At 68.2% G+C, this 56,630-nt stretch carries 48 protein-coding genes and 1 pseudogene; 25 read left to right on the top strand and 24 right to left on the bottom strand.

What is annotated here, in order from left to right; all coding sequences use genetic code 11:
- The first annotated feature begins 197 nt into the window (after window positions 1–197).
- From rhlB to dauR, 4 genes are all read left to right on the top strand, one after another.
- Complete coding sequence (rhlB, locus tag B7D75_RS05430; protein ID WP_003156356.1) at window positions 198–1,739, top strand: ATP-dependent RNA helicase RhlB; 1,542 nt, start codon at window positions 198–200, stop codon at window positions 1,737–1,739.
- A 160-nt stretch (window positions 1,740–1,899) separates the two neighbouring features.
- Window positions 1,900–2,847, top strand: coding sequence for an NAD(P)H-dependent anabolic L-arginine dehydrogenase DauB (dauB, locus tag B7D75_RS05425; protein ID WP_058136894.1), 948 nt, complete (start codon window positions 1,900–1,902; stop codon window positions 2,845–2,847).
- A gap of 20 nt (window positions 2,848–2,867) precedes the next feature.
- On the top strand, window positions 2,868–3,995 hold the full coding sequence (locus B7D75_RS05420; protein WP_053813447.1) for an NAD(P)/FAD-dependent oxidoreductase: 1,128 nt from the start codon (window positions 2,868–2,870) through the stop codon (window positions 3,993–3,995).
- A 62-nt stretch (window positions 3,996–4,057) separates the two neighbouring features.
- A complete protein-coding gene (dauR, locus tag B7D75_RS05415) occupies window positions 4,058–4,690 on the top strand; it encodes a transcriptional regulator DauR (protein ID WP_034079880.1) in 633 nt (210 codons plus the stop codon).
- A gap of 23 nt (window positions 4,691–4,713) precedes the next feature.
- Here dauR and B7D75_RS05410 read toward each other — a convergent pair whose 3' ends face one another.
- From B7D75_RS05410 to B7D75_RS05370, 9 genes are all read right to left on the bottom strand, one after another.
- Window positions 4,714–5,505 (bottom strand): ABC transporter substrate-binding protein, encoded by a 792-nt coding sequence (locus B7D75_RS05410; protein ID WP_003156363.1) that lies wholly within the window; start codon window positions 5,503–5,505, stop codon window positions 4,714–4,716.
- 635 nt (window positions 5,506–6,140) lie between these two features.
- Window positions 6,141–7,130 (bottom strand): GTP 3',8-cyclase MoaA, encoded by a 990-nt coding sequence (moaA, locus tag B7D75_RS05405; RefSeq protein ID WP_053816761.1) that lies wholly within the window; start codon window positions 7,128–7,130, stop codon window positions 6,141–6,143.
- 56 nt (window positions 7,131–7,186) lie between these two features.
- Window positions 7,187–8,005, bottom strand: a complete 819-nt coding sequence (locus tag B7D75_RS05400) for a peptidylprolyl isomerase (protein WP_107113812.1) — start codon at window positions 8,003–8,005, stop codon at window positions 7,187–7,189.
- Window positions 8,006–8,059: 54 nt separating this feature from the next.
- Window positions 8,060–8,743 carry a respiratory nitrate reductase subunit gamma gene (narI, locus tag B7D75_RS05395; protein ID WP_003092953.1) on the bottom strand — a complete coding sequence of 228 codons (684 nt, stop codon included), beginning with the start codon at window positions 8,741–8,743 and terminating at the stop codon, window positions 8,060–8,062.
- A gap of 2 nt (window positions 8,744–8,745) precedes the next feature.
- Window positions 8,746–9,486 carry a nitrate reductase molybdenum cofactor assembly chaperone gene (gene narJ, locus B7D75_RS05390; protein WP_034079876.1) on the bottom strand — a complete coding sequence of 247 codons (741 nt, stop codon included), beginning with the start codon at window positions 9,484–9,486 and terminating at the stop codon, window positions 8,746–8,748.
- A 5-nt stretch (window positions 9,487–9,491) separates the two neighbouring features.
- Complete coding sequence (gene narH, locus B7D75_RS05385; RefSeq protein ID WP_034079874.1) at window positions 9,492–11,033, bottom strand: nitrate reductase subunit beta; 1,542 nt, start codon at window positions 11,031–11,033, stop codon at window positions 9,492–9,494.
- Window positions 11,034–11,044: 11 nt separating this feature from the next.
- Window positions 11,045–14,830, bottom strand: coding sequence for a nitrate reductase subunit alpha (locus B7D75_RS05380; RefSeq protein WP_003154503.1), 3,786 nt, complete (start codon window positions 14,828–14,830; stop codon window positions 11,045–11,047).
- 75 nt (window positions 14,831–14,905) lie between these two features.
- On the bottom strand, window positions 14,906–16,312 hold the full coding sequence (narK2, locus tag B7D75_RS05375; RefSeq protein ID WP_012074510.1) for a nitrate/nitrite transporter NarK2: 1,407 nt from the start codon (window positions 16,310–16,312) through the stop codon (window positions 14,906–14,908).
- Window positions 16,313–16,324: 12 nt separating this feature from the next.
- A complete protein-coding gene (locus tag B7D75_RS05370) occupies window positions 16,325–17,620 on the bottom strand; it encodes a nitrate/nitrite transporter (protein ID WP_107113811.1) in 1,296 nt (431 codons plus the stop codon).
- Between the two features lie 174 nt (window positions 17,621–17,794).
- On the opposite strand from B7D75_RS05370, the gene narX reads away from it, so the two are divergent.
- From narX to B7D75_RS05320, 10 genes are all read left to right on the top strand, one after another.
- Window positions 17,795–19,663 carry a two-component system sensor histidine kinase NarX gene (narX, locus tag B7D75_RS05365; protein WP_034079872.1) on the top strand — a complete coding sequence of 623 codons (1,869 nt, stop codon included), beginning with the start codon at window positions 17,795–17,797 and terminating at the stop codon, window positions 19,661–19,663.
- The gene (narL, locus tag B7D75_RS05360; protein ID WP_003151302.1) at window positions 19,660–20,319 is read left to right on the top strand and encodes a two-component system response regulator NarL; all 660 of its coding nucleotides are present in this window, start codon (window positions 19,660–19,662) and stop codon (window positions 20,317–20,319) included. The genes narX and narL overlap by 4 nt, the downstream gene beginning before the upstream one ends.
- An 84-nt stretch (window positions 20,320–20,403) precedes the next feature.
- The gene (anvM, locus tag B7D75_RS05355) at window positions 20,404–20,799 is read left to right on the top strand and encodes an anaerobic/virulence modulator AnvM (protein ID WP_003151303.1); all 396 of its coding nucleotides are present in this window, start codon (window positions 20,404–20,406) and stop codon (window positions 20,797–20,799) included.
- 147 nt (window positions 20,800–20,946) lie between these two features.
- The gene (locus B7D75_RS05350) at window positions 20,947–21,411 is read left to right on the top strand and encodes a hypothetical protein (RefSeq protein ID WP_003151305.1); all 465 of its coding nucleotides are present in this window, start codon (window positions 20,947–20,949) and stop codon (window positions 21,409–21,411) included.
- Window positions 21,412–21,427: 16 nt separating this feature from the next.
- A complete protein-coding gene (locus B7D75_RS05345; protein ID WP_107113810.1) occupies window positions 21,428–22,177 on the top strand; it encodes a class I SAM-dependent methyltransferase in 750 nt (249 codons plus the stop codon).
- A gap of 71 nt (window positions 22,178–22,248) precedes the next feature.
- Window positions 22,249–23,079, top strand: coding sequence for an SDR family oxidoreductase (locus B7D75_RS05340; protein WP_107113809.1), 831 nt, complete (start codon window positions 22,249–22,251; stop codon window positions 23,077–23,079).
- Window positions 23,080–23,089: 10 nt separating this feature from the next.
- Window positions 23,090–23,476 (top strand): hypothetical protein, encoded by a 387-nt coding sequence (locus B7D75_RS05335; protein ID WP_033997647.1) that lies wholly within the window; start codon window positions 23,090–23,092, stop codon window positions 23,474–23,476.
- A 94-nt stretch (window positions 23,477–23,570) separates the two neighbouring features.
- The gene (locus tag B7D75_RS05330) at window positions 23,571–24,227 is read left to right on the top strand and encodes a dual specificity protein phosphatase family protein (RefSeq protein ID WP_034079869.1); all 657 of its coding nucleotides are present in this window, start codon (window positions 23,571–23,573) and stop codon (window positions 24,225–24,227) included.
- 103 nt (window positions 24,228–24,330) lie between these two features.
- Entirely contained in the window at window positions 24,331–25,230 is a 900-nt protein-coding gene (locus B7D75_RS05325) for a TIGR01459 family HAD-type hydrolase (RefSeq protein WP_052151061.1), read from the top strand.
- 29 nt (window positions 25,231–25,259) lie between these two features.
- Window positions 25,260–25,505, top strand: a complete 246-nt coding sequence (locus B7D75_RS05320) for a hypothetical protein (RefSeq protein ID WP_034079867.1) — start codon at window positions 25,260–25,262, stop codon at window positions 25,503–25,505.
- A gap of 58 nt (window positions 25,506–25,563) precedes the next feature.
- Here B7D75_RS05320 and B7D75_RS05315 read toward each other — a convergent pair whose 3' ends face one another.
- A complete protein-coding gene (locus B7D75_RS05315; protein ID WP_043098690.1) occupies window positions 25,564–26,838 on the bottom strand; it encodes a cation:proton antiporter in 1,275 nt (424 codons plus the stop codon).
- A gap of 440 nt (window positions 26,839–27,278) precedes the next feature.
- On the opposite strand from B7D75_RS05315, the gene B7D75_RS05305 reads away from it, so the two are divergent.
- From B7D75_RS05305 to B7D75_RS05290, 4 genes are read left to right on the top strand one after another with little or no spacing between them, the layout of a single operon-like run.
- The gene (locus B7D75_RS05305; protein ID WP_012074500.1) at window positions 27,279–28,001 is read left to right on the top strand and encodes an ABC transporter permease; all 723 of its coding nucleotides are present in this window, start codon (window positions 27,279–27,281) and stop codon (window positions 27,999–28,001) included.
- Entirely contained in the window at window positions 28,001–28,936 is a 936-nt protein-coding gene (locus tag B7D75_RS05300) for a glycine betaine ABC transporter substrate-binding protein (protein ID WP_107113808.1), read from the top strand. The genes B7D75_RS05305 and B7D75_RS05300 overlap by 1 nt, the downstream gene beginning before the upstream one ends.
- Entirely contained in the window at window positions 28,936–29,598 is a 663-nt protein-coding gene (locus B7D75_RS05295) for an ABC transporter permease (protein ID WP_003156264.1), read from the top strand. The genes B7D75_RS05300 and B7D75_RS05295 overlap by 1 nt, the downstream gene beginning before the upstream one ends.
- A gap of 12 nt (window positions 29,599–29,610) precedes the next feature.
- Window positions 29,611–30,774: an osmoprotectant ABC transporter ATP-binding protein OsmV gene (locus B7D75_RS05290; RefSeq protein ID WP_034079863.1), complete on the top strand. Its 1,164-nt coding sequence runs from the start codon at window positions 29,611–29,613 to the stop codon at window positions 30,772–30,774.
- Window positions 30,775–31,068: 294 nt separating this feature from the next.
- Here the strand turns inward: B7D75_RS05290 and B7D75_RS05285 are convergent, their stop codons facing one another.
- Genes B7D75_RS05285 through B7D75_RS05270 form a run of 4 tightly spaced genes read right to left on the bottom strand, consistent with a single transcriptional unit; the run spans window position 31,069 to window position 35,885 of the window.
- Window positions 31,069–31,977 carry an efflux RND transporter periplasmic adaptor subunit gene (locus B7D75_RS05285; RefSeq protein WP_034079862.1) on the bottom strand — a complete coding sequence of 303 codons (909 nt, stop codon included), beginning with the start codon at window positions 31,975–31,977 and terminating at the stop codon, window positions 31,069–31,071.
- A gap of 35 nt (window positions 31,978–32,012) precedes the next feature.
- Complete coding sequence (locus B7D75_RS05280; protein WP_003082823.1) at window positions 32,013–32,213, bottom strand: DUF1656 domain-containing protein; 201 nt, start codon at window positions 32,211–32,213, stop codon at window positions 32,013–32,015.
- Entirely contained in the window at window positions 32,203–34,398 is a 2,196-nt protein-coding gene (locus B7D75_RS05275; RefSeq protein WP_107113807.1) for an FUSC family protein, read from the bottom strand. The genes B7D75_RS05280 and B7D75_RS05275 overlap by 11 nt, the downstream gene beginning before the upstream one ends.
- A complete protein-coding gene (locus B7D75_RS05270) occupies window positions 34,395–35,885 on the bottom strand; it encodes an efflux transporter outer membrane subunit (protein WP_034079860.1) in 1,491 nt (496 codons plus the stop codon). The genes B7D75_RS05275 and B7D75_RS05270 overlap by 4 nt, the downstream gene beginning before the upstream one ends.
- 245 nt (window positions 35,886–36,130) lie before the next feature.
- On the opposite strand from B7D75_RS05270, the gene B7D75_RS05265 reads away from it, so the two are divergent.
- On the top strand, window positions 36,131–37,084 hold the full coding sequence (locus B7D75_RS05265) for a LysR family transcriptional regulator (RefSeq protein WP_003157793.1): 954 nt from the start codon (window positions 36,131–36,133) through the stop codon (window positions 37,082–37,084).
- Window positions 37,085–37,178: 94 nt separating this feature from the next.
- Window positions 37,179–38,156 (top strand): 2-hydroxyacid dehydrogenase, encoded by a 978-nt coding sequence (locus B7D75_RS05260; RefSeq protein ID WP_034079859.1) that lies wholly within the window; start codon window positions 37,179–37,181, stop codon window positions 38,154–38,156.
- A gap of 19 nt (window positions 38,157–38,175) precedes the next feature.
- Here the strand turns inward: B7D75_RS05260 and B7D75_RS05255 are convergent, their stop codons facing one another.
- Window positions 38,176–39,078 (bottom strand): DMT family transporter, encoded by a 903-nt coding sequence (locus B7D75_RS05255; protein ID WP_034079858.1) that lies wholly within the window; start codon window positions 39,076–39,078, stop codon window positions 38,176–38,178.
- A 125-nt stretch (window positions 39,079–39,203) separates the two neighbouring features.
- Between B7D75_RS05255 and mdrR1 the strand changes: the two genes are divergently transcribed.
- The 4 genes from mdrR1 to fecA all read left to right on the top strand — a co-directional run bounded on the left by mdrR1 (window position 39,204) and on the right by fecA (window position 44,093).
- Window positions 39,204–40,085, top strand: a complete 882-nt coding sequence (mdrR1, locus tag B7D75_RS05250) for a transcriptional regulator MdrR1 (protein ID WP_034079857.1) — start codon at window positions 39,204–39,206, stop codon at window positions 40,083–40,085.
- Between the two features lie 100 nt (window positions 40,086–40,185).
- The gene (locus tag B7D75_RS05245; RefSeq protein WP_012074492.1) at window positions 40,186–40,695 is read left to right on the top strand and encodes a sigma-70 family RNA polymerase sigma factor; all 510 of its coding nucleotides are present in this window, start codon (window positions 40,186–40,188) and stop codon (window positions 40,693–40,695) included.
- Window positions 40,692–41,645: a FecR domain-containing protein gene (locus B7D75_RS05240; protein ID WP_107113806.1), complete on the top strand. Its 954-nt coding sequence runs from the start codon at window positions 40,692–40,694 to the stop codon at window positions 41,643–41,645. Before B7D75_RS05245 ends, B7D75_RS05240 begins: the two co-directional genes overlap by 4 nt.
- Window positions 41,646–41,738: 93 nt before the next feature.
- Window positions 41,739–44,093, top strand: coding sequence for a TonB-dependent Fe(3+) dicitrate receptor FecA (fecA, locus tag B7D75_RS05235; RefSeq protein ID WP_107113805.1), 2,355 nt, complete (start codon window positions 41,739–41,741; stop codon window positions 44,091–44,093).
- A 121-nt stretch (window positions 44,094–44,214) separates the two neighbouring features.
- Here fecA and B7D75_RS05230 read toward each other — a convergent pair whose 3' ends face one another.
- A complete protein-coding gene (locus B7D75_RS05230) occupies window positions 44,215–44,676 on the bottom strand; it encodes an inhibitor of vertebrate lysozyme family protein (protein ID WP_003156809.1) in 462 nt (153 codons plus the stop codon).
- Between the two features lie 224 nt (window positions 44,677–44,900).
- Between B7D75_RS05230 and B7D75_RS05225 the strand changes: the two genes are divergently transcribed.
- Window positions 44,901–46,484 carry a peptide chain release factor 3 gene (locus B7D75_RS05225; protein ID WP_033997653.1) on the top strand — a complete coding sequence of 528 codons (1,584 nt, stop codon included), beginning with the start codon at window positions 44,901–44,903 and terminating at the stop codon, window positions 46,482–46,484.
- 168 nt (window positions 46,485–46,652) lie between these two features.
- Here B7D75_RS05225 and B7D75_RS05220 read toward each other — a convergent pair whose 3' ends face one another.
- From B7D75_RS05220 to moaB, 8 genes and pseudogenes are all read right to left on the bottom strand, one after another.
- Entirely contained in the window at window positions 46,653–48,995 is a 2,343-nt protein-coding gene (locus B7D75_RS05220; protein WP_107113804.1) for an endonuclease/exonuclease/phosphatase family protein, read from the bottom strand.
- Between the two features lie 36 nt (window positions 48,996–49,031).
- Window positions 49,032–50,594: an alkaline phosphatase D family protein gene (locus B7D75_RS05215; RefSeq protein WP_003156808.1), complete on the bottom strand. Its 1,563-nt coding sequence runs from the start codon at window positions 50,592–50,594 to the stop codon at window positions 49,032–49,034.
- Window positions 50,595–51,254: 660 nt separating this feature from the next.
- Window positions 51,255–51,568: pseudogene (locus tag B7D75_RS29985) on the bottom strand (hypothetical protein).
- 707 nt (window positions 51,569–52,275) lie between these two features.
- Window positions 52,276–52,779, bottom strand: a complete 504-nt coding sequence (gene ubiT / locus B7D75_RS05205; protein WP_107113803.1) for a ubiquinone anaerobic biosynthesis accessory factor UbiT — start codon at window positions 52,777–52,779, stop codon at window positions 52,276–52,278.
- Complete coding sequence (locus B7D75_RS05200; protein WP_003148589.1) at window positions 52,773–53,663, bottom strand: U32 family peptidase; 891 nt, start codon at window positions 53,661–53,663, stop codon at window positions 52,773–52,775. The genes ubiT and B7D75_RS05200 overlap by 7 nt, the downstream gene beginning before the upstream one ends.
- A gap of 11 nt (window positions 53,664–53,674) precedes the next feature.
- On the bottom strand, window positions 53,675–54,670 hold the full coding sequence (gene ubiU, locus B7D75_RS05195) for a ubiquinone anaerobic biosynthesis protein UbiU (RefSeq protein ID WP_003093020.1): 996 nt from the start codon (window positions 54,668–54,670) through the stop codon (window positions 53,675–53,677).
- Window positions 54,671–54,784: 114 nt separating this feature from the next.
- Window positions 54,785–56,008 carry a molybdopterin molybdotransferase MoeA gene (locus B7D75_RS05190; RefSeq protein ID WP_034079850.1) on the bottom strand — a complete coding sequence of 408 codons (1,224 nt, stop codon included), beginning with the start codon at window positions 56,006–56,008 and terminating at the stop codon, window positions 54,785–54,787.
- Entirely contained in the window at window positions 56,005–56,562 is a 558-nt protein-coding gene (moaB, locus tag B7D75_RS05185; RefSeq protein ID WP_034079849.1) for a molybdenum cofactor biosynthesis protein B, read from the bottom strand. The genes B7D75_RS05190 and moaB overlap by 4 nt, the downstream gene beginning before the upstream one ends.
- Window positions 56,563–56,630: the final 68 nt, after the last annotated feature.

Here is a 56,630-nt window from a genome sequence, read left to right as displayed (position 1 = left end):
GCCTACCGTTGTCTTTTTGTAGCGCGCCGCCGAGTGGCCGCCCCGGGCCCGCCGGGCGCCACCCCGGGGACCCCGGCACGCCCCTCCGGGGCCCGTGGCGCCAGGCCTGGAGGGTATCGGCCAAGCATGGATTTCTCCCCGCTGGCAACATGCTTTACACTGGCGCCCGTTCATTCCTTAACCACTACGAGATCGCCGTGCTCAAAGCACTCAAGAAAATCTTCGGCAAGGCCGACGGAACCCAGCCGCAGAGCGGTTCCTCCCCGGTCCCGCAAGGCCCTGCCGGCGCTACCGCGAAAGGTACCGCCGCCCCCACCGGCGACAAGCCGTCCGAGAAACGCCCACGCAAGCCGCGCGCCCCGCGCGCCGACAACGAGTCCGGCGGCCCGCGCCATGGCGACAAGGCCGACAGGGCCGAGAAAGGCGAGAAACCCGCCAAGCCAGCCGCCAAAGAAGGCCGCGACGGCAAGCCTCGCGGCGACAAGCCGCGCCGCGAACGCACGGCCAAGCCGAAGCCGGTGGACAACTGGAAGCTGGAAGACTTCGTGGTCGAGCCGCAGGAAGGCAAGACCCGCTTCCACGACTTCAACCTCGCGCCGAGCCTGATGCACGCCATCCATGACCTCGGTTTCCCCTACTGCACGCCGATCCAGGCGCAGGTACTGGGCTTCACCCTGCGCGGCCAGGACGCCATCGGCCGCGCCCAGACCGGTACCGGCAAGACCGCCGCGTTCCTCATCTCGATCATCACCCAACTGCTGCAGACCCCGCCGCCGAAAGAGCGCTACATGGGCGAGCCGCGCGCACTGATCATCGCCCCGACCCGCGAACTGGTGGTGCAGATCGCCAAGGACGCCGCGGCGCTGACCAAGTACACCGGGCTGAACGTGATGACCTTCGTCGGCGGCATGGACTTCGACAAGCAGCTCAAGCAACTGGAGGCGCGCTTCTGCGACATCCTGGTCGCTACTCCCGGCCGCCTGCTGGACTTCAACCAGCGCGGCGAGGTGCACCTGGACATGGTCGAGGTGATGGTCCTCGACGAAGCCGACCGCATGCTCGACATGGGCTTCATCCCGCAGGTCCGGCAGATCATCCGGCAGACCCCGCACAAGGGCGAACGTCAGACCCTGCTGTTCTCGGCGACCTTCACCGACGACGTGATGAACCTCGCCAAGCAGTGGACCGTCGATCCGGCGATCGTCGAGATCGAACCGGAGAACGTCGCCAGCGACACCGTCGAGCAGCACGTCTATGCGGTGGCCGGCAGCGACAAGTACAAGCTGCTGTACAACCTGGTGGCGCAGAACAACTGGGAACGGGTGATGGTCTTCGCCAACCGCAAGGACGAAGTCCGCCGCATCGAGGAACGCCTGACCAAGGACGGCATCAGCGCCGCCCAGATGTCCGGCGACGTGCCGCAGCACAAGCGCATCCGCACCCTGGAAGGCTTCCGCGAAGGCAAGATCCGCGTACTGGTGGCCACCGACGTGGCCGGCCGCGGCATCCACATCGACGGCATCAGCCACGTGATCAACTTCACCCTGCCGGAAGATCCGGACGACTACGTGCACCGCATCGGCCGTACCGGCCGCGCCGGCGCCTCGGGCACCTCGATCAGCTTCGCCGGCGAGGATGACGCCTTCGCCCTGCCGCCGATCGAAGAACTGCTGGGCCGCAAGATCACCTGCGAGATGCCGCCGGCCGAGTTGCTCAAGCCGGTACCGCGCAAGCACTGAACACAGGCGCGAAGAAAAAAGGCGAAGCCATCCGGCTTCGCCTTTTTCGTTTCTGCGACACGCAGGTGCCGCCGTCGGTCATCGAGGCAGGTCGGCGCTTGCCCGGCAATACCTTAAAGTCCAGAATGGACAAATTGTTTACATCCATTCCGGAGATCGCATGAGCGCCGCCACTCCCCTGATCGTCCAGCAGGCCGAAGCCGAGCAACTGCTCGCCCGTATCGACGTGCTCCAGGCCATGCGCCAGCTGTTCCTCGACCTAGCCGCCGGCCAGGCGTTCCAGCCGGCCCAGCAACTGGTGGAGTTCCCCGCCGGTCGCGGCGACTTCATCAACTACCTCGGCGTGCTCGCCCAGGAACAGGTCTATGGGGTCAAGACTTCGCCCTACATCGTCCGCGAACAGGGCCCATTGGTCACCGCCTGGACCCTGCTGATGTCGATGCGGACCGGCCAGCCATTGCTGCTCTGCGATGCCGCTAGGCTGACCACCGCGCGCACCGCCGCCACCACCGCGGTGGCGGTGGACGCCCTGGCTCCGGCCGAGGCCGGCCGCCTGGCGCTGATCGGCAGCGGACCGGTGGCCCACGCCCACCTGCAATACGTGAAGGGCCTGCGCGACTGGCAGAGCGTGCGGGTCCACTCGCCGTGCCTGGACGAGCGCCGCCTGCACAGCCTGCGCGCCATCGATTCGCGCGCCGAAGCCGCCGGCAGCCTGGAGGAAGCGCTGGACGAGGCCGAGGTGATCCTGCTCTGCACCTCCTCGGCCCGTGCGGTGATCGACCCGCGCCAACTCAAGCGTCCGGCGCTGGTCACCTCGATCAGCACCAACGCGCCCCGCGCCCATGAGGTACCGGCGGAAAGCCTCGCGGCCATGGACGTCTACTGCGACTACCGGCACACCACCCCCGGCTCCGCCGGCGAGATGCTGATCGCCGCCGAGCAGCATGGCTGGAGCCCCGAGGCGATCCGCGGCGACCTCGCCGAGCTGCTCAGCGGCCAGGCGCCGCGCCCGGACTACCAACGCCCGGCGTTCTTCCGCTCGATCGGCCTGGGCCTGGAAGACGTCGCCCTGGCCAACGCCCTCTACCGCCTGCGCCAGGCCGGCTGATCGCAATGCAGGAGAGCAGCATGATCGAAGCGGATTTCCTCGTCATCGGCGCCGGCATCGCCGGCGCATCCACCGGCTACTGGTTGTCGGCCCATGGCAGTGTCGTGCTGCTGGAGCGCGAGGCGCATCCGGGCTACCACTCCACCGGACGCTCCGCCGCGCACTACACGGTGGCCTACGGCACGCCCCAGGTGCGCGCGCTCACCGCCGCCAGCCGGGCCTTCTTCGACAACCCGCCGACCGGCTTCTGCGAGCATCCGCTGCTCAGCCCACGGCCGGAAATGGTGGTCGACTTCACCAACGACCCGGACGAACTGCAACGCCAGTACCGCAGCGGCAAGGCGCTGGTGCCGCAGATGCGCCTGCTCGACGCGGAACAGGCCTGCTCGATCGTGCCGGTGCTGCGTCGCGACAAGGTGTTCGGCGCCACCTACGACCCCACCGGCGCCGACATCGACACCGACGCCCTGCACCAGGGCTACCTGCGCGGCATCCGTCGCAACCGGGGGCAGGTTCTGTGCAACCACGAGGCGCTGGAGATCCGCCGGGTCGACGGCGCCTGGGAAGTCCGTTGCGCCACCGGCAGCTACCGCGCAGCGGTGCTGGTCAACGCCGCCGGCGCCTGGTGCGACGCCGTCGCCGGGCTGGCCGGGGTGCGCCCGCTGGGGCTGCAACCCAAGCGCCGCTCGGCGTTCATCTTCGCTCCACCGCCGGACATCGACTGCCACGACTGGCCGATGCTGGTCAGCCTCGACGAATCCTTCTATTTCAAGCCGGACGCCGGCATGCTGCTCGGCTCGCCGGCGAACGCCGACCCGGTGGAGGCCCATGACGTGCAACCCGAGCAACTGGACATCGCCACCGGCATGTACCTGATCGAGGAAGCCACCAGCCTCGCCATCCGCCGCCCGGAACACACCTGGGCCGGACTGCGCTCGTTCGTCGCCGACGGCGACCTGGTGGCCGGCTACGCCGACGACGCGGAAGGCTTCTTCTGGGTCGCCGCCCAGGGCGGCTACGGCATCCAGACCTCGCCGGCGATGGGCCGGGCCAGCGCCGCGCTGGTACGCCACCAGCCGCTGCCGGCAGACCTGCGCGAGCACGGCCTGGACGAGTCGATGCTGTCGCCGCGGCGCCTGCGTTCCTGATGACCCGGCGGCGGGTTTGCGGCACACTCGCCCCGCCCGCCGCCCCACGAGAGCCCCTGCGCATGAAGCCGAGCCAAGACCCCAGCCTGGAGAACTACCGGGCGATCGCCGACGGCATCGCCACCCTGTTCTTCCCCCACGCCGAAGTGGTCCTGCACGACCTGCGCAGCCAGCGGGTCGACTACATCGCCAACAACCTGTCCAAGCGCGAGATCGGCGACGATTCGGCGCTGGAAGACATGCTCGAAGGCGGCAGCCACGAGCGCAACATCGGTCCCTACGAGAAGCTCAACTGGGACGGGCAGAAGATCCGCTCGGTCAGCACCGTTCTGCGCGACGGCGCCGGCCAGCCGCTGGCGGTGCTGTGCATCAACCTGAACATCAGCCTGTTCGAGAGCGCCAAGGCGGCGCTCGACCTGTTCCTCTCGCCGAGCAAGCTGATTCCGCAACCGGATGCGCTGTTCCGCGACGACTGGCAGGAGCGCATCAACACCTTCCTGCACGGCTGGCTGCGCCAGCGCCAGCTCGGCCTCAACCTGCTGACCCGCGAGCACAAGCGCGAGCTGGTGCTCGCCCTGCACGCCGAGGGCGCGTTCAAGGGCAAGAGCGCGGCCAACTATGTGGCCAACGTGCTGAACATGGGCCGGGCGACGGTCTACAAGCACCTCAAGGAGCTGAAGGAAGGCGGCGACTGAAAGCAGCCGCCGCCGGCGAGCGGTCAGTCGCCGTAGATGTCGGTCTTGAAGTACTTGCTCTCGATGCGCTTGTAGGTGCCGTCGGCGCGGATCGCGTCGATCGCCGCGTTGAGCTTGCCGAGCAGTTCGGCATCGCCCTTGCGCACCGCGATCCCGGCGCCCTCGCCGAAGTGTTTCGGGTCCTTGAACTCCGGCCCGACGAAGGCGTAGCCCTTGCCGCGCGGGGTGTCGAGGAAGCCGGTCTGCAGCGGGATGGAATCGGCGAAGGTGGCGTCCAGGCGGCCGGCCACCAGGTCCAGGTAGATCTCGTCCTGGCTGGTGTAGCGCACCACTTCGGCGCCGGCCTTGGCCAGCACCGCGCTGGCGAAGCGGTCAGCGGTGGCGCCGCGCTGCACGCCGATGCGCTTGCCGGCCAGCTGGCTGAAGCTGTCGTCGAGCTGGGCGCCCTCTTTCATCACCAGGCGGCCCGGGGTGAAGTAGTACTTGCGGGTGAAGTCCACCGAGCGCCGGCGTTCCTCGGTGATGGTGATGGAAGACAGCGCGGCGTCGATCTTGCGGACTTTCAGCGAGGGGATCAGGCCGTCGTACTCCTGCTCGATCCACTGGCACTTCACCTGCATCTGCGCGCACAGCGCATTGCCGATGTCGTAGTCGAAGCCGGCCAGCTCGCCTTCGGGGGTCTTGAAGGAAAACGGCGGGTAGGCGGCCTCGATGCCGATCCGCAGGTTGCCATCGGCGGCGACGGCGGATCCGCTGGCGAGCACGCCGAGCAGCAGGCCTCCCAGCAGGTTCTTGGTGTTCAGCGACTTGATCATGGACGACTCCAGGGGTGGCAAAGGTCCGCCCTCGAACCGGGGCGGGGAGAGACGGTGATCCGTCTTTATACTTTTCGTCCAATCTGGACCAAAAAGTACACATCGTCAATCGCCGTCCCTCCTCCGCCACCCTTCCTTACCTCCTTCGAGGAATAGGCCCGCCGGCCCGAGAGCCTTAGGCTTGAGCCATACACAGCCACCCCGCGAGGTGTCCCGCCAAGCAGACAACACCCCTGCTCCATTTCAGCTATCACGGTTAAGGCTCCATTTACGCCTGGATCCCCGCGTCACGCTCATGCCGCGGGGATTTTTTCGTTTCGTCAACGCCCTTGAAAGGCTTCGCTACCCGTCGCAAGCCGCGCTCCGCCAGCTAGCGCGCCCAGGTCGGCGCCGAGCGCGAGTACCGAAGGGCGCCTGAGAGACGTGCGGGACCAGGTCGGTCTGGACATGCCCGGCCACCGGGACACGCGGCGCAGCTAGGTGATCGCACGCAGTTCCAGCGACGGTTATGCCGTGATGTTTTCCGGGGCGAGCTGTACAGCAGCGAGACCGGCGACGAGCCCCTGGTGGCCTACCAGAAGAGCGGCCTCGCCCTGGCCCCTGGCGAAGGCCCGCTGGGGGCGCCCCGAGTCGCCTCAGCCGCCGCTCATGTTCATGAAGCGCAACACCTGCACCTCGCCGGCGGCGCTGAATTCATGGCGCGCCGGCTTGCGCTGGAGCGCCTCGCCTATCGCTTCCAGCAACGGCCCGTCGTGCAGCGGGTGGCGGCGCAGCAGCGCGCGCAGGTCGAGCGAATGCTCGTGACCGAGACACAGCAGCAGGCGGCCCTCGACGGTCAGGCGCAGGCGGTTGCAGGTGGCGCAGAAGTTGTGCGAGTGCGGCGAGATGAAGCCGATGCGTGTCTGCGGATGCTCGACCAGGCGCACGTAGCGCGCCGGCCCGCCGCTCTGCTCGGCGCTGTCGAGCAAGGCGTGGCGCTGGGCGATCAGCGCGCGTACTTCGTCGCTGGAGCAGAAGCTCTCGCCACGTTCGCGTCCGACCTGGCCCAGCGGCATCTCCTCGATGAAGCTGATGTCCAGGCCGCGGGCGATGGCGAAGTCCACCAGCGCCGGCACTTCATCGGCATTGCGCCCCTTCATCACCACCGCGTTCAGCTTGATCCGGCGGAAACCGGCGGCCTGGGCGGCGTCGATGCCGGCCAGCACCTTGTCCAGCTCGCCGTTGCGGGTGATCGCCCGGAAACGCGCCGGATCGAGGGTGTCGAGGCTGATGTTCAGACGCGCCAGGCCAGCGTCGTACAACGACCGGGCGTAGCGCACCAGTTGCGAGCCGTTGCTGGTCATGCACAGTTCGCGCAATCCCGGCAGCGCCGCCAGGCGCTCGCACAGGCCGACGATGCCGGGCCGCACCAGCGGCTCGCCGCCGGTCAGGCGCAGCTTGCGCACGCCGCCGGCGACGAACAGCCGGGCGACCCGCTCGATCTCCTCCAGGGTCAGCACCTGCTGGCGCGGCAGGAAGCGCATGTCTTCGGCCATGCAGTAGACACAGCGGAAGTCGCAACGGTCGGTGACCGACAGGCGCAGGTAGTCGATCTGTCGGCCTTGGCCATCGATCCAGTCGGTCATGTCCTGGGTACTCCGGTTGATGTTCGGGAGGAAGACGGAAACAACGGCGGCGAAACCTATTGCACCAGCGCCCCATCCGCGCCCTCGAAGGCGAAGCCCTCGATGCGGGCGTCTCCCGCCAGCACGCCGATGTACTGCCCCACCGCTCGCTGCAACACCTGCGCCTGCAGGTGCGCGGCGATCTGCGCGCGGGCCGCCTCGAAGCCGAGCGGTTCGCCGCCCTCGCGCGCCAGCAGCTCCACCACATGCAGGCCATAGCGGCTTTCCAGCGGATGTTCGAGCAACCCGGGGGCGCGACGCAGCAGGCGCTTCTCGAATTCGGGGACGGTCTGCCCCGGCTCGATCCAGCCGAGGTCGCCACCCTCCTCCTTCGACGGGCAGGCGGAGAAACGCCGGGCCAGGTCGACGAAGCGCTCGGGATGCCCACGCAGCTCGTCGAGCAGCTCCGCGGCCTGCTTGCGCGCCGTCTCGCGGCCTTCCAGGTCGTCCGGCGCGCAGGCCAGCAGCACATGGCGCAATTGCAGGCGCCAGGGGCCGAGCAGGCGCCCCGGATTGGCCACGTACCAGGTCCGGCAGGCGTCTTCGTCGGCTTCCGGGACCTGCACCTCTTCCTCCAGCAATTGGCGGATGCGCGCTTCCTCCGGCGTCTCGCCGTCTTCGCAGCGGGCCTCGATGCCCAGCGCGTCGGCCCGTTGCAGGAGCAACTGGCGGACGATCAGCGCACGGCAGGCGGCCTCCAGCGCCAGCGCGTAGCTGTCCGCCGGGTGGTATTGCAGCTCGCGGGCCAGCAGGTCTTCGCCGATGGCCACGCCGTTGACCTTCAGTTGCGGCAGTTCGACCTTCTCGACGCGTTCTTCGTAGTGGGAGCAACTCATGATCGATCACCTCGGTTCGGCGGGCCGGCGCCGGATGCGCCGGCCGCCCAGGGTTCAGGCAGGACGTTTCTGGCGCACGATCTGGTAGCGCCGGCCCAGGTACCACACCGGCGCGCTGACGATGTGCACCAGGCGAGTGAAGGGGAACAGCACGAACAGGGTCAGGCCCAGGCCGACGTGCAGCTTGTAGACCAGGCCCACCGGCGCGATGGCTTCGGCCGCCGCCAGCGGACGCAGGGTGACGATGGCCTGGGCCCAGTCGGCGAGCATCACCATCACCGAGCCATCCATGTGATGGGTCGAGGCGACGATGGTGGAGAGGCCGAGGATCAGCTGGGCGTAGAGCACCAGCAGGATCATCAGGTCGGAGGCGTTGCCGGTGGCGCGCACCCGCGCGTCGGTCAGGCGGCGCAGGATCAGTCCGCTCAGGCCGATGAAGCAGAGCACGCCGAAGAAGCCGCCGGAGACCATCGCCAGCAGTTGCTTGTTCTCGGTGCTGATCAGGTGGTGGTAGACCGAGGCCGGGGTCAGCAGGCCGACGAAGTGGCCGGCGAGGATGAACAGCACGCCGACGTGGAACAGGTTGCTGTATACCCGCATGCCCTTCTTGCTGAGCATCTGGCTGGAACCGGCCTTCCAGGTGTACTGCGAGAGGTCGAAGCGCGCCCAGCTGCCGACCAGGCAGATCAGCAGCGCGACATAGGGATAGATCCCGAAGAACAGAAGATTGGTCGACATGCTCAGACTCCTTCGCGGGCCGCGCGGTACTGCATCTGCGGTACCGGCTGGGCGACCCATTGCAATGGTTGTTCGGTGGACGCCGTCGGACGGCGGCCACTGCTCGACGGGCAACCGCCGGCAGGGTCGGTGAAGCTCACCGGGGTTTCCTCCCAGGCCCGGTCGATGGCCTCCAGGCTGTCGTCGCGCTGTTCCTGGGCCTGGTCGCGACGCAACGCGCCGAGGTCCGGGCGTTCGCCGCCGAGTTCCAGCAGCGCCTCGAAGATCGCCGCGTAGGCGCTGCCGCGCTCCTCCAGGCGCAGCGCCAGCAGGCCGAGGATGTGCGCCACTTCGGCGAGCCCCTCGCTGGCCGCCGCGAACGGCAGCAGCGACAGGTATTCGAGGTACAGCGGCAGGTAGTCCGGCAGCTCCGGTACGTCGATCTGCAGGCCGGCCCGGGTGTAGCGGTCGAGTAGGTCGACCATCGCCTGGCCACGGTCGCGGCTCTCGCCGTGGACGTGCTCGAAGAGCAGCAGCGAGACCGAGCGGCCGCGTTCGAAGAGACCGTCGTAGCGCGCCTGGACGTCCAGCAGGTCGCCCTGGCCGAGCTCGTTGAGCAGCGCCGCGAGGCCGTCGCGCAGCGCTTCGGGCAGTTCGCAGGTGCGAATCAGCGCATGCAGGCCGAGACTCTCCTCGCGCAGCTCGGCGCGCGGATAGTCGAGCAGCAGGGCGAGCAGGCGGAACAGTTGGCTATGATCGTTCATGGCGCTCACTCCTGGATCTGCACGACCTGGATCACGTCGCGGCGGTTGGTCGGCTTGCCGCCGAACAGGTTGACGGCGGAGTTGCTGCCGCCGGAACAGCCGTTGCCGAAGCTGAAGCCGCAGCCGGAACGCTCGGCGAAGGCATCGGAGAGCGCTTCCTCGCGGTGCGCGCTGGGGATCACGAAGCGATCCTCGTAGTTGGCGATGGCCAGGTAGCGGTACATCTCCTCCACCTGCTCCACGCTCAACCCGACCTTGGCCAGCACTTCCAGGTCCTGGCGGCCTTCGACGTGCTCGGCGCGCTTGTAGGCGCGCATCGCCAGCAGGCGCTTGAGCGCCAGCAGCACCGGCGCGGTGTCGCCGGCGGTGAGCAGGTTGGCCAGGTACTGCACGGGAATGCGCAGCGACTCGACGTCCGGGATCACCCCGTCGCTGCCGATGTGCCCCTCGGCGGCGGCGTTCTGGATCGGCGACAGCGGCGGCACGTACCAGACCATCGGCAGCGTGCGGTATTCCGGGTGCAGCGGCAGGGCCAGCTTCCAGTCCATCGCCAGCTTGTACACCGGCGACTTCTGCGCCGCCTCGATGACGCTGTCGGCCACCCCGTCCTTGCGCGCCTGGGCGATCACCGCCGGGTCGAACGGATCGAGGAAGATCTCCAGCTGCTTCTCGTACAGCTCGCGCTCGTTCTCGCAACTGGCCACTTCGTGGATGCGGTCGGCGTCGTAGAGCAGCACGCCGAGGTAGCGGATGCGCCCGACGCAGGTCTCCGAGCAGACGGTGGGCTGGCCGGCCTCGATGCGCGGGTAGCAGAAGATGCACTTCTCGGACTTGCCGCTCTTCCAGTTGAAATAGATCTTCTTGTACGGGCAGCCGGAGATGCACATCCGCCAGCCGCGGCACTTGTCCTGGTCGATCAGGACGATGCCGTCCTCCTCGCGCTTGTAGATCGCCCCGCTCGGGCAGGACGCCACGCACGCCGGGTTCAGGCAGTGCTCGCAGAGGCGCGGCAGGTACATCATGAAGGTGTTCTCGTACTCACCGTAGATGTCCGCCTGGACCTGGTCGAAGTTCTTGTCCTTGCGCCGCCTGGCGAACTCGGTGCCGAGGATCTCCTCCCAGTTCGGGCCCCACTCGATCTTCTCCATGCGCTGCCCGGAGACCAGCGAGCGCGGGCGCGCCACCGGCTGGTGTTCGGCCTTGGGTGCGGTATGCAGGTGCTGGTAGTCGAAGTCGAACGGTTCGTAGTAGTCGTCGATCTCCGGCAGGTCGGGGTTGGCGAAGATGTTCGCCAGCACGCGGAACTTGCCGCCGATGCGCGGGCGGATCGAACCGTCCGCCGCGCGCACCCAGCCGCCCTTCCACTTCTCCTGGTTTTCCCATTCCTTCGGGTAGCCGATCCCGGGCTTGGTCTCGACGTTGTTGAACCAGGCGTACTCCATGCCTTCGCGGCTGGTCCAGACGTTCTTGCAGGTGATCGAGCAGGTGTGGCAACCGATGCATTTGTCGAGGTTCAGCACCATGCCGACTTGCGAACGAATTTTCATGGCGTCTCTCCTCAAATGTCCTGGGGCAGCGGTTGCGGCAGGGCGTCGCCACCGAGTCCGCCGTGGCGGGGTTCGTCCAGCCAGTCGACCTTGCTCATCTTGCGCACCACGACGAACTCGTCGCGGTTGCAGCCGACCGTGCCGTAGTAGTTGAAGCCCCAGGCCTGCTGGGCGTAGCCGCCGATCATGTGGGTGGGCTTGAGCACCACGCGGGTCACCGAGTTGTGGTGGCCGCCACGGGTGCCGGTGGTCTCGCTGCCAGGTACGTTCACGATGCGTTCCTGGGCGTGGTACATCATCACCATGCCGTCCTTGACCCGCTGGCTGACCACCGCGCGGCAGGTCGCCGCGCCGTTGGCGTTGAACACCTCGACCCAGTCGTTATCGACGATCCCGGCCCTGGCCGCGTCGTGCTCGCTGAGCCAGATGATCGGACCGCCGCGCGACAGGGTGAGCATCAGCAGGTTGTCGCTGTAGGTGGAGTGGATGCCCCATTTCTGGTGCGGGGTGATCCAGTTCAGGGTGATCTCCGGGTTGCCGTTGGGCTTCCTGTTCAACAGCTTCTCGGTGGTCCGGGTGTTGACCGGCGGCCGGTAGCTGACGAAGCCTTCGCCGAACGCCTGCATCCACGGGTGGTCCTGGTAGAACTGCTGGCGACCGGTGATGGTGCGCCACGGGATCAGCTCGTGGACGTTGGTGTAGCCGGCGTTGTAGCTGACGTGCTCGTCCTCGAGGCCGGACCAGGTCGGACTGGAGATGATCTTGCGCGGCTGTACCTGGATGTCGCGGAAGCGGATCTTCTCGTCTTCCTTGGGCAGCGCCAGGTGGGCATGCTCGCGGCCGGTGATCTTCGACAGCGCTTCCCAGGCCTTGACCGCGACCTGGCCGTTGGTTTCCGGAGCCAGGGCGAGGACCACCTCGGCGGCGTCGATGGCGCTGTCGATGCGCGGCCGGCCCTGGCTGACGCCGCTCTCGACGACGCGGTGGTTGAGGTCGCCGACCAGCTTCACTTCCTTCTCGGTGTTCCAGCCGATGCCCTTGCCGCCGTTGCCCAGCTTGTCCAGCAGCGGACCGAGCGAGGTGAACTTGCGATAGACGTTCGGGTAGTCGCGCTCGACCAGATGCAGCGTCGGCAGGTTGCGCCCCGGCATCGGCTCGCACTCGCCCTTCTTCCAGTCATGGCCGTCGCCGCCGAACGGCTGCGCCAGCTCGGTGGGGGTGTCGTGCAGCAGCGGCACCGTGACCAGGTCCTGCTCCACGCCGAGGTGGCCTTCGGCGACGGCGGAGAACTTCTTCGCGATGGCCTTGTAGATCTCCCAGTCGCTCCTGGCTTCCCAGGCCGGATCGGTGGCCGCCGACAGCGGATGGATGAAGGGGTGCATGTCGGAGGTGTTGAGGTCGTCCTTCTCGTACCAGGTAGCGGTCGGCAGGACGATGTCCGAGTACATGCAGGTGGAGGACATGCGGAAGTCCAGGGTGGTGACCAGGTCGAGCTTGCCCTCGGCGCCGTCGTCGACCCAGTCGACCTCGGTGGGACGCGGACCGCCGGCCTTGCCGAGGTCATCGTTCATCACCCCGTTCTTCGCCCCGAGCAGGTACTTGAGCATGTACTCGTGGCCCTTGCCGGAGGAGCCCAGCAGGTTGGAACGCCAGATGAACATGTTGCGCGGGAAATTCTGCGGATCGTCCGGCGATTCGCTGGCGAAACGCAGGCCGCCGCTCTTCAGTTCGCGCACCACGTAGTCGGCGACCGGCAGGCCGGCGGCCTCGGCCTCGGCGGCGATGCGCAGCGGGTTGCGGTTCAGTTGCGGCGCCGACGGCAGCCAGCCGAGGCGTTCGGCCTGGATGTTGTAGTCCAGGGCGTGTTCGGCGAAGCGACTGGCGTCGGCCAGCGGCGACAGCACCTCGTGCATCGACAGTTTCTCGTGACGCCATTGCGAGCTGTGCAGGTAGAAGAAGCTGGTGCCGTTCATCTGCCGCGGCGGCCGGCTCCAGTCCAGGCCGAAGGCCAGCGGCGCCCAGCCGGTCTGCGGGCGCAGCTTCTCCTGGCCGACATAGTGCGCCCAGCCGCCGCCGCTCTGGCCGATGCAGCCGCACATCATCAGCATGTTGATGACCGCGCGGTAGTTCATGTCCATGTGGTACCAGTGGTTCATCGCCGCGCCGATGATCACCATCGCCTTGCCGCGGGTCTTGTCGGCGCTGTCGGCGAACTCGCGGGCGACCTGCGTCGCGCGCGCCGCCGGGACGCCGGTGATGCGCTCCTGCCAGGCCGGGGTATAGGGCGTGTCGGCGTCCTCGTAGGAGGTCGCCACGTTGTCGCCGCCCAGGCCGCGGTCGATGCTGTAGTTGGCCATCTGCAGGTCGTAGACGGTGGCCACCCGCAGGCGCTTGCCGTCCGCCGCGACGATCTCGCGGAACGGCACCCGGCGCAGCAGTACCTCGTCGTTGGCGACGCCCTTGAAGTGCGGGTGCTCCTGCCCGGCGAAGTACGGGAAGGCCACCTCGCAGGCATGTTCCGGGCCATCGAGCAGCGACAGTTGCAGGCGCGTCTGGTCACCGCTCCTGCCGTCCAGCTCGGCGATGTTCCACTTGCCCGACTCGCCCCAGCGGTAGCCGATGGCGCCGGTGGGCGAGACCAGCCCGCCGCTGCGCTCGTCGTAGGCGATGGTCTTCCACTCGGGGTTGTTGTCCTGGCCGAGGTTGTCGGCCAGGTCGGCGGCGCGCAGGTAGCGGGTCGGCTTGAACGCGCCGCCGGCATGTTCCTCCAGCAACACCAGCATCGGCATGTCGGTGTACTGGCGGCAGTAGTCGACGAAGTAGGCGCTCGGCCGGTCGAGGTGGAACTCCTTCAGGATCACGTGACCGAAGGCCATGCCCAGCGCAGCGTCGGTGCCCTGCTTGGGGTTGAGCCAGAGGTCGGTGAGCTTGGCCACCTCGGAATAGTCCGGGGTGATGGAGACGGTCTTGGTGCCCTTGTAGCGCACCTCGGTGAAGAAGTGCGCGTCCGGGGTCCGCGTCTGCGGCACGTTGGAGCCCCAGGCGATGATGTAGCTGGAGTTGTACCAGTCGGCCGACTCCGGCACGTCGGTCTGTTCGCCCCAGATCTGCGGGCTGGCCGGCGGCAGGTCGCAGTACCAGTCGTAGAAGCTCAGGCAGACCCCGCCGATCAGCGACAGGTAGCGGGCGCCGGCGGCGTAGCTGACCATCGACATAGCCGGGATCGGCGAGAAGCCGATCACCCGGTCCGGACCGTAGGTCTTGGCGGTGTAGACGTTGGCCGCGGCGATGATCTCGGTGACTTCGTCCCAGCTGGAGCGGACGAAGCCGCCCAGGCCGCGCTGGCTCTTGTAGCTCTTCGCCTTGGCGGCGTCCTCGACGATGCTGGCCCAGGCGTCCACCGGGTCGCCGTGCCGTGCCCGCGCCTCGCGCCAGAGCTTGAGCAGCGGCTTGCGCACCTTCGGGTACTTCAGGCGGTTGGCGCTGTAGATGTACCAGGAGTAGCTGGCCCCGCGCGGGCAGCCGCGCGGCTCGTGGTTGGGCAGGTCCGGACGGGTGCGCGGGTAGTCGGTCTGCTGGGTTTCCCAGGTGATCAGGCCGTTCTTCACGTAGATCTTCCAGGAGCAGGAACCGGTGCAGTTCACCCCGTGGGTGGAGCGCACGATCTTGTCGTGCTGCCAGCGCTGCCGGTAGGCGCCTTCCCAGGCGCGGCTCTCGTTGCTGGTCTCGCCGTGGCCATCGGCGAATTCGCCCTGCTTCTTCTTGAAGAACTGCAGGCGGTCGAGCAGGTGACTCATCTTGATCTCCTCACCCGGTCTGTGCCGGGCGTTACAACGCTAATCAGGGGTTGCCGCGGGCTGCTGCCGACGGTCTCAACAGGGACTCTCCGCACCCTTGCGCGCGTACCACCACCAGGTGGCGACGATGCAGCTCAGGTAGTAGGCGATGAACACGTAGAGGGCGCCCTCGGCGCTGCCGGTCATGTGCAGCGAGGTGCCGAACGCCTTCGGGATGAAGAACCCGCCGAAGGCGCCGATGGCGGCGGAGAAGCCGATCACCGCGGCCGACTCCATGCTCGCGTTGCGCGCCGCGCCGGCTTCGTCGGCCTGGCCGTCGCGCACCCGCCGGGCCCACTCGTTGCGGAAGATCACCGGGATCATGCGGAAGGTGGAGCCGTTGCCGATACCGGCGAAGAAGAACAGCAGGATGAAGGCGCCAAGGAAGCCGAAGAAGTTGCCCTGGCCGCCGTCGCCCGGCAGGAAGGCGATCACCGCGAACACCCCGCCGATCATCAGCGCGTAGTTCCACAGGGTGATCCGCGCGCCGCCGAACTTGTCCGCCAGCCAGCCGCCCAGGGGCCGGCTGAGGGCGCCCACCAGCGGACCGAGGAAGGCATATTGCAGCGGGTTGACGTCGGGGAACTGGGTCTTGCTGAGCATCGCGAAGCCGGCCGAGAAGCCGATGAAGGAGCCGAAGGTGGCCACGTACAGCCAGCACATCAGCCAGTTGTGCTTGCGCTTGAAGATCACCGCCTGGTCGCGGAACGAGGCCTTGGCGTCGGCGATGTCGTTCATCCCGAACCAGGCCGCGACCGATACCACGGCGATGAACGGCACCCAGATCCAGCCGGCGTTCTGCAGCCACAGGCGGCCGCCGTCGCCGAGCTGCTGCGGCTCGCCGCCGAAGGCGCCGAACAGGCCGCCGGCCACCGCCAGCGGCACGGCGAACTGCATCACCGAGACGCCGAGGTTGCCGAGCCCGGCGTTCAGGCCGAGGGCGGTGCCCTGCTGGCTCTTCGGATAGAAGAAGCTGATGTTGGACATGCTCGAGGCGAAGTTGCCGCCGCCGAAGCCGCAGAGCAGCGCGATCAGGGCGAACACCCAGTACGGGGTGCTCGGGTCCTGCACGGCGAAGCCCAGCCAGATGCACGGGATCAGCATCGAGGCGGTGCTCAGGGCGGTCCAGCGACGGCCGCCGAAGATCGGCACCATGAACGAATAGAACACCCGCAGGGTGGCGCCGGAGATCGACGGCAGCGCCGCGAGCAGGAACAGCTGGTCGTTGCTGAAGGCGAAGCCGGCGCTGTTCAGGCGCACGGTCACCGTGCTCCAGATCATCCACACGGCGAAGGCGAGCAGCAGCGCGGGAATCGAGATCCACAGGTTGCGGCTGGCGATGCGCTTGCCGCTGCGCGCCCAGAACTCGGGGTCCTCGGGGCGCCAGTCGAGCAGCAGCGGTCCCCGTGCGGCTTTCAGTTGGGTATTGGCGATCATGCCCATGACGGCATTACCTCAGGAGTGGGTGGGAAGGGTGGGAGGAAGGTCGACGTCGGCCGAGGCGGCCTGGCCGTCGATGCGGCGCTGCTGCTTGATCGCGTAGTGCATCCAGACCATGCAGACCACGGTCAGGCCGAACAGCAGCATGAAGCAGGAGGAGCGCACGCCGATGTGGTCGGCGGCGTAGCCGAAGAGGATCGGCAGGCAGAAGCCGCCGAGGCCGCCGATCACCCCGACCATGCCGCCGACGGTGCCCATGTTGCTCGGGTAGTAGTCGTGGATGATCCGGTACACGCTGGCCTTACCGAAGCCCTGGGCGATGCCGACGACGAACACCAGGAAGGTGAACAGCCAGACGTTCAGGCCGATGCCCAGGCTGAGGTCGCCCTGGATGCCGTGGATGGTCATGGTGGTCTGCGGGTAGGAGAGGAAGAACAGGCACACCAGGCAGACCCAGAACACGCCCCAGTTCACCGAGCGCGCGCCGTAGTGGTCGCTGAACCAGCCGCCGAGGGCGCGGATCAGGCCGGACGGCAGGGTGAACAGCATGGTGATGAAGGACGCGGTCTTCAGGTCCAGGCCGTACTCGGCGATGTAGTACTTCGGCAGCCACAGGGCCAGGGCGACGAAGCCGCCGAAGACGAAGAAGTAGTAGAGGCCGAAGCGCCACACGCGCAGCTCGCCGAGCGGCGCCAGTTGCCTGGCCAGGGTCGGCCGCTGGCTGGTCTCGGCGGCGCCCTTGAGGTGCGCCGGATCGGTCCAGGTGAACAGCCAGAACAGCACGGCGGTGACCAGCATGGCCACCGAGTAGACCTGCGGCACCATGCGCCAGCCGAAGGCGACCACGATCATCGGCGCCACTAGGTTGGTGATCGCCGCGCCGGCATTGCCAGCACCGAAGATGCCCATCGCGGTGCCCTGGCGCTCCTTCTCGAACCAGGCCGAGGTGTAGGCGATGCCGACCGCGAAGGAGCCGCCGGCCAGGCCGACGAACAGGCCGAGCACCAGGTAGTGCCAGTACTGGCTGGCGAAGGCCAGGCCGTAGATGGGGATGGCCACCAGCAGCATGTGGATGAAGAACACGATGCGGCCGCCGAAGCGGTCGGTGATCAGGCCCAGCGGCAGGCGCACCAGGGAGCCGGTGAGGATCGGCAGGGCGACCATCAGGCCGAACTGGGATTCGCTCAGGCCGAGCTCGTCCTTGATGCGGATGCCGATGATCGAAAACATCGTCCACACGGCGAAATTCACCGCGAAGGACAAGGTACTCATGCCGAGGACGGAGTACTGTTTCTGACGTAGGGAAGCCATGGCTAAACTCTCTGCACGGACAGCGTTCAGCGAGAGCCTAGGGAAGGCGTTCCTATGCAAATTTGATAGGAATCAATGAAATACCGGCCGTTCCGTGCCTAGATGCGCGCCCCTACCTCGAAAGAGGTATGGCTGAAATTATTGCGCAACTTACTGTTTTAAAAGGTTTTTTCCATGAACAAGGCGACCGCGTCGGACGCTGACCAGCGGGACAGATTCTTTGGAGGTAGTGACAGGGCCGGAAAGCCGATCCTGCGCCGCTCCCTGGTAGTCCGCTTCGGCTGCTACCTCACCCTGCTGGTATCGCTGGCGCTGATCGGGATGTTCAGCGCCCTGCTCTTCGCCGACTACACGCACCAGGACGCCGCGGTGATCAACCACGCCGGCTCGTTGCGCATGCTCACCTACCGGGTCGCCCTGGAGCCCAGCCTGGAAGGCCGCCAGGCGCTGCTCGGGACCCTCGGCGACCGCCTCGACAGCGGCGACATCCGCCGCCTGCTGCAACGCCAGGACGCCGACGACCCGATCCGCCAGCTGCACCAGGAGCTGCGCGAGGGCCTGGCGCGCCTGGACCCGCGCGCGCTGCCCGGACGCGACGTGCTGGACGCCTACGTCGGCGACATCGACCGTTTCGTCGGCATCCTCCAGGCCAAGGCCGAGCGCCGCTCGCAACTGCTCAGCACGGTGCAGGGCCTGTGCCTGTTCCTCAGCCTGCTGGTGGTGTTCGTCACCCTCTACGACCTCAGTTACCACGTCATCGGCCCGCTGCGCGAACTCACCAGCACCGCCCGCCGCCTGGGCCGCGGCGAGCTGGACGCGCGGGTCACCTACAGCGGCGAGGACGAACTGGCGCAGCTGGGTGAGCGCTTCAACCAGATGGCCGGCGAGCTGAAGAGCATCTACGGCGATCTGGAAGAGCGCGTGGAGGACAAGACCCGCGCCCTCTCGCAGAGCCACCAGCGCCTCGAACTGCTCTACGCCAGCGCCCGCCGGCTGGGCGAGAACCCCTACGACAATCGCACCCTGCAACCGCTGCTGAACCAGTTGGAGAAAGTGCTCGACGCCGGCCGCGTGACCCTCTGCCTGAACAAGGACGGGGTCGAGCGCGCCTACAGTTCGCTGACCACCACCGAGCGCCCGGCGGACTTCTGCCTGCAGGGCGACTGCGGTAGCTGCCGCGAGCAGGCCAGCGCCTGCGACCAGCCCTCGACCCTGGCCCAGCCGCTGCTGATGCAGCCGCTGTCGATCGCCGGGCACCGCTTCGGCGAGCTGTTCATCGAGAGCCGCGGCGCTCGCCTGGAGAACTGGCAGCAGCAACTGATCGAGACCTTCTGCGACAACATCGCCCGCACCTTCGCCCTGTCCCTGCAACAGGAACAGGAAAGCCGCCTGGCCCTGTTCGCCGAGCGCGGCACCATCGCCCGCGAATTGCACGACTCGCTGGCGCAGTCGCTGTCCTACCTGAAGATCCAGGTCAGCCGCCTGGGCACCCTGCTCAAGCGCGAGGCGCCGGCGCAGAAGATCGAGGACACCCTCGAGGAGCTGCGCGAAGGCCTCAACGGCGCCTACCGGCAACTGCGCGAACTGCTCACCACCTTCCGCCTCAGCCTCGACGAGCCGAGCCTGGAAGCCGCGCTGGGGAACGCCGTGGCCGAGTTCGGCGAGCGCGGCGAGGTGGCCATCGAGCTGGACAACCGCCTGCAACACGTGCCGCTGAGCCCCAACGAGGAAATCCACGTCCTGCAGATCGTCCGCGAGGCGCTGTCCAACGTGGTTCGCCATTCGCAGGCGCGGCGGGCCTGGGTGCGCCTGAGCAGCCAGGCCGACGGCCAGGTGAGCATCGCCGTTGAGGACGATGGCGTCGGCTTTGATCCGCAGCAGAACCGCAGCGGCCACTATGGGCTTACCATCATGCAGGAGCGCGGCCAGACCCTCGGCAGCCAGCTACGCTTCGAACCGCGCGCGCCGCACGGTACGCGAGTGCTCTTCAGCTTCGTGCCGAGCGCCCTGCAACCCTCCCCCGCCAAGGAGCAGACCCCATGACGGACATGCCAGCCACCGCCGACGAACCGGTTCGCCTGCTGCTGGTGGACGACCACCCGATGATGCGCAAGGGCGTCGCCCAGCTGCTCGAGCTGGAAGACGACCTCAGCGTGGTCGGCGAGGCCGGCAGCGGCGAGGAGGCCCTGCGCCTGGCCGCCGCGCTGGACCCGGACATGATCCTGCTGGACCTGAACATGAAGGGCATGAACGGCCTGGACACCCTGCGCGCGTTGCGCGAGGCCGGTGTCGACGCGCGCATCGTGGTGTTCACCGTGTCCGACGACAAGGGCGACGTGGTCAACGTCCTGCGCGCCGGCGCCGACGGCTACCTGCTCAAGGACATGGAGCCGGAGCGCCTGCTCGAGCACATCCGCCAGGCCGCCACCGGACAGATGACCCTGAGCCCGCAGCTGACCCAGATCCTCGCCCAGGCCCTGCGGGGCGACGACCGCTCGAAGAGCCTCGACGAGCTGACCGAGCGCGAACGGCAGATCCTCCGCCAGATCGCCCACGGCTACAGCAACAAGATGATCGCGCGAAAGCTGGACATCACCGAAGGCACGGTGAAGGTCCATGTGAAGCGGGTGCTGCACAAGCTGGGCATGCGCTCGCGGGTCGAGGCCGCGGTGTGGGCGGTGGAGAACGACCTGGTGTGAGCCGGACCGCCGCTTGACTCCGGTCAAGAAGCCCGGCGCCGCGCTGCGTCGATACTGGAGGCTTCCTTCCACGAGGCGTCCGTCATGATGTTCGAGCGCAGTCCCGACGATCCCCTTCCCCTGGTCTACGCCTGCTCCGGCTGCTCCAACGTGGCGCAACTGGCCAACGACCTCGCGCTGCGCCTGGACCGCGCCCGGCTGGCGGAGATGTCCTGCATCGCCGGGGTCGGCGGCGACGTCCCGCTGCTGGTTCGCCGGGCCCGCTCCGGCCGGCCGATCCTGGCCCTCGACGGTTGTCCCCTGCACTGCGTGAAAGGCTGCCTGGCGCGCCATGAGGTCACGCCGACCCTGCACCTGACCCTCAGCGAGCACGGCCTGAAGAAACGCTACGGCGAGGACTGCGAGACAGGGGACGCCGAGCGCCTGTTCGTCGAACTGGAGCGACTGCTGGCGCAGGGCGGCGCACGGCGTTGCGAATGATCGCCGGCATCCTTGCCCGCCCCGCGGAGCACGGTCCCGCGCCCGTCGGCTTGCAAGGCTCATCCGCCAGGTGCCCGCCCCCGCGCCACGCCCGCGGCACGCCACTACGCTAGGATGTCCTTTCGGCTTCGAAGAAAGGACATTTGCATGCTGATCGGTGCGCTGCTGATCCTCACCTGGGTCATCCTCCTGGTCCGTTACCCGGCCAAGGCCCTGCCGGTCTCCCTGGCGGCCCTCGCCGGGCTCGGCCTGGTGGCGGCCTGGGTGGTCTGGCAGGACAACGACGAAAGCCGCCACCTGCAACGCCAGGAACTGCGCCTGAGCTATGCGCCGGAACGCTGCCCGGTGGACCGCCCGCTGGCGGTCGAGCTGAAGAACGGCAGCGACCGTCCGTTGCTGGAACTACGCTGGAGGATTGCCGCCTACCGGCCCGGCGACAGCGTCAACCTGGCCGACACCAGCTTCGACAGCCCGCGCTACCGGGCGCCGAGCGCCCTGCTCGGCGGCGACAGCTGGCACGACTGCCTGCCGCTGCCACCGCTGCGGCCAGGCTATCGCGCCAGCACCCTGGAATTCCGCGCCGAACGCCTGGACGGGCGTTTCGGCGATTGACCGAGGGGAGGACCCGATGGAAACCCGCCACCTGTTCGACCAGGGCTCCGCTGCCTACGCCAGCGCCCGCCCGCATTATCCCGACGCGCTCTACCGCCATCTTGCCGGACTCTGCGGCCAGCGCCGGCGCGCCTGGGACTGCGCCTGCGGTACCGGCCAGGCCGCGCTCGGCCTGGCACAGTACTTCGGCGAAGTCCTCGCCAGCGACACCAGCACGCAGCAGATCGAACACGCCACGCTCCATCCGGGCATCCGCTACAGCGTGCAGGACGCCGAAGCCACCGACTATCCCGCCGCCGCCTTCGACCTGGCCTGCGTGGCCCAGGCCTGGCACTGGTTCGATCATCCACGCTTCAACCGCGAGTTGCTGCGCGTACTGCGCCCCGGCGGGGTGTTCGCCGCCTGGGGCTACAGCTGGTTCAGCATCGAGGCCGGGATCGACGCCGCCATCGACGAGGAATACCTGCGGCCGATCCGCCCGTACTGGGCCGGGCGGAATCGCCTGCTGTGGAACGCCTACCGGGATCTCGAGCTGCCACTGGAGGAACTCCCGGCCCCGGCCTTCGTCATCGAGCAGCAGTGGACCCTGGCCCAGTTGTTCGACTACATGGCCACCTGGTCGGCCAGCCGGCTGTGCCGCGAGGCGCAGGGCAACGCCTTCGTGCGCCAGGCCCTGCAGCGGGTCGCCGCGCAGTGGGGCGATCCGAGGACGGCGCGCCGGGTGCGCATGCCGCTGATGCTGCGTATCGCCCGCAAGAACGATTGAACGCCGTCGGAGGTTTTCCGCGAGCGCCGAATCCAGTACGGTAGGCCGTCCTCTCCCAAAGGAAGCCGTCCATGAGCCAACCCGTCGCCCTCATCACCGGCTGCTCCAGCGGCATCGGCCGCGCCCTGGCCGAGGCGTTCCAGGCCGCCGGCTACCGGGTCTGGGCCAGCGCGCGCAAGGAAGACGACGTGCGCGCCCTGGCCGAGGCCGGCTTCCAGGCGGTACAGCTGGATGTCAACGACGACGCCGCGCTGGCCCGGCTGGCCGGGGAGCTGGAAGTCGAAGCCGCCGGCCTCGACGTACTGGTCAACAACGCCGGCTACGGCGCCATGGGTCCGTTGCTGGACGGCGGCGTCGAGGCCATGCGCCGGCAGTTCGAGACCAATGTGTTCGCCGTGGTCGGCGTGACCCGCGCGCTGTTCCCGCTGCTGAGGCGCAAGTCCGGCCTGGTGGTCAACGTCGGCAGCGTCTCCGGCGTGCTGGTCACGCCCTTCGCCGGCGCCTACTGCGCCTCCAAGGCCGCGGTGCACGCGCTGAGCGATGCCCTGCGCCTGGAGCTGGCGCCGTTCGGCGTCGAGGTGCTGGAAGTGCAGCCGGGCGCCATCGCCTCGAACTTCGGCGCCAGCGCCAGCCGCGAGATGGACAGCGTGGTCGACGAACGCTCGCCCTGGTGGCCATTGCGTCGGCAGATCCAGGCGCGCTCCGCGGCGTCCCAGGACAATCCCACGCCCGCTGCTGATTTCGCCCGCCAGTTGCTCGCCGCCGTGCAGCGCCGCCCGCGTCCCGCGCTGGTGCGCATCGGCAACGGCAGCCGGGCCTTGCCGGCGCTGGCCCGCTGGCTGCCGCGCGGTCTGCTGGAACGGGTACTGAAGAAGCGCTTCGGCCTCGACACGCGCCTATAGGGGAACCGCCATGGACGCCGCTCTTCCCGTCCGCATCCGCTATTACGCCCTGGCCGGCATCGCCGCGGCGATCCTGCTCAACGTGCTGCTGCGCGGGGTGGTCCGTTTCGGCGGACTGCCGGCCAGCCTGCTGATCGCCGCCGTCATCGCCGGCGGCCTGGCCTGGTGGTTCGCCCGCGCGCAGCGGCGCTGGCCGACCTGGGGCGAGCGCTTGCGCCTGATCAGCCTCTACGGCGGGGTACTCGGCGTGCTCTACCTGCTGCTGGTCGGTCTCGCCTCGCTGAAGGGCGATCCCAGCCCGGCGGCGCTGCTGATCGTGGTGCTGCACTACCTGTGCTACCCGGCGCTGTTGCTGGTGTTCTTCTCCGGCAGGGTTTACGGATTTTTCCTACGCTAGAAAGTGAAATTCCCCCAACGAAATCTTCACATTCTCTTCAGGTCGCCTTGACCCATCGTCGCCTAGTGTTGGCCACCCAACGCACGAGGCCGACATGTCCCGCTCCCCGCTCACCTGGCTCCGCCTGCTGCTCGCCGCCGCCCTCGGCGCCTTCCTGCTCGGCGGCCCGCTGCACGCCGCCGAGGCGCCCGCGGGGCGTCCGCCGGCCTGGGCGCAACCGGTCGACCCTTCGATCAACCTCTACCGCATGAGCCCCACGCTCTACCGCAGCGCGCTGCCCAACGCGCAGAGCGTGGCGCTGCTGGAGCGCCTGCAGGTGAAGACGGTGGTCAGCTTCATCAAGGACGACGACCGCGCCTGGCTGGGCCAGGCGCCGGTACGGATAGTCAGCCTGCCGACCCACGCCGACCGGGTCGACGACACCGAGGTGCTCAGCGTCCTCCGCCAGTTGCAGGCCGCCGAGCGCGCAGGCCCGGTGCTGATGCACTGCAAGCACGGCAACAACCGCACCGGGCTGTTCGCCGCCATGTACCGCATCGTCGTGCAGGGCTGGGACAAGCAGGCCGCGCTGGAGGAAATGCAGCGCGGCGGCTTCGGCGACGAGGACGACATGGAGGACGCCAGCGCCTATGTGCGCGAGGCCGACGTCGACGGCCTGCGACTGGCGATGGCCAGCGGCGAATGCAGCCCGTCGCGCTTCGCCGTCTGCCATGTGCGCGAGTGGATGGCCCAGGCGCTCGACCGTTCTTAATCGCGCGCCCGGCCGAAAGGCTTGGTCCCGTCACGCAAGTTTGGCACCCTTGGGACTCGCCGCCGCACGCGGCGCCCCTTCGACAGCCGCGACGAGACTCCCCATGAGCGATGCCCCGACCTCCCCGCGCTTCAGCGCCGCCACCAGCACCCGCCTGCTCGACCACGCGCAACTGGACACGCTCTGCGCCGACTACGACGGCTTCCTCCTCGATCTCTGGGGCGTGGTGATGGACGGCGCCGAAGCCTTCCCCGGCGCCCTCGCCTGGCTCGCCCGGCGGTATGCCGAAGGCCGCCCGGTATGGTTCCTCAGCAACTCCTCCAGCAGCGTGGTGGAAATGAGCGTCGGCCTGGAACGCCTGGGCGTGCGCCGGGAATGGTTCGCCGGCATCACCACTTCCGGGCAACTGACCATCGACGCCCTGCTGCAGGTTCCGGAATACCAGCGCGGCGGTATCTACCTGGCCGGCGTCGGCCTGGCCCAGCAGACCTGGCCGGGGGAAATCCGCGAGCGCTTCGTCGACGACATCGCCCGGGCGGCGCTGATCGTCGGCGTCGGCAGCTTTCCCCAGGAAGAACTGGAACAGCGCTTCGCGCCCCTGCGCGGCGCCACCGACCTGCCGTTCCTCTGCGCCAATCCGGACCGCGTGGTGGTCTCCGGCGGGCGCACGGTGTACGGCGCGGGCATGCTCGCCGAGTTGTTCAGCGAAGAAGGCGGCCAGGTCAGCTGGTACGGCAAGCCCGACCCGGCGGCCTTCCGCGTCGCCCAGCGACAACTGGAGGCGCGCGGCGCGCGGCACATCCTGTTCGTCGGCGATTCGCTGGTGACCGATGTCCCCGGCGCCCTCGCCGCGCGCATCGACACCCTCTGGCTGGGCGCCACCGGCATCCACCGCGAGGCACTCGGCGCCGAGTTCAACGGCGCGCTCGACGAGGAGCGGGTCAGGTCGCTGCTGCACGGCTATCCGATCCGACCGCACTTTGCCGCGCCAGGGCTGGTCTGACCCTCAAAGGTCGGAAGAAGGATGCGCGCATGCACTGGCTGGACTACCTGCAATGGCCCGCCATGCTGGTCACGGTGGTGGCCGCCTGGCTGGTGGCGTCGGCGCACCGGCGGCGGCGCCAGGTCGGCTTCTGGGTGTTCCTCGCCAGCAACCTGCTGTGGATCGCCTGGGGCCTGTACGCCCAGGCCTATGCGCTGATCCTGCTGCAGGTCTGCCTGGCGGCGATGAACCTGCGCGGCACCCACCGCAACGAAGCGCCCCGGGACCCCGCCTGAGGCCCGCCAACGAAAACGCCCGCCATGACGGCGGGCGCTCGCCTTGCCCAGGCTGCGCTCAGTGCGCGCCCTCGTTCTTCTCCAGCGGCTGGCCGGCATAGATGCGCCGCACCAGCGGGCCGATGGACAGCCCCTGGAGCAGGATCGACACCAGCACCACGATGTAGGTCAGGCTGAGGATCAGGTCGCGCTCCGGCCCCAGCGGCAGGGACAGCGCCAGCGCCACCGAGACGCCGCCACGCAGCCCGCCCCAGACCAGGATACGGATGGTGCCCGCCGGCACCTGCCGGTTGGCGCCACGGAAGCGGCGCAGGACCAGGATCGCCGGGCCCACCGTGAGCAGCCGCGAGACCAGCACCGCGCCGCCGAGGGCGAAGGCCGCCGCCACGTGCAGCCAGGAGAACGGCAACAGCAGCAGCTCCAGGCCGATCAGGGCGAACAGCAGGGCGTTGAGGATCTCGTCGATCAGCTCCCAGAACTTGTCCACGTAGCGCCGGGTCTCGTCCGACATCGCGTAGTGGCGTCCGTGGTTGCCGATGATCAGCCCGGCCACCACCATCGCGATCGGCGCCGATACGTGCAGGCGCGCGGCCAGCGCGGCGCCGCCGATGACCAGGGCGAGGGTCAGCATGACCTCCACCTGGTACTGGTCGATGCCGCGCATCATCACGAACACGCCGTAGCCGAGCAGCGCGCCGAAGAGCACGCCACCGATGGCTTCCTGGACGAAGAGGATCGCCGTGGCGCCGACCGTGGGCGCCTCGCCGAGCTGGAGGATGCCGAGGATGATGGCGAACACCACCACCGCGGTGCCGTCGTTGAACAGCGACTCGCCGACGATGGTGGTCGCCAGCGGTTTCGGCGCGCCGGCGGACTTGAGGATGCCGAGCACGGCGATGGGGTCGGTCGGCGAGATCAGCGCGCCGAACAGCAGGCAGTAGATGAAATCCACCTGCCAGCCGAACAGCGGGAAGGTGTAGTAGGCCAGGCCGCCGATGACGAAGGTGGCGATCAGTACCCCGGCGGTGGCCAGCAGGCCGATCGGCCACTTGTAGCTGCGCAGGTCGGAGAGGTCGACGTGCAGCGCGCCGGCGAACAGCAGCGCGGGGAGGAACCAGGTCATCAGCACTTCGGAGAAATCGATGCGGCGGATGATCTCCTGCATCTCCACCTCGAGGATCGGATAGCCCAGCTCCGACAGGCCCTGCACGACCAGCGAGAACACCAGCGCCGTGGCCATCACGCCGATGGTCGGCGGCAGGCGGATGAAACGGTAGTTCACGTAGGTGAGCAGGGTGGTCAAGGCAATGAATGCCGCGACGAGATCGAGCATGACGCGGGTACTCCCTTAGCAGAAGGTAAAACACCTACCCCAAAAGGCCGATCCGTGAACCGTGGGGTGCGAATGTCTGGAAAAGCCCGAGAAAATTTCGGAACCGGCATCATAACCGCAGAAAAGCCCTGGGCGTCCAGCGCACCGATACGGTGCATGGAACGCCGTCGCCGCGGCGACGCCCTTCTCGCCCGCTCCCACGGGAAAATTTCTTCGTTCGCCGCCAGCCCAGGCGAGACGGCGGCTGCGGCCGTTTCCCCAGGCCTGGTCATGGCACAAGCATGGCCGTTGCGTTGAACCTCCTCGAACGACGAACGGTCAACCCTTTCAGGGCCGGGAATTCGGTGCCCATCCGAAGCCTTTGATTTCCGGCCTGTTTCCGCGCTTCGACGGAGCGCCCGACAGCGTAGCCAACGCTCATTCCGAAGGGAGTCCCGACCATGGTGAAAACCTGTGGCAAGGCCCTGCTCGGCCTCTGCGCCGCAGCCGCCGTACTGGCCTTGCTGATCCACTGGATCACCCCCGCGACCATCCTCCACTACCGCGAGGACCTGCTGTTCTACTTCCAGGCCCACCTGGTGCTGGTCTTCAGTTCGATGGCGGCCGCCCTGCTGGTCGGCGTGCCGGCTGGCATCCTGCTCAGCCGTCCCGGCATGCAGGCCCGGGCCGAACGCCTGATGCAGCTGTTCAACGTCGGCAACACCATCCCGCCGCTGGCGGTACTGGCCATCGCCCTGGCGATCATCGGCATCGGCAACGCCCCGGCGATCCTCGCCCTGTTCCTCGCCTCGCTGCTACCGATCGTGCGCAACACCTACGAGGGCCTGCGCAATGTCTCGCCGGCGCTGAAGGAAGCCGCCACCGGCATCGGCATGACGCCCAACCAGGTGCTGCTGCGGGTGGAGCTGCCGAACGCGATGCCGATCATCGTCGGCGGGGTGCGCGTGGCCCTGGCGCTGAACGTCGGCTCCGCGCCGCTGGCGTTCCTGATCGGCGCCAACAGCCTGGGCAGCCTGATCTTCCCCGGCATCTACCTGAACAACCACCAGCAACTGCTGCTCGGTGCCGCCTGCACCGCGCTCCTCGCCCTGCTGCTGGACGCCCTGGTGGTGCTGTTCAGCCGCACGTTCCTGGAACGCGGCCTGGCCGCCAGGGAGGCCTGATGAACCGACTGCTCCGATCCCTCTGCCTGGCTTGCGCCGGGCTCCTCGCCGCCGGCCTGGCGCAGGCGGAAACCCTGCGCATCGGCGGCAAGACCTTCACCGAACAGCGCATCCTCACCGCCATCACCGCGCAGTTCCTGCAGAAGCGCGGCTACGACGTGAGCGTCACCACCGGCCTGGGCAGCACCCTGGCGCGCGCCGCCCAGGAAAGCGGCCAGCTGGATATCGTCTGGGAGTACACCGGCTCGTCGCTGATCGTCTACAACCACATCGACGAGAAGCTCGACGCCGCGGCTTCCTACCGTCGCGTCAAGGCGCTCGACGAAGCCCAGGGCCTGGTCTGGCTGAAGCCGACCCGCTTCAACAACACCTACGCCCTGGCCATGCCCGAGGAAGAAGCCGAGCGCCTGGGCATCCACAGCGTCAGCGACCTCGCGCGGGTGCTCGCCGAACAGCGGAAGGCCGAGCCCGGGAGCAGCCACCTGTTCGCCATGGATCCGGAGTTCGCCGGCCGCCCCGACGGCCTCGGCCCCATGAGCGAGCTGTACGGCCTGCACTTCACCCGCGACGACATCCGCCAGATGGACGCCGGGCTGGTCTACACCGCGCTGAAGAACCGCCAGGTGTTCCTCGGCCTCGTCTACACCACCGACGGTCGCCTGAAGGACTTCAAGCTGCGCGTGCTGAAGGACGACAGGCAGTACTTCCCCTTCTACAACGCCGCCCCGGTGGTGCGTAAGGACGTCATGCAACGCCATCCGGAGTTCGCCACGCTGTTCGATCCGATCATCGAGCGGCTCGACGACGCCACCATGCAGGCGCTCAACGCGCGGGTCGACGTCCAGCAGCAGACGCCACAGAAAGTCGCCGCCGATTTCCTCCGCGAACACCACCTGCTCGATGACGGCAAGGCCGGCCAGGGAGGTAGCCAGTAATGGATTTCTTCAGCGTGCTTTCCCATCTCGACTGGACCCAGGTCGGCCAGCTCACCCTCCAGCACCTGCTGCTGGTGCTGGTCGCCGTGGGCCTGGCGATCCTCGTCGGCGTGCCGCTGGGTGTGCTGATGACCCGTTTCAAGTGGCTGGCCGGCCCGCTGCAGGGCGCCGCCACGGTGATGCTGACGATCCCCTCGATCGCCCTGTTCGGCCTGCTGATGCCGATCTACTCGGTGTTCGGCCAGGGCCTCGGGCCGCTGCCGGCGATCACCGCGGTGTTCCTCTATTCGCTGCTGCCGATCCTGCGCAACACCTACCTCGCCCTGACCGGCGTGGAGCCGGGCATCCGCGAAGCCGGCAAGGGCATCGGCATGACCTTCTGGCAGCGCCTGCGGATGGTCGACATTCCCCTCGCGGTGCCGGTGATCCTCGCCGGCGTGCGCACCGCCGTGGTGATGAACATCGGCGTGATGACCATCGCCGCGGTGATCGGCGCCGGCGGCCTGGGCGTGCTGATCCTCACTTCCATCAGCCAGAGCAACATGCCGATGCTGGTCGTCGGCGCGGTGCTGGTCAGCCTCCTGGCCATCGTCGCCGACCTGCTGCTGCAATGGCTGCAACGCATCCTCACCCCCAAGGGACTGCGCGCCGGCGCGCACTGACAGGAGCCGCACATGATCGAACTGGACAAGCTCAGCAAGACCTTCACCCAGAAGAACGGCAAGGAATTCCGCGCCGTCGATGCCGTCAGCCTGACCGTGGAGAAAGGCGAGATCTGCGTCTTCCTCGGCCCTTCCGGGTGCGGCAAGACCACCACCCTGAAGATGATCAACCGGATCATCCCGCCGAGCTCCGGCCGCGTGCTGATCGACGGCCAGGACACCGCCGAGCTAGACGAGGTCACCCTGCGCCGCCACATCGGCTACGTGATCCAGCAGATCGGCCTGTTCCCGAACATGACCATCGAGGAAAACATCATGGTCGTGCCGCGCCTGCTCGGCTGGGACAAGGCGCGCTGCAAGGAGAAGGCCCGCGAACTGATGGGCATGGTCAAGCTGGAGCCCAAGCAGTACCTGCAGCGCTACCCGCGCGAACTCTCCGGCGGCCAGCAGCAGCGCGTCGGGGTGATCCGCGCGCTGGCGGCGGACGCGCCGCTGCTGCTGATGGACGAGCCGTTCGGCGCGGTCGACCCGATCAACCGCGAGTCGATCCAGAACGAGTTCTTCGAGATGCAGCGCAAACTCGGCATGACCGTGATCATGGTCAGCCACGACATCGACGAGGCGATCAAGCTGGGCGACAAGGTGGCGGTGTTCAAGAGCGGCCGGCTGCTCCAGTACGACCACCCGGACACCCTGCTGGCGCACCCGGCGGACGAGTTCGTCAGCGCCTTCACCGGCCAGGACAGCACCCTCAAGCGCCTGCTCCTGGTGCGCGCCGAGGACGCCGCCGACAGCAGCCTGGTCACCGCCCGGCCGCAGACCCCGGTGGCCGAGGCGCTGGAACTGATGGACGAGAACGACCGGCGCTACCTGATCGTGCTGGATGACCAGGGCAGGGGCCTGGGCTACGTGCGACGCAAGGACCTGCGCCGCCAGGAGGGCACCTGCGAACCGTTCATCACCCCGTTCCGGGTCACCGCCAGCCACGACGAGCACCTGCGCATCCTGCTGTCGCGGATGTACGAGTTCAACAGCTCCTGGCTGCCGGTGCTCGACCCCGACCAGCAGTTCCTCGGCGAGGTCACCCAGGAGTCCATCGCCGACTACCTCAGCTCCGGTCGCTCGCGCGGCGGCAAGGGGGTGATCGTGTCGCCGGCGGAGCAGGTCGGGGCCTAGGCCGCCGGGTGGATATTCAGCGCTCGCAGGCGCCAACCGGAGCGTACTCCGGGCATGTGGCGCCCTCTCCCCCTGGCTGGCCCAGAAGTGAGAGGGAGCCGTATGAAGCGGTTCGCTACCGCCGTTCGCCAGTCGCCACAGCGTCACCCCTGGCAACGGCCTCCTCGCCCTTCGGGGAGAGGAGAGCGACGGGCGCGACAGCAAGCCCTCGACGATCATCGACCCGGCCCCTCTTCCGCCCCGCCGAAACGAAAAAAGCCCGGCATCCGCCGGGCTTCTCCACGCCTCTCTCGCTCAACCAGCCCGCCCCGGCGCCTGCGCCGCCGAGGTCTGGTCGGCGCGCGCCTGCGGCTTGACGATCACCGTGCAGGTGATCCCCGCCGAGAGCAGCACGCCGTCCGGCACTTCGTCGATGTGCACCCGCACCGGCACGCGCTGGGCCAGGCGCACCCAGTTGAAGGTCGGGTTGACGTCGGCGGTCAGCTCGCGGCTTTCCGGGTTGTCGCGGTCGTAGATGCCGCGGGCGATGCTTTCCACATGGCCCTTGAGGTGCTCTCCGCTCATCAGTTGCATATCCACCGGGTCGCCTTCGCGGATGTACGGCAGCTTGGTTTCCTCGAAGTAGCCGTAGACCCAGTAGGAGTTCCTGTCGATCACCGCCATCTTCGCCTCGCCGACCCGCGCGTAGTCGCCACGGTGCACGTTGAGGTTGGTGACGTAGCCGTCGACCTGCGCCACCACCCGGGTACGCGCCAGGTTCAGGCGCGCGGCGTCGAGCTGGGCCTTGGCCTGCTCGTAGTCGGCCATCGCCGCGGCGGCGGTGTTGTGGGCGTCGTCGCGGCTTTCCCGGGAGACCACCATCTCGTCCATTTCCGCACGGCGGCGGGCGTTCAGCTGGCGCATCTCCAGGGTCGCCTTGCGCGAGGCGACCAGCGACTCGGCCTGTTTAACCGCGATGCGGTAGTGGTCGGGGTCGATCTGCATCAGCAGGTCGCCTTTCTTCACCAGCTGGTTGTCGCGCACCGGGACGTCGACGACGATCCCCGAGACATCGGCGGCGACGTTGATCACGTCGGCGCGCACGCGGCCGTCGCGGGTCCAGGGGGTGTCCATGTAGTTGACCCACAGGGTCCGCCCGATGAACACGGCGACCAGCAGGATCAGCAGGGTGGCCAGCAGGCTGATTACGGATTTCAAGGTCATGGTCGGCTCACGATAACGAAGAGTGCGCTACCGCCTCAGCGGTAGATGGTCAGTGAAAGGCCGCCGTACAGGCAGGCGAACAGGCTGACCCGGAACAGCGCCGGGTGCCAGGTGAAGCGATACAGGCCGACCGAGGCGAAGATCCGGTCGAGGCCCCAGGTGAGCGCCGCGGCGATCACGAACAACAGCGTCAGGGTCGGCATGTAGACCCCATGGATGGCGATTTCACGCGGCATGGACAGTCCCCTGGCCACTCGTCCGGCCGGCCAGTTCGGTCAGCGGCGAGGTCGGCGCGAGCAAGGAAGAACGGATGAAGTGCAGGTAGCTGCGCACCCGCCGCAGCGGCGAGCTGTCGAAGTGCGGCGCGCAGGGTTCGTCGGTGTGCCTTGCCGCGTGGATCGCCTGGTCGACGGCCGCCAGGGCGCGTTCCAGGTTCTCCGCGCCGGGGCGCACGAACAGCCGGATCAGCGCGCGGCCCATGGCGCGGATCGCCTGGCGCCAGGGCATGGACTCGGCGTAGCAGGGTTCGTCCGGCAGACGCTCCTGCTCGCGACGCAGTTCGATGATCGCGTGGCCGACCTCCAGCACCAGGAACATCCAGCGCAGCAGGCCACGCTGCACGTCCGGACGCCCGGCGGCGACCCCGTAGGCCTGGTTCAGCAGGTCGCGGGTGCCGCTTTCGAACGCCGAGCCGAGGCCCCGGCTCTTGCCGCTGATGGCGAACACCACGCGCATCCGCAGGTCGCGCTCCAGGCGCTTCCACAGCCAGGCACTGTTGGGCGGCAGGATCACCGCGGCGGCGGCGGCCGAGAGCAGCATCGAGAGGATCAGGGCGATGTACTCGTTGATCACGTGGGCCGGGTCGTAGACGGTCAGGTTCGCCGGCACCGAACCGAAGCAGAAGAACACCAGCAGGCCGAGGCCGTAGCCGGCCCACTGCGGCCGCGAGGAAATGAACGCGCCGAGGGCGAATACCGGCGCCAGCACCAGGCACAGCAGCGGGAAACCGTCGATGTGCGGGTAGACGAAGAACATCTCGCTGAAACCCAGTACCGCCGCGCCCATGGTGCCGATGGCCATCTGCATGGCGATCTTCTTCGGATTCGGCGCCGCCGAGGCCAGCGCCGAGACCGCCACCGCGTTGAGGGCGAAGGTGCCGCCGCTGGGCCAGGTGCTGTAGATCCAGAAGCAGCCGAACAGCAGGATCATCAGCCCGGTGCGCACCCCCGCCACCGCCGCCGCCACCGCGTTGGCCTTGGCGGTGAAGGCGTCCTTCCACTGCTCGCGCTCGTGGCGGTGGGCGGCCAGCGAGGCGTGGGTCAGGGCGTAGTCGTGCATTTCCTCGGCGAAGCGATAGAGCAGCTCGGCGGCGGTGTTGAAGTCCAGCCGCGCCTCTTCCCCAGACTCCCGCGCCAGCAGTTCGCCGCGCGCCTGGCGGATACGCGCCATCAGGCGTTCGCGGCAGTCGGCGAGGCGCCCGGCGAAGCGTTCGGCGTCATGGTCGGTGACGGCGCGGCCACGGATTTCCTCGAGCAACCCGGTGATTTCCTCCAGGCACGGCTCGAACGCTTCCAGCACTGGCTTGGAGCCTTGCGCACGCAGGCGTTCGAGCAACTGGTGGAGGGCGTGGAAACGGGTATTCATGGCCATGAACTCGCCGCTCAGGCGAATCAACCGGCCATTGCGCAGGCGCATGTGCGGATCCTCGAAGGCGCTCGCCGCGCGCATCGTCTCCAGGCCCACGGCCTGGGCGGCGAAGGCCACGTTGCTGCTCTCGAAGCGCTCGCGCCCGCCGACCCCGCGCAGGCTGTCGAGGACGAACGCGGCGAACAGGCCGAAGCGCACGTAGAGCGCGTTGCGCATCGCCGCGCTGGTGGTCTGCGGCATGATCACCGCGCTGACCACGCCCGAGCAGAGGATCGCCAGGCTGATCTCCAGCACCCGCCAGATCGCCTGCATGAAGGCGCCTTCCGGGTGACTGGTGGCGGGGATGCCGATCAGCGTCGCGGTGTAGCCGGCGAGCACGCAGGCGTACGAACGGAAGTCACGGTAGCGCGCGGCGCCGGCGGTGCAGAGACCGATCCAGATCGCCGAGCTGAGCAGGAACAGCACCCGCTCCTGGGCGAACAGGGCGATCAGGGTGACCATCACGCTGAGCCCGACCAGGGTGCCGAGGATGCGGTAGAAGCTCTTGGCGAATACCTGACCGCTCTGCGGTTGCATGACGATGAACACGGTGATGGTCGCCGTGCTCGGCTGCGGCAACTCCAGGCGCATCGCCAGCCAGAGGGTCAGGAAGGCCGCGCAGAGCACCTTGAACACATAGATCCAGGTCGCCCCGTCGCTGCGCGCCCACTCGGCCAGGGCGCGCCGCCACTCGTCGCGGCTGGGCAGGACGAGGCTGCCGGGGCGCCCGCTCATCGCGAGGACACCGCTCTGACCGGGACGCTTTCCGGCGCCAGCTTCGGCTGCGCCGGGGTATCCGTGCCAGCGCCGACGCCGCCGCCGAGAGCGGTGACCAGGCTGGCGTGGGCGGCCAGCCGGGCGGCCCGCACCTGTTCCTGGACCAGTTGCTGCTGGAACAGCCGGGTCTGCGCGTTGAGCACGTTGAGGTAATCGGTGAGGCCGCGCTGGTAGGCCAGGGTGGCGATATCGTAGGTCTTCTGCGCGGAAGCCACCGACTGCGCGGCGAAGTCCTTCTGCACGTCCACCGAATGCAGGCGGATCAACTGGTCGGAAATGTTCTTCAGCGCATCCACCAGGGTCTGGTTGTACTGCTCCACAGCCGCATCGTAGCCAGCCGCCGCTTCGCCCAGTTGCGAACGCAGGCGACCGCCATCGAAGATCGGCAGGGTCACCGCCGGGCCGGCGCTGTAGGTGTACTTCGCGCTGCGGAAGAATTCGAGCATGCCGCCACCGACCGCGCTGAAACCGACCGAGGCCATCAGGTCGACATTGGGATAGAAGTCGGCGCGCGCCACGTCCACGCCCTTGGCCAGGGCGGCGACCTGCCAGCGGCGGGCGACCACGTCCGGGCGGCGGCCGAGCAACTCGGCCGGCAGGGCGCTGGGCAGGCTCGGCTGCGCCGCCAGGTCCAGGCGCGGCCGGCGGATCGTGCGGCCCTCGCCCGGGCCTTTGCCGGCCAGGGCGGCGAGCAGGTTGCGGCTGAGCTGGATCTCTTCGTCGATCACCTCGATGCGGCGCTCGGTCTCGGGCAGCGGCACTTCCGCCTGGCTGACCTCGAAATGCGTGCCGAGGCCGCCGCGCAGGCGGCGCTGGGCCAGGGCGAGGATGTCGCGCTGCTGCTGCAGCATGGCCTTGGCGATGTCCATCTCGGCGTACTGCAGCGACAGCTGGACGTAGGCGCGGACGATGTTGCCCTCCAGTTCGAGCTGCGCCTGGCGCGCCTCGGCGGCGGCCATGTGGGCCAGGTCGACGGCGCGTTCGCTGTCGCTGCGGTCGCGTCCCCAGAGATCGAGCTTGTAGTTCAGGCCGATCTCGGTGGAATTGTTCCAGGAGGTGGTCCGCGCCAGGTCGCCGGGGCCGTAGAAGTAGTCGTCCGGCCAGCGGTGGCGGGTCAGCGAGCCCTTGCCCTGGATCTGCGGCGACTCGATGGATTCCACCAGCCCGGCCATGGACTTCGCCTGGCGCACCCGCGCATGGGCCACCGCCAGGCTCGGATTGCCGTCCAGGGCCTTGTCGATCCAGGCGTCCAGCTGCGGATCGGCATATGCCTTCCACCACTGAGCCTGCGGCCAGCCGGCTTCGCGGGCGGCAGCCCGGATCGCAGGGTCGGTGGCCAGTGCGTTGGCATCGAGGGTGGCGGCCTGGGGGGCGATATCGCCTGTACTGACACAACCGGATATTGCGGAGAAAACGACGAGAAAACCGACGAAAGAACCGACCAAGGTCAGCTCCTTCCTGAGAACACGCGGCACGTTGTCTGATCCTGGGAGGGGCAAAGCACGGAATTTGAGCGGTACGGGCGCCGCTCAACCCGCTCGAGCGTCCATGCGCTCGGGGCTTGTGGATTTTAAGAGGCTGGCGGCGGCTGATAAGCTGGCTCAAGTGCGATTGTTTATTGCGTAATGTGAAATAATCCTTCCCCGCAACAATCTGACACACTTCTGCGCGTGCCTAGGAGGCCCCGTCGATGGACACCCTGCAAAACATGCGAGCCTTCGTCTGCGTGGCGGAAACCGGCAGTTTCACCGCGGCATCCCAGCAGCTCAACACCACCACCGCCTACGTCTCGCGGGCGGTGGCCAACCTCGAGACGCACCTGCGCACCCGCCTGCTCAACCGTACCACTCGTCGCATCGCCCTCACCGAGGCCGGCCAGCGCTACCTGCTGCGCTGCGAGCAGATTCTCGCCTACGTCGAGGAAGCCGAGGCCGAAGCCAGCGACGCGCATGCCCGGCCGGCCGGCAGGCTGAAGCTGCATTCGATGACCGGCATCGGCCAGCACTACGTGATCCGCGCCATCGCCGGCTACCGCCAGCAGTACCGCGACGTGACCTTCGACCTGACCATGGCCAACCGCGTGCCGGACCTGCTCGACGAGGGGTTCGACGTGGCCATCGTGGTGGCTTCCGAGCTGCCCGACTCCGGTTTCATCTCCCAGCGCATCGGCGAGACCTACAGCATTCTCTGCGCCTCGCCGGAATACCTGCGCCGCAACGGCACGCCGAGCGAACCCGCGGAGCTGGCCAACCACGACTGCCTGCGCCTGGTCAGCCCGGTGGTGCCGCTGGACCGCTGGCTGTTCGACGGTCCCAACGGCCAGGAAATGGTCTCCATCGGTGCCTCGCCGTTCCAGGTCAATGTCGGCGACGCCATGACCGAGGCGATCCGCTCCGGCCTGGGCATCGGCATCCTGCCGGTCTACTCGGCCATCGACGACCTCGGCAAGGGCACCCTGGTGCGGGTGCTGCCGCAGCATCGCCTGCAACAGTTGAACGTCTACGCGCTGTATCCCTCGCGGCAGTATCTCGACGCCAAGATCAAGACCTGGGTGGAGTATCTCAAGGAAAGCCTGCCCGGCCTGCTGCAACGCGACGAGGCCACGCTGGTCGAGTTGTGCCTGGAACTCAGGAAGTCTTCCTGAGCCGATAATCGCCCGCCACGTGGCGAGCCGCCGCCCGCCGCCGAGGCGGCGGTGGTAAGGTCGGCGCCTTCGCTCCCGCTTGCAGAGTACCGCCATGAAAAAGAACGTCTTCGTCTTCAGCCGCCTCGCCCCCGAGCACCTCGAGCGCCTGCGGCGGCAGTTCAACGTCCGCCTGCTCGAACCGAAGCTGGGCGATATCGACGCCCAGTATGCCGCCGCCCTGCCCGACACCCACGGCATGATCGGCGTCGGCCGGCCGCTCGGCGCCAGGCAACTGGAACAGGCGCGGCAACTGGAAGTGATTTCCAGCGTCTCGGTCGGTTACGACAACTACGATCTCGACTACCTCAACCAGCGTGGCATCGCCCTGACCAATACCCCCGACGTGCTCACCGAGACCACCGCCGATCTCGGCTTCGCCCTGTTGATCAGCGCCGCGCGCCGGGTCGCCGAACTGGATGCCTGGGTCAAGGCCGGGAACTGGAAGCGTACCGTCGACACCCCGCAGTTCGGCACCGATGTGCATGGCAAGAAACTCGGCATCCTCGGCCTCGGCCGGATCGGCGCGGCCATCGCCCGGCGCGGCCGTTTCGGCTTCGGCATGCAGGTGCTCTATCACGGCAACAGCCGCAAGGCGGAGCTGGAGCGGGAACTCGGCGCGCGCTTCCTCGGTTTCGACGAACTGCTCGGCGAGGCCGACTTCGTCTGCGTGGTGGTGCCGCTGGGGCCGCAGACCCGCCAGTTGATCGGCGCGCGCGAACTGGGCCTGATGAAGCCCTCGGCGATCCTGGTCAATGTCGCCCGCGGCCAGGTGGTCGACGAGGCCGCGCTGGTCGACGCCCTGCGGGAGAAACGCATCCTCGGCGCCGGCCTGGACGTCTACGCGAAGGAACCGCTGGCCGAGTCGCCACTGTTCGCCCTGGACAACGTGGTGACCCTGCCGCACATCGGCTCGGCCACCCACGAGACGCGCCGGGCCATGGCCGAGCGCGCGCTGGACAACTTCGAGGCGGCGCTGCGCGGCGAGCGACCGCTGGACCTGGTCAACCCGCAGACCTGGTCGCGCGCCTGAACGCACCCCCTCTTCCGCGCTATGCCGAACGCGCCGGCGCCGCCAGCGCGGGCGCCTTCGGCTTGCGGAACACCAGCACGTTGCCGAGCATCACCAGGGCCAGCCCGGCCAGCGCCGGCGCGGTCCAGCGGTAGCCCTCGACGAAGGCCGAGATGTTCAGCGCCACCACCGGGAACAGCACGGTGCAGTAGGCCGCGCGATCCGGGCCCATGCGCCCGACCAGGGTCAGGTAGGCGGTGAAACCGATCACCGAGCCAGGGATCGCCAGGTACAGCAGCGAGCCGACGTATCGCGCGCTCCAGTCGAAATTCAGCGGCACGCCCTGGACCAGGCACAGCGCCAGGAGGATCAGGGTGCCGTAGAGCATGCTCCAGGCGTTGCCGGTGAGCGGGCGGATGCCGGCCCTCTGTTGCAGGCTGGAAAGCATGTTGCCGGTGGAGAAGCACAGCGTGCCGAGCAGGGCCAGGCCGAGGCCGTAGAAGGTTTCCGGGGTAGCCTGGCGGCCCGCCAGTTCCGGCCAGAACAGCAACCCCAGGCCGAACAGGCCGAGACCGCCGCCGGCCATCACGTTCGGCGCGATCCGCTGGCCGAACCAGAGCCGCGCATTCAGGGCGTTCCACAGGGTCGCGGTGGAGAACACCACGGCCACCAGGCCGCTGGGAATCCACTGGCTGGCGGTATAGAAGCAGATGAAATTCAGGCAGAACAGGCATACGCCCTGGGCCATGCACAGGCGTTGGCCACGCGCATCCAGCCGTTGCAGGCGGCGGCCCAGCAGCAGCACGGCGAACAGCACCAGCGCCGCCAGGGCGAAGCGGTAGGCGATGGACAGGGTGATAGCCACCGGGCCCATCTGCAGCTTGATGGCGATCCAGGTGGTGCCCCAGATGAGCACGGTGAGCAGGTACAGCGAAAGGTTCATGGCGGCTCCGCAACGACAGGATGCCGCCAGTCTGCGGGCGAGGCCGGGTGGGACGATTGTCCATTCTTGCGCTTTTCATCCGCCGCCCCTCGCCGTCCCGGACATGCGTGGGTAGCATGGAGGTCATGCACCAACCCAGCGACTTCCAGGTATTCCGCACCCTCGACCGGACCTCCAATGCGCGCCTGCTGCGCAGCAGCACGCTCAGCGACGGCCTGGCACTCGCCCATTGGTACCGCGACGAAGCGGAGATCCTCGGCTACAGCGATCCCGGCCACCACACCCTGTCGCTCTACCTGCAAGGCGGCTGGCAGACCTTCCGCCGCGACCGCCCGGGCCTCTACGGCGGTCCCGACCGCTTCTGCGTGATGCCGGCCGAACACCACTCCGACTGGGCGGTGACTCGCGGCCTGGGCTTCATGCACCTGTACATCAGCCCGCAACGCCTGGCCGGCGCGGCGGTGCGCACCCTCGACTGCGAACCGCGCAGCCTGCAGCTGGAGGAGCGCACCTATATCCAGGACGCCCCGCTGGCCGCGCTGTGCCGGACCCTGGAACGGCAGGACTGGAACGAACCCGGCGAGCGCCTGCTGTGCACCAGCCTCGCCCACCAGGCGGTGGACCACCTGCTGCTCACCGGTTGCGGCAGGCGCACCGGCGTGCGCTGGCAGGGCGGGCTGGCCGCGCACGTACGGCGACGCCTGGCCGACTACATCGAAAGCCACCTGGAGCAGCCGCTGGAACTGGGGCTGCTGGCGGAACTGGCGGCGCTCTCCGAGTACCACTTCGCCCGCATGTTCCGCGTCTCCTTCGGCCTGCCGCCGCACCGCTACGTGCTGGAGCGGCGCCTGACGCGGGCCCGCGAACTGCTGGCGTACTCCGCGCTATCGCTGCAGGAGGTCTCGCTGGCCTGCGGCTTCGCCAGCCAGAGCCATTTCAACCGGCGCTTCCGCGAAGCCCACGGTGCCACCCCGGGTCAATACCGCACCGCCCTGAAAGCCTCCTGAAAGCCAGGCGCCGACGGCCTGCGGTTGTAGGCAGGCATTCTCGCAGCATAAAATGATAACTATTATCATTCGTTAACCCTTCTGCTCCGGGAATGTCCAGGTGTCGAGCGCCGACCTCGCCCATGCGGCCGCGTTGCATACCCTCTACAGCGACCACCACCACTGGCTCACGGGCTGGCTGCGGCGCCGCCTCGGCTGCCCGCAGAACGCCGCCGACCTGGCCCAGGACACCTTCGTCAAGGTCCTGGTCTCGCGCCAGGCCACGCGCATCGACGAACCGCGCGCCTTCCTCACCACCATCGCCCGCCGCGTGCTGTGCAACCACTACCGCCGCCAGGACGTCGAGCGCGCCTACCTGGAAGCCCTGGCCAGCCTGCCCGAGTGCGAGCTGCCCAGCGAAGAGACGCGCGCCATCGTCCTGGAAACCCTGGTCGAGCTGGACCATCTGCTCGACGGCCTGCCGCCGCTGGCCAAGGAAACCTTCCTGCTGGCCCGGCTCGACGGCCTCGGCTATGCCGAGATCGCCACGCAGTTGGGGATCTCCCTGAGCAGCGTCAAGCGCTACATGCTCAAGGCCGCGCAGCGCTGCTATTTCTTCGATCTGCCATGAGCCTGCCCGCCGCGCCCAAGGTGCCGCCGCAGGTGGCCGAGCAGGCGGTGCGCTGGCTGGTCGAGTTGCAGGGCGGCGCCGACGACGAACGCCTGCGCCAGGCCTGGCAGCGCTGGCGCCAGGCGGCGCCGGAACACGAGCAGGCCTGGCGTCACATCGAAGCGGTCAACCAGCGCCTGGCCGGGATCGGCACGCCGCTGGCCCTGGCCGTCGTCAACGCACCGCGCTCGGCACAGCGCCGGCGCGCGCTGAAGACCCTGCTGGTCATGCTGGCCGCCGGTGGCGGCGCCTGGGGCCTGCGCGAGAACGGCAGCCTGCAGCGCTGGAGCGCCGACTATGCCACCGGCGTCGGCGAACGCCGGCGCCTGACCCTGGCCGACGGCAGTCGCGTCGAGCTGAACAGCGACACGGCCATCGACGTGCGTTTCGACGCCGGCGAACGACGCCTGCTCCTGCTGCGCGGCGAGATCCAGCTCAGCACCGGCCAGGATCCGCGCCCGCTGCGGGTGTACAGCGCGGAAGGCCGGCTGCGCCCGGTGGGTACCCGTTTCGACGTGCGCCAGTTCGCCGGGCGCACCCGCGTCGCCGTCCACGAGGGCGCGGTACAGGTGGAGAACCGCGCCGGCCAGGGCCTGCTGTTGCCCAGCGGCCGGCAACTGGATTTCGACCGCGAGCGACTCGGCGCCCCGCAGCCGTTGCCGGTCGGCAGCGGCGCCTGGACCGACGGCATGCTGGTGGCCGCCGGCATGCGCCTGGACGAATTCCTCGCCGAAGTCGCGCGCTACCGCCCCGGCCGGCTGGGCTGCGACCCGCGCATCGGCGGCCTGCGGATTTCCGGCAGCTATCCGCTGGACGACAGCGAGCGGATCCTCGCCACCCTGCCGACGGTACTGCCGGTGGAGGTGCGGCGGGTCACCCGCTACTGGGTCGGCGTGCACCCGCGCGAATGAGCGGAAAAAACTTTCCGCGCCCCTGAGCCTTTTTCCCCACCTCGCGTGACAGAGGAGGAAAGCCAACCTCGAAGATCCACTGGAGTGTCCCTCATGTCCCCGTCACGCGTCCTGTCACCGCTCAGCCGCGCCCTGCTCCTCGCCTGCCTCGGCGGTCCCGCCCTGGTTACCGCCGAAGCCGCCGGCGCCGCCGAGATCCGCGCCGATGCCCGCCAGTACTACCGGTTGTCCGCCGAGCCACTGGAACAGGCGTTGAACCACCTCGGCCGCCAGGCCGGCGTACTGATCGCCTTCAGCCCCGAGCAGACCGCCGCGCGCCGCAGCCAACCACTGGACGGCGAGTACACCCTGGACGAGGCACTGGCCGCCCTGCTCGCCGGCTCCGGCCTGGAGGCACGCGCCCAGGGCGGCGGCGCCTACATCCTGGAAGCGCTGCCGGTGGAAGACCCGGCCAGCCTGCAGGCGGTCACCGTGGTCGGCGACTGGCTGGCGGACGCCAGCGCCGCCGACGTCTTCGAGCACCCGGGGGCGCGCGACGTGGTCCGCCGCGAACAGTTCCAGGCCCGGGGCGCATCCAGCACCCGCGAAGTGCTGGAGCGCATTCCAGGGGTCAGCGCGCCGCTGAACAACGGCACCGGCAGCCATGACCTGGCGCTGAACTTCGGCATCCGTGGCCTCAACCCGCGCCTGGCGTCGCGCTCGACGGTACTGATGGATGGCATCCCGGTACCCTTCGCGCCCTATGGCCAGCCACAGTTGTCGCTGGCGCCGGTGTCCATCGGCAACATGGACGCGGTGGACGTGGTGCGTGGCGGCGGCGCGGTGCGCTACGGACCGCAGAACGTCGGCGGCATCGTCAACTTCGTGACCCGGGCGATCCCCGAGGACTTCGCCACCAGGCTCGACGTGCACAGCGAACTCAGCCCCAGTTCCAGCCAGGACGGCCTGAAGACCACCCACAACGTGCTGATCGGCGGCACCGGCGCCAACGGTCTCGGCGGCGCCCTGCTCTATTCCGGCACCCGCGGCGGCGATTGGCGCGAGCACAGCGACACGCGGATCGACGACCTGATCCTCAAGGGCCGCTTCCAGCCCAGCGACGAACACGCCTTCTCGGCGCTGACCCAGTACTACGACGGCGAGGCCGACATGCCCGGCGGCCTCAGCGCCGCGGCCTACCGCGACGACCCGTACCAGTCGAGCCGTCCCTACGACAAGTTCTGGGGCCGCCGTACCCTGGCCAGCGCCAGCTACGAATACACCCCCAACGCCAGCCAGAAGCTCAACGTCACCGGCTTCTTCACCAAGACCCTGCGCAGCGGCTACCTCGACCAGGGCCGCAACCTCACCCTGTCGCCGCGCGAGTACTGGGTACGCGGCCTGGAAACTCGTTTCAGCCAGGGCTTCGAGCTGGGCGAAAGTCGCCACGAAGTGGGCATCGGCCACCGCTACGTCAACGAAGCCAGCCACGAGCTGCGCTACTGGACCCGCGCCGACAGCGGACAGCTACCCAGCACCGGCAGCCGCAACGATCGCGACACCCGCGGCGGCACCGAGGCCAACGCGTTCTACATCGACGATCGCATCGACATCGGCAACTGGACCATCACCCCTGGCATCCGCTACGAGAAGATCGACTCGCAACAGAAGAACCTGTTGAAGGGCAGCAAGGACAGCGGTCGCTACAACGCCTCGCTGCCGGCGCTCAACGTGATCTACCACCTCACCCCGAGCTGGAATCTCTACGCCAACACCGAAGGCTCGTTCGGCACCGTGCAGTACAGTCAGATGGGCAAGGCGGTGCGCAGCGGCGACATCGAGCCGGAGAAGGCACGCACCTGGGAACTGGGCAGCCGCTACGACGACGGCATCCTGCGCGCCGAACTGGGCGCCTTCCTGATCAACTTCGACAACCAGTACGAGAGCAACCAGCAGACCGACAGCGTCACCGCCCGCGGCAAGACCCGGCACAAGGGCATCGAGGCGGCGCTCGCCTACGACCTGGCCGATCTCGATCCGCTGCTCTCCGGCTTCGACGTCTACGCCAGCTACGCCTATGTCGACGCGAGCATCCGCGAGGACGGGCCGAACAAGGGCAACCAGGTGCCGTTCTCCTCGAAGCACAAGGGCACCCTCGGCGCCAACTACCGCACCGGCGCCTGGAGCTACAACCTCGACGGCAGCTTCCAGACCAGCCAGTACGCCGACAACGCCAACACCGAGAGCGAAAGCGCCGACGGCAGCACCGGGCGGATCGCCGGCTGGATGGTCTGGAGCGCGCGCGGCAGCTACGACTTCGGCCCGCAACTGAACGACCTGAAGCTCGGCCTGGGGGTGAAGAACCTGTTCGATCGCCGCTACTACACCCGCTCGTTCGACGACAACAACAAGGGACTCTACGTCGGCCAGCCGCGCACCCTGTACGTGCAGGCGTCGGTGGGCTTCTGAGGCACGCCGGAGCGGGAATCCGAGGCGCAAGAGCGCAAGCGACCATCCGCCCCTCCACCGGCAGGGCGAATGGCGCGAGGCGCCATCCGTCGCCGGGCCGGGGCGACGGTCAGGCCCCGCGTCACTTCCAGTTCGGATCGCTCTCCAGCTGCTTCATCAGCAGCTCGCGGACCGGCTTGGACGGCTTGCCGTACCAGCGGTAGGTGGCATACGCGCTGGGTTTCTCCATGACCTCGGCGGGCTCGTCCGGAAGGTTGACCTGCAAGCCATAGGCGGCGCTCTTGTCGCCGCGGAAGGCGACCAGCAGGCGGTTGTTGCCGCAATCATGCGGCTTGCAGCTGTCGGCCAGCACGTAGGGCTGGCCGTCCAGGCTCAGGCTGGTGGACGGAGAACTCGGGCCGCTGGCCTCGGAAACCCACTTCGGTACCTCGTTCTCGCCCTTGAACATGGCGTGCCAGGTGGCCTTGTAGCCAGGCTGGCCGAGCAGCTCGAACAGCCGCGGCTGCTCCTCGGCCTGGACTGCCACCGCATGCAGCGAGGCGCCGAGCAGGGCCAGCGAGAGCAGTCTGGATATTCCGTTCATGGCGATTTCCTTCGATCAGATGAAAAGGTTGGCCGGCCTGCCGGGCAGTGTCCCCGCCAATGGCTGCTTGGAGCGGCACGGGCCCGACAAGTTCGCCGGCGACCGACAAATCCCTGGATTGCCGGATGACAGGCATCCCGGCACGCCACGTTTTACCGCTATAATCCCGCGTTTTTCCGGGCCGCCCCGCGCCCACGCCAACGGATTCCAGCAGGCACGCATCCATGACCACTCAGGCCGCCGAAGTCGCGAAGCGCCGTACCTTCGCGATCATCTCCCACCCCGACGCCGGTAAGACCACCATCACCGAGAAGCTGCTGCTGATGGGCAAGGCGATCGCCGTCGCCGGTACCGTGAAGTCGCGCAAGTCCGACCGCCACGCCACCTCCGACTGGATGGAAATGGAAAAGCAGCGCGGCATCTCCATCACCACCTCGGTGATGCAGTTCCCCTACCGCGAGCACATGATCAACCTGCTCGACACTCCCGGCCACGAGGACTTCTCCGAAGACACCTACCGCACCCTGACCGCGGTGGACTCGGCGCTGATGGTGCTCGACGGCGGCAAGGGCGTCGAACCGCGGACCATCGCCCTGATGGAAGTCTGCCGGCTGCGCGACACGCCCATCGTCAGCTTCATCAACAAGCTCGACCGCGACATCCGCGATCCCATCGAGCTGCTCGACGAGATCGAGGCGGTGCTGAAGATCAAGGCCGCGCCGATCACCTGGCCGATCGGCTGCTACAAGGACTTCAAGGGCGTCTACCACCTGGCCGACGACAAGATCATCGTCTACGTCCCGGGCCATGGCCACGAGCGTATCGAGACGAAGATCATCGACAAGCTCGACTCCGACGAGGCCCGCGCCCACCTGGGCGATCTCTACGACAACTTCGTCGAGGAGCTGGAACTGGTCCAGGGCGCGTGCCACACGTTCGACAAGGACGCCTTCCTCAAGGGCGAGATGACCCCGGTGTTCTTCGGCACCGCGCTGGGCAACTTCGGCGTCGACCAGGTCCTCGACTGCATCGTCGACTGGGCGCCGCAACCGCTGTCGCGCGCCACCCACGAACGCAACGTGGAGCCGACCGAGGAGAAGTTCTCCGGCTTCGTGTTCAAGATCCAGGCGAACATGGATCCCAAGCACCGCGACCGCATCGCCTTCATGCGCATCTGCTCGGGCAAGTACGAGAAGGGCATGAAGATGCGCCACGTGCGCCTGGGCAAGGATGTGAAGATCGCCGATGCGCTGACCTTCTTCTCTTCCGAGCGCGAGCAGCTGGAGGAAGCCTATGCCGGCGACATCATCGGCCTGCACAACCACGGCACCATCCAGATCGGCGACACCTTCAGCGAAGGCGAGAACTTCGGCTTCACCGGCATTCCGCACTTCGCCCCGGAGCTGTTCCGCCGCGTGCGCCTGAAGGACCCGCTGAAGTCCAAGCAGTTGCGCCAGGGCCTGCAGGAGCTGGCCGAGGAAGGCGCCACCCAGGTGTTCTTCCCCGAGCGCAACAACGACATCATCCTCGGCGCGGTCGGCGTGCTGCAGTTCGACGTGGTCGCCAGCCGCCTGAAGGAGGAATACAAGGTCGAGTGCGCCTACGAGGCGATCAACGTCTGGTCGGCGCGCTGGATCGAGTGCGACGACGAGAAGAAGCTCAAGGAGTTCCAGGACAAGGCCTTCGAGAATCTTTCCGTGGACGGCGGCGGCCACCTCACCTACCTGGCGCCGACCCGCGTCAACCTGAGCCTGATGGAAGAGCGCTGGCCGGATATCCGCTTCCGCGCGACACGCGAGCATCACTGATCGCGACAGGCGAAAAAGGCAAGCCAACCGGCGAATGCCAGTCGCGAGCGGCTTCTCGCTCGAGGCGATGAGAAGACCCAAGCGAAACGGCGCTTCCCTCGCGTGAGGAAGCGCCGTTTTTTCTCAACGGACTGGCATCAGGACAACGCCCGCCTTTTCAAGCGCGACTCAGCGCCGGTGGCGCTTCATCGCCACCCGCCGCAGGTCGATGCCGATCACCACCGGGTCGTGGTCCGACGCACGATACGGCTCGGCGCTGTACAGGCTGTCCTGCTGCCGCGGCGTCTTGAACTCCAGGTTGTAGTCCAGCACCCGCGGCTCGTCGGCGTTGATGTGCCACTCCACCGCGCCGCGCACCTGGCGCGCCAGGCTGGCATTGGCCAAGGCATGGTCGAGATAGCCGGACTGCCCGGAGAACACGTAGGAGTAGCCCTTCCCGGCCCCGGCCTGACGCGCCACCAGGTCGGTGTAGCCGGCGGCGCGGATGACGTTCACCGGGTCTTCCTTGGCATAGGAGTTGAGGTCGCCGATGATCAGGTAGTCCGGGTCCTTCGCCGCGGTCGGATCGCTCGCCAGCCAGTCCACCAGGGCCTGGGCGGCGCGCGCACGGGTCAGGTTGCAGTTGCCCTGGCCATCGCCGGTGTCCGGGTCGCCGTCGCAGGCCGAGCCCTTCGACTTCAGGTGATTGACCGCGATGGTCAGGCGCTCGCCGCCGGTGATCTCCTGGAAGGTCTGGGCCAGGGTCGGGCGGTTCTTGCTGTCATCGAACTCCGGGTTCACCGTGCGATCGAGCACTGCCGCGGCACCGTAGGTGCGTACCCTGTCGCTGCGGTAGATCAGGCCGACGGCGATCTCGTCGCTGCCCAGCTTAGTCCGGTTCGGATTGACGAAGGCGTAGCGCTGCCCCTGGGGCAGGCCGGCGTTGAGGCCGTCGACCAGGTCGGCGATGGCGGCGAACTCGCCATAGCCGTCGTTCTCGATCTCCATCAGGCCGACGATGTCCGCCTTCGAGGCGAGGATCGCGGCGACGATCTTCGCCTTCTGCCGCTGGAACTCTTCCGCCGTGCTGGCCCCGCGCGAGGTGGGGAAGCCGCCGCCCTTGCCGTCGCCGTTGAAGTAGTTGAGCACGTTGAAGCTGGCCACCCGCAGGCGTCCTTCCACCACCGGCTGGGCCGGGCGCGGGTTGGCCGCCTCGAATACCGGGGTTTGCAGCGGCTGGATGCGGTAGCTGCCGGCCGAGTAGTCGAGCACGCCGTCGATGGCGCTGGTGCGGTCGCCCACGCGCAGGCTGTTGTAGGCGCTCAGCCCGGGCGCCGGATAGCGGATCGGGTCGGGATTCTGCCCGCTGCGGCCGTCGTCGAGGATGATCCGGTCCAGGTCGTTGCGTGCCTGCATGGCCCTGGCCTGTTCACCGGGCGCCACCACGTTGGTCGGAGTCATCCGGCGACCGCCTGAGGACAGCAGGACCTCGCCGTAGCGGCCGAGGTTGTAGACCTCGTTGACGGTGAGCGCCTGGCGGAGCTGCACGCGCATGCCTTCGTAGCGCTCCAGCGCATCGGCGCTGGCCAGCGGCAGGCTGATACCAGCCGGCGTCGGCAACGCCACACCGCTCGCCAGGACGCTGACCTGCAGCGGCCCGACCAGCTCGGTGAGGCCGTTGAACTCGCGGACCTGGCCGCTCACCCGGACGCGGTCGCCGAGCTTGACGTCGCTGCCGTTGCCGCCGTCGTAGACGAAGAGGCCTTCGGAGGTGGCCGGATCGCCGTCCACCGTGGCATCTTCCTGCTGCACATAGAAGCCCTTCAACTCGCTGGCGTTCTGGAAGTCGCCGACCACCACGCCCTCGATGGCGACCCGCTGGTTCACCAGCGGACTTTCGGCGCCGGCGCCCTGCACCTCGTGGATCGGTCGCAGGCCGGCCTCCTCGCCTCCGCCGGGCTCACCAGCGCCATGCTGGCCGAGGTTGGCGAAGGTGTCGCGCGGGTAGCCCAGCCATTGCGCCGCCGGGTCGAAGGCGTCGCTGGGATCGCTGTCGCCGTCGCGGATGTCGGCCTTGCGCACCAGGCTCCGGTCGAGGGTCTGCACATCGCCGCTGCCCCAGGCGGTGCCGGGATTGACACCGACCTGGCCGAGGCTGTCGAGGACTTCGCCATCGCGTCGGCGCAGCAGCACCGCGTCGTTGCCGTTGAACCAGCTGCCTTCCACGCGCTGGCTGGCCAGGGCCAGCAGCGCCGGATCGGCCACGCCGTTGGCGAGGACGAAGGTCCTGCCCGGCGCCAGGCTGCCGCTCAGCTCGATGCTGCGGCCCGCCGCGCTGGCGCCGTTGAAGTAGAACTCGACGCGGTAGGCGGAGAGATCGAGGACCTGGCTGCCGCTGTTGTAGAACTCCAGCGCCTTGTTGTTGCCGCTGCCTTCGACGTACTCGGAGATGATCAGCTCGGCGGCGTTCGCCACCGGCAGGCCCAGCAGGGCCAGGCCGCCCAGCAGGGCGGCGTTACGCAAGGGGTGCATCGGGATACTCCTTTATCGGAAGGGAATCGCCGCGGCTCAGGCGCCGTCGGGCTGCAGCTCCTGGGAAAACACCGACTCGCCGTCGAGGTCGCGCAGGGTGACGGTGAGCGCGCGGGTCTGCGCATCGATCTCCACCTCGCCGAAGAACTGGTAGCCGGCGAAGGGGGAACTGTTCTGGACCAGCGGGGCCTTCTGGAACATCACCTGCGGGCCAAAGGTGCCATCCAGCGCGTTGGGGCCGAAACTACCGGCATTGAGAGGCCCGGCGACGAACTCCCAGAACGCCGCGAAGTCCTTGAACGCGGCGCGCTCCGGGCTGTAGTGGTGGGCCGCGCAGTAATGCACGTCGGCGGTCAGCCAGACGGTGTTGCGCACCCCGGCGCGCTGGATGAAGCGCAGCAGGTCGGCGATCTCCAGCTCTCGGCCCAGGGCCTTGCCGTCGTTGCCGTTGGCGATGGCCTCCCAGCGCTCGCGACCGTGCTCGTCCTTGCCGTCGGGCACGCAGAGGCCGATCGGCATGTCGGCGGCGATGACCTTCCACTGCGCGCGCGAACCACGCAGCTCGCGCTTGAGCCATTGCAGTTGCTCGCGACCGAGAAAGTCGGTGGCGCCGCTGCGCCGGGCCTGCAGGTTGGCGCTGTTGCCGCCGCGGTAGCTGCGCATGTCGAGGACGAACACATCGAGCAGCGGACCGTAGGCGACCTTGCGGTAGATCCGCCCGTCGCGTCCCTGGCGCTGGAAGCGCAACGGCGCGTATTCGAGGAACGCCTGGCGCGCGCGGGCCGCCAGCAGGTCGATGTCCTTCACCCGGTAGCGCTCGTCGAGCTGCTTGCTGGAGGACCAGTTGTTGGTGGTCTCGTGGTCGTCCCACTGCCAGATCTGCGGCACCTCGGCGTTGAAGCGGCGCAGGTTGTCGTCGAGCAGGTTGTAGCGGTAGTTGCCGCGGAACTCGTCGAGGGTCTCGGCGACCTTGCTCTTGGCCTCGGTCACCCGGTTGCGCCAGATGCGCCCGCCCTCGGTCTCGATGCGCTCGGGAATCGGCCCGTCGGCATAGATGGTGTCGCCGCTGTGCAGGAAGAAGTCCGGCTGGCGCCGGCGCATGGCTTCGTAGATGCGCATGCCGCCGATATCCGGATTGATCCCGAAGCCCTGCCCGCAGGTGTCGCCGCTCCAGACGAAGCGGATGTTGCGCGCCTCGCCCGGCGCACTGCGCAGGTGGCCGAACCAGGGCCGGCTCAGGCTGCCGTCGCGGGCATCCTCGAAGCGCACCCGGTAGAAGATCGACTGGTCGGCCGGCAGACCGCGCAGGTCGATGCGCGCGGTGTAGTCGAGACGCTCGTCGGTGATCGGCGAGACCAGCCGGCGCGGCTCGCTGAAGACGCTGCGGGTGTCCCACTCGACGATCATCCGTGCCGGACGGTCGGTGCGGCTCCAGACCAGCGCGCGGTCGCCGTGCACGTCACCGGACTGCACGCCATCGGTCAGCTTCGGCCGCGCATTCGGCGCGGCGATCACCGCCGGCGCGCCCAGCGCCGGCAACAGCAGCCCAGCGCCCAGGCCTTGCATGACGCGGCGGCGCTTGAGGTCCATTGCACTCATTCCGGAGTTCTCCGCAGGCTTCACGAAGGTCCGGTTTACCGGGGCAAGTTGACAGGGGCGTTACGGGAACGGACAGGCTATTCGTTTCGTGAGGGGAATGCCGGGTGTGGGCGGCAGTGTCTGCCAGTCGTTCCACGGTGATCGTCTCTTGCCTTCCAGCGTCCATTTGCGAGTCCGAGGGAAGTCAGGCTGCCTATGCGGCAGTGAACTGCTCACGCTCGCGAAATCGGGCGTAGAGCCGTTTCTTAGCTGCCTATGCGGCAGTGAACCTGGTCGATAGGATCGCGCTGCGACTCGTTCATTTCTTAGCTGCCTATGCGGCAGTGAACGTCTTGCGGCCGCGAATGGGCTTGCAGGTGCTTTTCTTAGCTGCCTATGCGGCAGTGAACTAGCCCCGAAAACCTATAACCATTTGAAGGAAAAAGGAATACCGGGTTTTCCTGGTCTGAAACCCTCTTTTTTCATGTCTTTGTAAGTTATTGATTTTCAAGGGCGTAAGAAACCGTCCGAAAAAAGGGTCGGAAGCTTCGGGCAATTGGAGGCCATTTCGCGATGATCGGGACGGGCGGCGGACCTCGCCGTTTGCGCGCGAATGGGCCTCGAAGGGATCACCTCTCAAAGCCCCCGGCCAGGCCGGGGGCGTCGCGCCTGGGACGGGCGCTACTGGCGTGGGTGGGCCGCGTCGATCTCGGAGAGGGCGTCGCTGACCAGCTTCAGCAAGGCGCCGTTGATGTAGGCGAGGGTTTCGCCGGGTTCTTCGTTCTCGTCGAGCAGGCAGGTCATGGCGAGGACGTTGATCGCCGACTTCAGGCGCGCTTTCGCGCTCTCGAACAACTGGCCGGGCGGTGCCTGAGTGTCGAGGTACAGCGTGGCGTTGTGCGGGAAGCGGTTGGCCTGCGAGGTGGGCAGCAGGGGGATGAAGCGGGGGACGGTTCTGTTACCGGGGGCTTGGACGTATCATTCGGCTTAGCCATGGGTCAGCTCCTAAGTAAGCTGGGTTGTGGTTAGCGGGTCGTAGGTGTTGGTCGCACCTGCGGCCCGCGTCTTTTCTGCCACTGCAACGCATCCCGAGGGATGGCTTTGGCGGCCCCTCCTATCATCCTCCTACTGGTTTTTTATCCAAGCCTTGGGCTTCCGAGAGAGGCTGCGGAAATGTCCGGGGGAACTGTCCGGCGTTTCCAGAGCCTGTAGGGCTCCGGCCTGCGGAGGTCTGGCAGGCACGAAGTCATGCTTGGCCTCCAGTCGGTGGGGCGGCGAACCCGCCCCGTCAGGAGGCCGAGCGGAGTCGTTGCGCAGGGGGCCGAGCGGCAGGAAGCCGCGAGAGCCGCCCCGGTCCACGAAGGACCGTGGCGGCGGGCCCCCGGAGCAACGATGCAGCGAGGGTACCCCAGTCGCGCAGCGGCTGGGGCCGGATGCAGGGGCGAGTCTTTTGGTTCCTTTTGGACGCTTGCAAAAGGAACTCGCCTGGGAAGGCGAAACAAGAAGTCGAGGCAGACACGGCAAGGAGCTGGACCACCAAGCCTGAAGCCCGCTCAGGCTCTAAGCGACGGTATCTCTGTTGTGCACTGCGGTGTAAATCGCCGACGCGCTCTGCGCCGTCCCATACCGGCAGAACGCTGTCGCTGCAGCAGACCTGGGCGTTCCTAACGTCGGCTATCTCTGCGGCTCTCCTGCACGAACCTCAAGCGCCCTGCGCACCTTGTACCACCTCGCCACGCTCCTCCTGCACCGTCCGTCCGGCGCTCTCCACGGCGTTCCACAGCCAGGGCGGCAGGTGCTCGGGATCGAGGCTGTCGAGCAGGTTCTTCACCGCCAGGCCCAACTCGGTGTCGCCCTCGATCACCAGGCGACGGCGGAAGAACAGCGTGTCCGGGTCCTCCTGGCGGCTGGCCAGCAGCAGAAAGTCGCGCCAGTCGCCGCGGATGGTCACGCTGGCCCGTGGCCGTTCGACCAGGCGCAGGCCGCCGGGTACCCGGGTGACGCACCAGCCGACGCCGAGGTCCCTCACTTCCAGGCGCAGCCAGCGACCTTCCAGCAGGTCGAAGGCGCCCTCCTCCAGCGGCTGGGCGAACAGCCGGTTGGCGACCCGTTGCAGGACCAGGTGCTGGACCCCGCGCGGAACCTTCGCCGCCAGCGGCAACAGGCGTCCGGCGACGCCGAGGAGCAGGCGTTGGCGGTTCAGCATAGCCCTGCCTCCTCTGCCCGCAGCATCCCCGGCCGGCCGTGCCAGTAGCCGTTGCAGCCTTCCACGGCGAGCGGCGGAGCGGCACCCTTGCGTACCCGGTCGAAGGCCGCGATCACCTCGGCCATGCCCTGCGCCCGAGGGCTCAGGCGTAGCAGGTCGGCGCCGCTATGTTCCAGCGAGCGGTAGTCGGCCAGCAGGTTGCTGACCTTGCCGGACAGGGTCTGGATGCCATTGAGGGTGAACAGCGCCTCGCCCTCCTGGCTGAGCAGCGGGATGCCTTCGGGATACTGCTGGCAACAGAACTGGCAGTCGTCCTTGGGCCGGTTCTCCGCCCGCGCGGTGAAGCAGCGTGCCGAATAGGCCAGCGGCAGGTGGCCGTAGGCGAAGACCTCGGTCTGCAATTGGTCGAGGCCCAGCCGCGCAGCCTGGTCGAGCACCCCGCGCAGCAGCTTGCCGGAGACTTCCACCGGCGGAACCCAGCGGCGCATGCCCCAGGAATACAGTTCGGCCAGGGCATGGCCGTTGTAGAGGTTCAGCGCCGGACCGCCGACGAAGGGCACGCCGCGCTGGCTGAGGTAGTAGACGGCGGCCATGTCGTTGGCCTCGACCCGCAATTCGCCGTTCTCGCAGAGCCGGCGCAGGCTGGACAGCTCCGAGGCGGCCTCGATCAGCGCCAGCCCGGAGAGCACCAGCTCGGCGCGGGTCGCCTGCGCCAGCTCGCGGGCCAGCGCCTGCCAGTCGTTCAGCGACAGCGCCCGGCGCTTGGCGCAGACGGTCTCGCCGAGGTAGATGACGTCGAGCGGCTGGCTGGCCATCTCGGCGTAGAAATCGAAGATCTGCCGCTTGTCCCAGTAGAACAGCAGCGGTCCCAGGCTCAGTTTCATCGCGGCGCTCCTCACTGCCAGGAACGGTGATAGGCGCCCAGGGTGGTCTGGTGCCCTTCGGAAAGTCCGGCCAGCGCGCGCTGCCATTGCGGCTGCACGCTGTAGGCGCCCGGTGCGCTGGCGTAGCTGTCCAGCGCCTGGCGCCAGACCCGGGTGACCTGCTCGACGTAGGCCGGGCTGCGCTGGCGGCCTTCGATCTTCACCGCCGCCACGCCGATTTCCGCCAGTTGCGGGACCAGGTCCAGGGTGTTCAGGCTGGTCGGTTCCTCCAGCGCATGGAAGCGCTGGCCATTGACCAGGAAGCGGCCCTTGCAGAGGGTCGGGTAGCCGGCCGCCTCGCCGGCGGCGTAGCGGTCGATGAGCACTTCGTTGAGGCGCGAGGTCAGCCCCTCCGGCTCCTCGCTCCAGCGCACCGCCCTGGCCGGCGAACAGACCCCGCAGAGGTTCGGCGACTCGCCGGTGACGTAGGACGACAGGTGGCAGCGGCCCTCGGCCATGATGCACAGGCTGCCGAAGGCGAATACCTCCACCGGCACCGGGCTGCCGGCCGCCACCTGGCGTACCTGGGCCAGCGACAGCACGCGCGGCAGCACCGCGCGGCGGATGCCGTAGCGTTCGTGGTAGAGGGCCAGGGCCGCGGCATTGGTCGCCGAGCCCTGCACCGACAGATGCAGGTTGAGCCGCGGATGACGCTTGGCGGCATAGCCGAGCACCGCCACGTCGGCGGCGATCAGCGCGTCGACGCCGAGGTCGGCGGCCTGGTCGACCGCGCGCTGCCAGCGCTCCCAGCCCTGGGCGCTGGAGTAGGTATTGACCGCGACGTAGAGCTGTCGCCCGGCCTCGTGGACGCGCCGCAGGCCTTCCTGGAGCTGGCGTTCGTCGAGGTTGAGGCCGGCGAAATGGCGGGCGTTGGTGTCGTCGCGGAAGCCGACGTAGATGGCGTCGGCGCCCTGGCGCAGGGCCGACTTCAGGGCGGGCAGGCTGCCCGCCGGACAGACCAGTTGCATGGGGTTGCTCCTCTGGCGAAAAACGCGCTCCGCGGCAGTGGGCAACCCCGGGGCACAGGCGCCACACTCTAGAAAGACGCTCCCGGTCGGCGCTTGACCGGGATCAAGAAGGCCTCAGGCCAGCAGCGCGGAGAACGGCAGAAAGTCGATCCTGTCACCCGCCGCCAGGGTCGCGCCGCGCTCGATCACCGCCAGCCCGTCCGCCCAACTGGCGGCGAGCAGCATCGCCGAGCCCTGCTGCGGGTGGATCGCCACCCGCCCCCGTTCGTCGAGCCGCGCCCGCAGGTACTGGCGGCGCGTCCGCGGCTGCGCCCAGTCGAACGCCGCCGGCAGCGCCAGCGGCCGTGGCAGCACGTCGAGCAGCCCCTGCTGGCGCAGCAGGAACGGCCGCGCCAGCAGCAGCGCGGTGACCAGCGCCGCCGCCGGATTGCCCGGCAAGCCCAGCCAGGGTTTGCCGGCCACCGTACCGAAGGCGAACGGCTTGCCCGGCTGGATCGCCAGGCGCCACAGGTTGACCTCGCCGAGTTCGGCGATGGCACGCTTGAGATGGTCTTCCTCGCCCACCGAGACGCCGCCGCTGGTGACCAGCGCATCCCATTCGGAGGCCGCCAGGCTGAGGGCGTCGCGGCTGGCCACCAGCTCGTCGGCGAGCACTTCCTCGTCGTGCACCTCGAAGCCGAGGCCGCGCAGCAGCGCGCCGATGCAGTAACGGTTGGCGTTGTAGATCTGCCCGGCCAACAGCGGCTGGCCAGGCTCGCGCAATTCGTCGCCGCTGCTCAGCAGGCCGATGCGCAGGCGCCGGCGCACCGACACCGTGGCGACGCCGAGACTCGCCAGCAGGCCGAGTTCCTGCGGGCGCAATCGCTGCCCGGCGCGCAGCACCGGCGCGCCACGCCGCAACTCCTCGCCGCGCCGACGCACGTGCTGGCCGGCGCTCACCGGCGGCAACTGCACGCGCTCGCCGTCGACCGTGCAGAGTTCCTGCGGCACCACGCAATCGGCGCCGGTCGGCAGCGGCGCGCCGGTGAAGATCCGCGCCGCCTGGCCCAGCGGCAGGCTCATGCCACGGGTATCGCCGGCGGCGATCCGCGCGCCGACCGTCAGGCTGCCGCCGCTGCGCGGAAGGTCGGCGGAGCACAGGGCGTAGCCGTCCATCGCGCTGTTGTCCCAGGGCGGCAGGTCCATCGGCGCCGGCAGGTCGTCGCCGAGCACCCGCCCCAGCGCCCGCTCCAGGGGCAGGGTTTCGCAGGCCGGCGGGCATGGGGCGCGCGCCAGTAGCTCGGCCAGCGCCTCGTCCAGCGGACGCAGTTGCCCGCCGTCGCAGCCGCAACCGCTCATGAACGACACCCGCAGCCGGTCACCGGCGCCGTGGCCGGCGGGGTCTTCAGGTGCGGGACGAAATTGCACGGCCGGGTGCGGCTGTCCAGCTGCGCCAGGAGGATTTCGTTCCAGGCGGTGCGGCAGGCGCCCGGCGAGCCGGGCAGGCAGCAGACCAGGGTGCCGTTGCTGAGCCCGGCCAGCGCCCGCGATTGGATGGTGGAGGTACCGATCTCGCGCTGCGAGACCTGGCGGAACAGTTCGCCGAAGCCCTCGACATCGCGTTCGAACAGCGGCTTCACCGCCTGCGGGGTGTTGTCCCGCACGGTGAAGCCGGTGCCGCCGGTAATCAGGCCGACCTGTACCTCGGGGTCGGCGATCCAGGCCGAGACCACCGCGCGGATCTGGTAGATGTCATCGATCCTCAAGGTCCGCTGGTGCAGGCGATGACCGGCGGCCAGCAGCGCGTCGGCGAGGGTCTGGCCGGAAGTATCGGTTTCCAGGGTACGGGTGTCGCTGACGGTGAGGATGGCGATGTTCAGCGGCTGGAAGGCGGAGGTGGCCAGGTGGCTCATGGAAGGGGGTCCTCGGAACGGGCGATGCCTCAGCCTGAACCCGGGGCCCCCGGCTGGCTATTCCTCCG

The organism is Pseudomonas paraeruginosa (genome assembly GCF_003025345.2).
GTDB classification, from domain to species: domain Bacteria; phylum Pseudomonadota; class Gammaproteobacteria; order Pseudomonadales; family Pseudomonadaceae; genus Pseudomonas; species Pseudomonas paraeruginosa.
This window is presented reverse-complemented; position numbering and strand designations above follow the sequence as displayed.

Bases quoted from the DNA above. Each gene is read 5' to 3' on its own strand.
- B7D75_RS05300 (WP_107113808.1), top strand. From the start codon at position 28,001: ATGAACCGACTGCTCCGATCCCTCTGCCTGGCTTGCGCCGGGCTCCTC.
- B7D75_RS05370 (WP_107113811.1), bottom strand. From the start codon at position 17,620: ATGGCTTCCCTACGTCAGAAACAGTACTCCGTCCTCGGCATGAGTACC.
- moaA (WP_053816761.1), bottom strand. From the start codon at position 7,130: ATGACCGACTGGATCGATGGCCAAGGCCGACAGATCGACTACCTGCGC.
- B7D75_RS05285 (WP_034079862.1), bottom strand. From the start codon at position 31,977: ATGACCTTGAAATCCGTAATCAGCCTGCTGGCCACCCTGCTGATCCTG.
- fecA (WP_107113805.1), top strand. From the start codon at position 41,739: ATGTCCCCGTCACGCGTCCTGTCACCGCTCAGCCGCGCCCTGCTCCTC.
- mdrR1 (WP_034079857.1), top strand. From the start codon at position 39,204: ATGCACCAACCCAGCGACTTCCAGGTATTCCGCACCCTCGACCGGACC.
- B7D75_RS05275 (WP_107113807.1), bottom strand. From the start codon at position 34,398: ATGAGCGGGCGCCCCGGCAGCCTCGTCCTGCCCAGCCGCGACGAGTGG.
- B7D75_RS05215 (WP_003156808.1), bottom strand. From the start codon at position 50,594: ATGAGTGCAATGGACCTCAAGCGCCGCCGCGTCATGCAAGGCCTGGGC.
- B7D75_RS05315 (WP_043098690.1), bottom strand. From the start codon at position 26,838: ATGCTCGATCTCGTCGCGGCATTCATTGCCTTGACCACCCTGCTCACC.
- B7D75_RS05380 (WP_003154503.1), bottom strand. From the start codon at position 14,830: ATGAGTCACCTGCTCGACCGCCTGCAGTTCTTCAAGAAGAAGCAGGGC.
- B7D75_RS05400 (WP_107113812.1), bottom strand. From the start codon at position 8,005: ATGAGTTGCTCCCACTACGAAGAACGCGTCGAGAAGGTCGAACTGCCG.
- narI (WP_003092953.1), bottom strand. From the start codon at position 8,743: ATGTCGACCAATCTTCTGTTCTTCGGGATCTATCCCTATGTCGCGCTG.
- ubiU (WP_003093020.1), bottom strand. From the start codon at position 54,670: ATGCAACTGGTCTGTCCGGCGGGCAGCCTGCCCGCCCTGAAGTCGGCC.
- moaB (WP_034079849.1), bottom strand. From the start codon at position 56,562: ATGAGCCACCTGGCCACCTCCGCCTTCCAGCCGCTGAACATCGCCATC.
- B7D75_RS05420 (WP_053813447.1), top strand. From the start codon at position 2,868: ATGATCGAAGCGGATTTCCTCGTCATCGGCGCCGGCATCGCCGGCGCA.
- B7D75_RS05260 (WP_034079859.1), top strand. From the start codon at position 37,179: ATGAAAAAGAACGTCTTCGTCTTCAGCCGCCTCGCCCCCGAGCACCTC.
- B7D75_RS05290 (WP_034079863.1), top strand. From the start codon at position 29,611: ATGATCGAACTGGACAAGCTCAGCAAGACCTTCACCCAGAAGAACGGC.
- B7D75_RS05220 (WP_107113804.1), bottom strand. From the start codon at position 48,995: ATGCACCCCTTGCGTAACGCCGCCCTGCTGGGCGGCCTGGCCCTGCTG.
- B7D75_RS05280 (WP_003082823.1), bottom strand. From the start codon at position 32,213: ATGCCGCGTGAAATCGCCATCCATGGGGTCTACATGCCGACCCTGACG.
- B7D75_RS05305 (WP_012074500.1), top strand. From the start codon at position 27,279: ATGGTGAAAACCTGTGGCAAGGCCCTGCTCGGCCTCTGCGCCGCAGCC.
- B7D75_RS05240 (WP_107113806.1), top strand. From the start codon at position 40,692: ATGAGCCTGCCCGCCGCGCCCAAGGTGCCGCCGCAGGTGGCCGAGCAG.
- B7D75_RS05230 (WP_003156809.1), bottom strand. From the start codon at position 44,676: ATGAACGGAATATCCAGACTGCTCTCGCTGGCCCTGCTCGGCGCCTCG.
- B7D75_RS05410 (WP_003156363.1), bottom strand. From the start codon at position 5,505: ATGATCAAGTCGCTGAACACCAAGAACCTGCTGGGAGGCCTGCTGCTC.
- B7D75_RS05325 (WP_052151061.1), top strand. From the start codon at position 24,331: ATGAGCGATGCCCCGACCTCCCCGCGCTTCAGCGCCGCCACCAGCACC.
- B7D75_RS05335 (WP_033997647.1), top strand. From the start codon at position 23,090: ATGGACGCCGCTCTTCCCGTCCGCATCCGCTATTACGCCCTGGCCGGC.
- narX (WP_034079872.1), top strand. From the start codon at position 17,795: ATGAACAAGGCGACCGCGTCGGACGCTGACCAGCGGGACAGATTCTTT.
- dauB (WP_058136894.1), top strand. From the start codon at position 1,900: ATGAGCGCCGCCACTCCCCTGATCGTCCAGCAGGCCGAAGCCGAGCAA.
- B7D75_RS05320 (WP_034079867.1), top strand. From the start codon at position 25,260: ATGCACTGGCTGGACTACCTGCAATGGCCCGCCATGCTGGTCACGGTG.
- B7D75_RS05295 (WP_003156264.1), top strand. From the start codon at position 28,936: ATGGATTTCTTCAGCGTGCTTTCCCATCTCGACTGGACCCAGGTCGGC.
- B7D75_RS05345 (WP_107113810.1), top strand. From the start codon at position 21,428: ATGGAAACCCGCCACCTGTTCGACCAGGGCTCCGCTGCCTACGCCAGC.
- B7D75_RS05265 (WP_003157793.1), top strand. From the start codon at position 36,131: ATGGACACCCTGCAAAACATGCGAGCCTTCGTCTGCGTGGCGGAAACC.
- narH (WP_034079874.1), bottom strand. From the start codon at position 11,033: ATGAAAATTCGTTCGCAAGTCGGCATGGTGCTGAACCTCGACAAATGC.
- ubiT (WP_107113803.1), bottom strand. From the start codon at position 52,779: ATGCTGAACCGCCAACGCCTGCTCCTCGGCGTCGCCGGACGCCTGTTG.
- dauR (WP_034079880.1), top strand. From the start codon at position 4,058: ATGAAGCCGAGCCAAGACCCCAGCCTGGAGAACTACCGGGCGATCGCC.
- narK2 (WP_012074510.1), bottom strand. From the start codon at position 16,312: ATGGGCATGATCGCCAATACCCAACTGAAAGCCGCACGGGGACCGCTG.
- B7D75_RS05190 (WP_034079850.1), bottom strand. From the start codon at position 56,008: ATGAGCGGTTGCGGCTGCGACGGCGGGCAACTGCGTCCGCTGGACGAG.
- B7D75_RS05340 (WP_107113809.1), top strand. From the start codon at position 22,249: ATGAGCCAACCCGTCGCCCTCATCACCGGCTGCTCCAGCGGCATCGGC.
- B7D75_RS05225 (WP_033997653.1), top strand. From the start codon at position 44,901: ATGACCACTCAGGCCGCCGAAGTCGCGAAGCGCCGTACCTTCGCGATC.
- B7D75_RS05200 (WP_003148589.1), bottom strand. From the start codon at position 53,663: ATGAAACTGAGCCTGGGACCGCTGCTGTTCTACTGGGACAAGCGGCAG.
- B7D75_RS05255 (WP_034079858.1), bottom strand. From the start codon at position 39,078: ATGAACCTTTCGCTGTACCTGCTCACCGTGCTCATCTGGGGCACCACC.
- narL (WP_003151302.1), top strand. From the start codon at position 19,660: ATGACGGACATGCCAGCCACCGCCGACGAACCGGTTCGCCTGCTGCTG.
- narJ (WP_034079876.1), bottom strand. From the start codon at position 9,486: ATGAACGATCATAGCCAACTGTTCCGCCTGCTCGCCCTGCTGCTCGAC.
- anvM (WP_003151303.1), top strand. From the start codon at position 20,404: ATGATGTTCGAGCGCAGTCCCGACGATCCCCTTCCCCTGGTCTACGCC.
- B7D75_RS05350 (WP_003151305.1), top strand. From the start codon at position 20,947: ATGCTGATCGGTGCGCTGCTGATCCTCACCTGGGTCATCCTCCTGGTC.
- B7D75_RS05330 (WP_034079869.1), top strand. From the start codon at position 23,571: ATGTCCCGCTCCCCGCTCACCTGGCTCCGCCTGCTGCTCGCCGCCGCC.